This is a genomic window from Phenylobacterium sp. (assembly GCF_013911965.1).
Taxonomy (GTDB): domain Bacteria; phylum Pseudomonadota; class Alphaproteobacteria; order Caulobacterales; family Caulobacteraceae; genus Phenylobacterium.
In genome coordinates, this window is sequence record NZ_JACESE010000017.1 from 1 (window position 1) to 54,943 (window position 54,943).

Consider the following 54,943-nt stretch of genomic DNA (forward strand, 5'->3'; position numbering starts at 1 on the left):
CGGCGGCCGCCCTATGGTCAAGGCGCCCAGGTTTGGCCCCAGTCGCGCCATCACGGGGCCGTGAACGCTTCGGCCAATGGAGCGTTGCTGCAGATGGGGAGGGATCTGCAATGGAAGCAGGAAGGTGATAGTCTTGACCAAACCGATGCTGAAATCGGCCGCCACGGCCAGCGTGATCGTCCTGGCCGGCCTCATGGCCACGGGCTGCGCCACCAAGGGCTATGTGAACGAACAGGTCGCCACCGTCGACTCGCGGGTGACCGAGGTCCAGGGCACCGCCGGCGAGGCTCTGGCCCGCGCCAAGGCCGCCCACAAGCTGGCCGAGGGCAAGTTCCTCTACGAGGTGGTGCTCTCCGACGACTCGGTGAAGTTCCCCACCGACAAGGACCAGCTCTCGCCCGAGGCCGAGGCCCGGCTCGCCGAGCTCGCCCAGCGGCTCGGGGCCGAGAACCGGAACGTCTATCTGGAGATCCAGGGCCACACCGACGCCACCGGCGAGGAGGCCTATAACGAGGAGCTCGGCGAGGCCCGCGCCGAGGCGGTCCGCCGCTATCTCTCCAAGGCCGGCGTGGCGCTCAACCGCATGGCCACCATCTCCTATGGCGAGGCCGAGCCGGTCGCGCCCAACGACACGCCCGAGGGCCGCGCCCAGAACCGGCGTGTGGCCATCGTCGTCCTGAGCTGACGACCCCGGACGCGGAGGGCCGCGCGCGAACCGCCGCGGCCCTCCCGTTCGCCTGTCACCGCCGGCCGCCGCCCACGAACTCCTCGGCGCACCGGATGAAGACGACGCCGTCGCCGGAAATCCACTGGCCGCCCAGCCGGACGGGCCCGCGGTCGGGCGGACTCACGGCCAGGCCGTTGGCGCGGCGCGGCTCCAGCCCGAACTCCCGGCGCGGCTGGTCGAAGACGAAGGCCGGATTCTCGCCCAGGCGCACATAGCCGGTGCGCGGCGCGCCATCGAGGCTGGTCTCGATCATCTGGCCGCCGCCGGCTTGACCCGCCAGCCCATATCGGCTTCCTGACCGGCGAGGTTCGACGCCGCGGCGTCGCGACTCAGGCTTTGGGGGAGAGCGTCGTGACCTTTGAAGAGCTGCGTGTGCTGATGGCCGACGTGTTCGAGTGTGACCCGGCGCAGATCACGCCCGACGCCACGCCCAACACCGTCGTGGCCTGGGACTCGCTCCGCCTCTTGGACCTGCTGCTGGCGATCGAGCAGGAGGCCAATGTCGAGATCTCGCCCGAGCGCATCGAGGAGATGATGAGCGTCCCGGCGATCCTGGCCATCGTCAACGAAGCGAAAGCCGCCTGAGCGGTTGTGACGCGACGGGTGCGATGAAAACGGTGGGCCGCGAACAACTCGACCGGGTGGTCCAGGGCGTCCTGAGACAATGGCCCGAACACGCCAAGTTTCTGGAGCAGAGCCTGGCCGGCTATTCGGCCGATGAGCTCGCCCTGCTGGATGGGCTGGCCGGCCGCGTCCTGCGCCTGATGGGCGACGAGGCGGGCGACTACTATGCCAGCTACCGTTGGATGTGCGGCGAGATCAACAAGGAGACCTACTTCTTCAAGAAGCACGGGCGCTACCGCCTCGCGACTTTCGAAGAGGCCGACCGGGAAGTCTATTCCAACGGTCCCTTCATGAAGAAGTATGTGGAGGGCATCCTCGCCTCTCAGGTGCTGTGGAAGAACCACAGCTCCGCCTTTCTCTATTTCCGGCAGGACTTCCTGCCGCGCCTGCCTGAGGGCTTCCGCTATCTCGAGGTGGGACCGGGCCACGGCCTCTTCCTGTCCATGGCGGCTGAGGATCCTCGCTGCGCCCGCGCCGTCGCCTGGGACGTCAGCGAGGAGAGCCTGCGCCAGACGCGTGCGGCCATCGCGGCCATGGGCGTCGAGGCGCGCGTCGAACTCGACCGTCAGGACATTCACGCGCCGACCCGCGCGCCCGAAACCGACGGGACCTTCGACGGCGTCGCGCTTTGCGAAGTGCTGGAGCATCTGGAAGAGCCGCGGGAGGCGCTGGCTTCCCTGGGCGCCTTCCTGGCGCCGGAGGGGCTGCTCTATGTCAACGTGCCGCTGAACAGCCCGGCCCCTGACCACATCTTCCTTCTGCGGGACGAGGGCGAGGTGCGCGACCTGTTCGACGCCGCCGGGCTGGAGATTGTCGACCTGAAGCTCGTCCCCATGACCGGCTACGACCTGGCGCGCGCCCAGGCCCAGAACCTCACCGTCTCCTGCTTCGTTCTCGCCCGGCGGGGCCGGTAGGGCGCCAGGGCAGGACGCCATGTCGGACATCGCCGCACATCCTGGCGAGACGGACCGCGACGCCATCGACCGGCTGCTGGACGCCGGCGACGCCTACGGCGCCCGTCTCGCGGCCCGCCGTTATTGGGCGTCCAGCCCCAACGCCTCGGCGGCCCGGTTCCTGAAGGCCCGCTACGGCCGCCTGTGGCCCGAGCCCGCGGCGGAGCCCTTCCGCCTGGCCGTCCTGCGCAGCTTCACGCTCGAACCCGTCCTGCCCCTGCTTGAGGCCGAGGCCCTGCTGGCTGGACGCCGCCTGGAGACCTGGATCGGCGAGTTCAACGCCTATGGCCAGGAGATCCTCGATCCCGCCAGCGGCCTCTACGCCCATCGACCCGACGCGGTGATCCTGGCGGTCCAGACCCGCGACATCGCGCCGAGCCTCTGGCGCGACTTCGACATGATGGAGGAGGCGGAGGCCCGAGCTGCGGCCGACGAGGCTGCGCGGCTATTGATCGACCTGCTGGAGGCGCTGCGCGCCCGCACGCCGGCGACCCTTGTCGTCCATGGCCTGGAGAAGCCCCTTCACCCGTCCGAGGGACTGCTGGGCGTCCGGAAGACCTTGAGCCAGGACGAGGCGATCGAAACCGCAAACCACCTGGTCCGCCGCTGGTGCGCCGACCAGGCGGGCGTCGTCTTCCTGGACTACGACCGCCTGCAGGCGCGCCACGGCCGCGCGGCGTTCTTGAGCGAGACCAAGTGGGCGGCCGCCCGGCTGCCCCTCAGCGCTCCGGCGCTGGGTTGGCTGGCGGCGGCCTGGTGGCGTCATCTCGCCCCCGTCGCCCTGCCGCCGGCCAAGGTTCTGGTGCTGGACCTGGACAACACCCTCTGGGGCGGCGTCCTGGGCGAGGATGGACCTGACGGCGTGCGCCTGGGCGACGAGCCGCCCGGCGTCTTCTTCAAGGCCTTCCAGCGCGCGGTCCTCGAAGTGTCGCGCCGGGGCGTGCTTCTGGCCGTGGCCAGCAAGAACAATCCGGACGAGGCGCTGGCCATGATCGACCAGCACCCGCACATGCTGATCCGCAGCCGGCACCTGGCGGCGGTGCAGATCGGCTGGAAGACCAAGGCCGAGGGCCTCATCGCCATGGCCGGCGAACTCAACCTCGGCCTCGACAGCTTCATCTTCGTCGACGACAGCCCCTTCGAATGCGAGGGCGTGGCGCGGGCGTTGCCGCAGGTGGAGGTGCTTGCCCTTCCTTCCGACCCCGCCGACTATGTGGCCGCGCTGAACGGCGTGTCCCGGCTCGAACGCCACGCGCTCACCGAAGAGGACGGGGCCCGCAGCCGCTACTATGCGGACGACCGCCAGCGGCGCGATCTCCAGGCCCAAGCCACGTCGCTGGAGGCCTTTCTCGCCTCGCTCGCCATTGAGGTCGAGGCCGCGCCGGTGGACGCCGCCACGCTGGCGCGCGCCGCCCAGCTGACCCAGAAGACGAACCAGCTCAACACCACCACCCGCCGCTATTCCGAGGCCGAGCTGGCCGCCCATCTGCAGCGTCCGGACGCGATCGCGCTCAGCCTTCGCGCGGCCGACCGGTTCGGCGACAACGGCATTGTGGGCCTCGCCGTCGCCACCCTGGCGGGCGCCGCCTGTGAGATCGACGTGCTTCTGCTCAGCTGCCGCGTCATCGGTCGCCGGATCGAGACCGCCCTGTTGGCGGCGCTCGCCCAAGCCGCACGGGCCCGCGGCGCCGAGACGCTGCGGGGCTGGTACCGCCCCACCGCCCGCAACGCCCCCGCCCGCGACATCTTCCGCGACGCCGGTTTCGACTTGGCGGAGACTGCGCCCGAGGGCGACCTTTGGGGCTTCCCCCTCAAGCGCGCTATCCAAGTCCCCGAATGGATCGTTCTGCGCAACCTCGCGACGGCGGACTCATGACCCTGCTGTCTGCGGCCTCGCCCCTGGCGAGCTATCAGGCCGGACGGGCCGACGAGGCCCTAGTCCTGGCGGAGCAGGTCCTGGCGCAGGATCCATGGGCGGCCGAGGCGCATCTCTGCCGGGCGCTCATCGCCATACGCCGCGATTCCATTCCCGAGCTCGCCGAAGCCGCGCGCGCCTGCCTCGCCGCGCGGTCAGGCCTCTGGTTCCTGGAGCGCGTGCGCGCCGATTTCCAGCGCATGGGCGTGCCGGGTCTGCGACGCGAAATGGCCCTGCACCTCGGCTCGATCCTGCGCTCGGGCCTCGGTCCGCTCGGCCCCGTGCTCAAGGCCGAACAGCGTCGCGGCGATCCCGCCCAGATCAATGTGGTGGGCACGAGCTATGTGCGCAGCTTCGGCGGTAACGCGGCCTTCTTCCCGTTGTTCATCGGCATGGGCCCCAGCACCTTGCTTCTGACCGAGGAGACCAGCGCCGCGGTGCGGCGCAAGTTCCAGGAGAACCTGAAGCGGGTGGACCCGCGTCGGGACACCGTTCTCGTCCTGAACGGCGATGTCTATTACCACGCCACCAACCTGCTCGGCCTGCGCGACCCGGCCGACACGGCCCCCACCGCGGCGGATCTGGCCCTCATGGAGACGGTCGCCGCCCGTCACCGCCCGATCCTGGAGGACGCCTGCAAGCTGATCGAGGGGCGGGCCATGCTGCTGTGCAGCACGCCGACCTACAGCCCCTTGATGGACGCCCTTTCCGCACACCTCAATCCGCGGCTGCGCGAGGTCTGCGAGGCCGCCGGCGTGACGTTCCTCGACTGGTGGGACCATCTGGCCGATCCGCAGACCCAGCATCTGCGCGCCGAATACAGCGCCAACGCCTATCCTCAGGATGTCCACTTCTCGCTCGCCACGACCGAGCTCTTCATGCGGCTGCTCAAGGCCGAGGGCGTGCTCCCGGAAGCGGCCGCGGCGGCGGCCGACTTCGAATGGACGCACGTCTTCGAATGCCAGATCGATCCCGGCGAACGCACGCGAATCTGGTGCGAACCAGGGGTGTCGCCCAACAACGCCATCCACTCCCACAAGATCGCCGCATCTCACCTTGGCCAGCGTGTGAGCGACCTCGTCAGCTGTCTCGCGGCGCTCAGCCCCGGGCAGACCTTCGCGATGGTGAACGTCCGTGACGCCTTCCTGCCGGTCACGATCCCCGCCGCGCTTCATTCCGGCGTGTTGGCTCTGACCGACACGGCGGCGAACCTGCGGGTCGGGCAGTCGGTTCTGGACTTCTACGGCCGCACCGACGTGCGCCTTCAGGTCCTCGATGAAGACAGCCTGGCCGCCGTGGATGGGCAGCGGTTCACCAACGTGGTTGTGGAAATACACCCCGACACCGCCGAGGCCGACGAAGCGCGCGCCAACGCCTTCCTGCGCCGGATCGGGGGCTGCGACTGCGTCGTCGTCGCCAGCCCCTTCGAGGCGCGCTTGTCCAATCTCGACCTGCAGGGCAAGACCCCCAACGTCTCCAAGAACGCCAATCGGCACCTGCCGGAGGTCTGGCGCGACTACGCGATAGTCGTCGCCCGCTGATCTCGCGCCGGCCTATTCGGCCGCGGATCTCGGCCCGTCGCACGTGTAGTAGCCGCGAAAGCCGGCGTTCAGGCCCTGGTCGAGGGTGAGCGTCAGGTCGGCCTGGCGGGTCTCTGCGGCTTCGGAGGGCGCGGTCGCCTCCACGGGCGCGACCTGCGCCGTCACGCCGCCGGCGCTTAGGGCGGCGCCGTCGATGAGGCTGGCGTAGCCGCCGGCCTCCTCGGCGGTGAGTTCGATCAGCCGGCCGTGGATCTTCATCACCCCGCGGGCGGTGACGCCCCCGGTGTTCGGGGCGCGGATGACCAGAACCGGGTCCGTCCCGCGGGTGAGCGAGAACCCGCAGCCGGGGCCGGGCGCCAGCACCTTGTCGATTTCGGCCTGGTTCAAGGCGGAAGGGTCGGTGGTGGCGATCTCGGCGCTTTCCACAGCCTGGTCGGCGGGAACCAGCGGCGCGCCGTCCTCGGCCTTGGAGAGGGCCGCGTCCGGCTCGCGCGCCGGAGCGGTGTTGCGGTCGCAGGCGCCCGCCAGCAGCGGCAGGGCCGCGGCGGCCAGGATCAGGGGCGTCCTCACTGGCCTTCCTCCTTCTCCAGCTCGGCGATCAGGTACTTCATCTCGGCGATCTCGCGCCGCTGGGCGGCGATGATCTCGTCGGCCAGCTTGCGCACCCGCGGATCGGTGATCTGGGCCCGCTCGCTGGTCATGATGGCGATGGAGTGGTGCGGGACCATGGCCCGCATGTAGCTGACCTGGCTCACCGTCGCCTGACTGCGCACCAGGAAGAGGGAGCCGGCGAAGACCACCGCCGCGCCGGCGAAGATGGCGATGTTGGCGGCCCGGTTCTTGTACATGCCCAGCATGAAGCCGAGCATGATGACGGCCATGGTCGCCCCCATCAGGATCGCCATATAGACGCGCGTCTCGCTGAAGAGCACGTGCTCGAGCCGGTAGGTGTTCAGGTACATCAGGCCGAACATCACCACGGTCGAGGTGGCGATCATGGCGAAGAAGCGCTTGTAGGACATCATCGGGCGCCCTCCTCGTCCGACGCCGTCGCCGAGGCGGCGGGCGGAGGCCGGGCGCCTTCGGTTCCGCCGTCATGGTGGCCGCCGCCGCCGGTCAGGGCTGCATATTCCTCCGGCGTCATGGCCGGCAGCTGCTTGACGAAGGCGGCGAGGTTCCAGAGCGCGGCGTCGTCATGCGTCGGGCCGAAGGCCGGCATGCCGCTCATCTTCACCCCGTGCTTGGCGATCCAGAAGACCTCCTCGGTCCGCCATTCCTCGGCCGCATGGGTCAGGTCCGGCGGCAGGGGCAGCATGCCGCGGGCCCACTCCGCCCGCCGCGCGCCCGGCGCGCCGTGGCAGTGGGCGCACATGGCCGCGAAGGCTCGGCCGCCGGCGGCCAGATCCGGATTTCCCGGCGGCTGGCCGACCTCGCCCGCGCGCCCTTCGACGCCGTTGCGCATGGCCGTGCTCAGGGCCCATCGCGTGACCGGCCTGTGGTCCTGGGTGGCGGCCGGGTTGAAGGTCCCGCCATAGACGGTGACCAGCCCCGCCACGATCAGCACGCCAAGCGTGGCGGCTGCGCCGATCGCGCCCGCCCACAGGGTCTCGCCGCGGATCGCCGGCGGCTTCGCCTTCCGCCCGCCCTCGCCGGAGGGCTTCTGCTCGTGCTCTTCAGCCATCGTGGGTCTCCTGGCAAATACCCCCGACGGGTAGGCCAACGCACGAGCCGCCGATTCCGCTGCCTGGGGAGGAGCAGCCCCGTCGTGCAACCGCGCGACGTGTCGCGGCAGGGGGCGCTTGTGCGGCCGCCCGGCGCGCGTAAGCTTCACCGCAACGACACCGAGAGAACCGCGCCCGACCGGGCCTTCCGGCGAGGGGCGGTCGGGAGGCGAGACATGACTTCACCCCAGGCTTCGGCCGCTCCGGGACAAGCCCGTGACGGCTTGCCGCCGATCCGCACCATCGGCCTTTCCGCGCCGTTCGCCTGGCTGGCGGGCGGCTTCGCGGACCTCTGGCGCGCGCCGGGGCCGCTGCTGGCCTACGGCCTGGCCCTGGCCCTGGTCAGCGCCGGCCTGTGCTGGGGGCTCTATGTCTCCAACCTGGCCTTCTGGGTGCTGATCCTGACCTTCGGCTTCGTCTTCGTGGCGCCCATGCTGGCCATGGGGCCCTATGAGGCCGGCCGGCGGCTGGAAGCTGGCGAGCCGGTCTCGCTGCCGGCCGTCCTCTTCGTGCGGCCCGCCTTCCGGCAGGACGTGGCCTATCTCGGCCTCGCCCTCCTGCTGATCTATCTCTTCTGGGGGCGCATCGCCCAGATCGTCTTCGGGCTGTCGACCTACCAGATGTACGACACGGTCGACGCTTTCGTCGCCTTCGCCCTGCGTTCCGCCGAAGGCCACAACATGCTGCTGGCCGGGACCCTGGTGGGCGGTGTGATCGCCTTCTTCACCTATGCGCTGGTGGTGGTGGCCGCGCCCCTGCTGCTGAACGGATCGGCCAACGTCTTCGTGGCGGTGATCACCAGCTTCCGCGCGGTGGCGGCCAATCCCGGGCCGATGCTGCTGTGGGCGGCGATCCTGGCGGTCTTCATCCTCGCCTCGGCGGCGACCGGTTTCCTGGCCTTCGTCATCGTCTTCCCCTGGCTGGGTCTCGCCAGCTGGCGCGCCTATCGGGCGCTGGTGGCGGAATAGGCCGGACCGGCGCTGGCCGCGGGGCCGCGCGCGTCCTACATCGAGCCGGTCTCTTGCCGGGAGGTTCGATGAAGCTCGTCCTGCGCGCCCTCCTGGGCCTCGCCGCCGCACTGGCCGCCGCCGGCGCCGCCGCAGGCGCGGAGGTGCGGGTGGCGGTCGCCGCCAACTTCACCGAGCCGGCCCAGGAGATCGCGCGCGGCTTCGAGGCGGCCACCGGCCACAGGGCGGTCCTCAGCTTCGGCTCCTCCGGGCAGTTCTACGCCCAGATCGCCAACGGCGCGCCGTTCGAGGTCTTCCTCTCCGCCGATCGGGAACGGCCGCAGAAGGCCGAGGCGCAGGGGCTGGCGGTGGCCGGCACCCGCTTCACCTATGCGACGGGGCGGCTCGTCCTCTGGAGCCGGACGCCGGGTCTCGTGACGGGGCAGGCGACGCTCGCCCGCGGCGGCTTCGACAAGCTGGCCATCGCCGATCCCAAGACCGCCCCCTACGGGCTGGCGGCGGTCGAGACGCTGAGAAAGCTCGGTCTCCACCGGCGGCTGTCGCCGAAGCTCGTCCAGGGGGCTTCCATCGCCCAGACCTACCAGTTCGCCAGCGCCGGCGCGGCCGAACTCGGCTTCGTGGCCCTGTCGCAGGTCGCCGGGACCCGGGGCGGCTCGCGCTGGGTGGTGCCGGCCCATCTGCATTCGCCCATCGAGCAGCAGGCGGTGCTGCTCAAGGCCGGGGCCGACGATCCGGCCGCGCGCGCCTTCCTGGCCTATCTGAAGAGCCCCCAGGCGCGCGCGGTGATCCGCCGCTACGGCTACGAGACGGAGTAGTTCCGCCTACTTCGCGGACGCCGCGAGCTTGCCGCCCGGCGCGGCGACCATCATGGCCACGATGGCTTCGGTGACCTTGGGCTCCAGGCCCTCGGTGTGGCCCTTGTCCTTGCGGACCACGTCGGCCACCAGGCGGCCGCCGTCACAGTTGGGATAGACATAGACCTCGGCCGTTCCCGGGCGCGCCGTCGTCCCCCAGACCTTGTAGCCGGCGCGCTGGTAGTCCCAGACGTGGCCCGGCCTCTGATCGACGATGTCTTCGCGCCGGACGCGGGCGTCGCAGCCGTACTTCTGCGCCCAGGGCGAGGTCTCGGGCAGGGTCTCGATCTCGTACTCGCCGATGGCGAAGATGTGGGAGAAGTCGCAGGCCGGCGTCGCGCCAGGCAGGCGGGCCCCGGCGGGACGCGGGTCCGGCGGCGAGCCGTCGGCCTTGGGCGGGCCGAAGGCGGCGACGAAGGGCGCCTGGCCGATGCGGCCGCCCGAGAGGCTGAGCCAGCCGTCGACCTTGTCCTTGAAATAGTCGGAGCAGACGATCCGGCTGGAGGTGAAGCCGCCCTGGCTGTGGCCCGCCAGCCAGAAGGCGGCGATGTTCTGCGGCCCGAAGGCCTCGATGACCATGTCGGAGATGTTCTGCAGATGGGCGTCGTCGGCCGCGGCGTCCCAGCGGCGCACGGCGGGCAGGCCCGGGATCATCGCCTGCTCGGTCGCCGCCGTCGGCGTGGCCACCACCAGGCGGTGCTTGTCCTTGTGGTCCACGGCCGGGAAGTAGTGCCGCTGCCAGTTGCCGATCGAACCGGCGCCGTGGAGGTTCAGGACGAAGACGACCTTCTCGTCCGGCTTCAGGTCGCAGGGGTAGTCGAGGAAGAATTTGCGGCCGGTCTTGGCGTCGACCGCATCGCCCAGCTCGGCCAGCGCGCCGCCCGTGGCGCACTCCGCCCCGCTGCAGCGGGCCGGCGGCGGGTTGGCGCAGGTCACGCCCGCCACGTCCTTGGCCATGGCCGGCCCGGCGGACAGCGCGGCGGCCGCGCCGAGCGCCAGAAGCCCGGTCTTCACCTTGGTCTTCATCCTGGTATTCCCCTGGAAGGCCCGATCTAAGGGATCGGCGCACGTTTTCTTGTTTCAGCCCTCTTCTTAGGCGGGGCTTCGACCACAGGTCCAGAGGCCGCCGTTATGCGACCCATTGGCGACTCGCACATGCGGGCGTGTGTTGCGCGCCCAGATGCGCTAAAGGCGGGATCGAAAAGATACCGGACCTGCGTTTCTCGCAACGGGCCGGCGCCCCGCGCGGGCGCCGGCCTTCGCCGTTTCGGCGTATGCCAGGGTTCCGGACAGAAGGAAGATCCATGCCGTTCCCCGCCACGCATCCGGCGCTCGCCCGGGCGCTCCAGGCCCAGGGCTATGAAGAGCCGACCAGCGTCCAGGCCGCCGTCCTCGAGGCCGAGCCCGGCCGCGACCTGCTGGTCTCCGCCCAGACCGGCTCGGGCAAGACCGTCGCCTTCGGGCTGGCGGCCGCCGACACTCTGCTGGGCCAGGCCGAGACCTTCGGCCAGGCGGCCGCGCCGCTGGCCCTGGTGATCGCGCCGACGCGCGAACTGGCCCTGCAGGTGGCGCGCGAACTCTCCTGGCTCTACGCCTCGGCCCAGGCCCGCGTGGTCACCTGCGTCGGCGGCATGGACGCCCGGCGCGAGCAGCGGGCCCTGGCCGCCGGCTGCCACATCGTGGTGGGCACGCCCGGCCGCCTGCGCGACCACCTGGAGCGGAGCAATCTCGACCTCTCGGCGCTCAAGGTCGTGGTGCTCGACGAGGCCGACGAGATGCTCGACCTCGGGTTCCGGGAAGACCTGGAGGAAATCCTCGACTCCGCGCCGGTGGAGCGCCGGACCCTGCTGTTCTCGGCGACCATCGCCAAGGACATCGCGACCCTGGCCCGCCGCTATCAGCGGGACTCGATCCGCATCGACACCACCCGCCGCGACGAGGCCCACGGCGACATCGCCTATCGCGCCGTACGGGTGGCCCCGACCGAGATCGAGAAGGCGGTGGTCAACCTGCTGCGCTTCTACGAGTCGCCCGGCGCCATGATCTTCTGCTCGACGCGGGAGTCGGTCCGCCATCTCTACGGGGCGCTTCGCGAGCGCGGCTTCTCGGCCGTCCAGCTCTCGGGCGAGCTGTCGCAGAAGGAGCGGGCCGACGCCCTGCAGGCCCTGCGCGACGGCCATGCGCGCGCCTGCGTGGCGACCGACGTCGCCGCGCGCGGCCTCGACCTGCCCGACCTGGGCCTCGTCGTCCATGCCGAGCTGCCGGTGAACAAGGCCGCCCTCCTGCACCGCAGCGGCCGCACCGGGCGGGCCGGCAAGAAGGGCGTCTCGGTCCTGGTCGTCCCCTACACCCGCCGCCGCCGCGCCGAGCAGCTCCTGTCAGCGGCCGGCGTCGACGCCGAATGGTCGGGCCCGCCGACGCTGGAGGAGATCCGCGAGCGCGACCAGGAGCGCTTCCTGGCCGACCCCCTGCTGGCCGAGGAGGCGTCCCCGGAAGATGCGGCGCTCGCCGCCCGCCTGCTGGAGGAGCGGGGCGCGGAGGCCGTGGCCGCCGCCCTCGTGCGCCTCTACCGTTCGCGCCAGCCGGCGCCGGAGGAGGTGGTGGTCGAGGACTTCCGTGACCGCGGGGATCGGGGGCCACGCGACCGCGACGGTCCGCGCGAGCCGCGTGAGCCGCGCGAACCCCGTCAGCAGATGGAAGGCGCCGTCTGGTTCCGCCTGCCCGTCGGCCGCAGCAAGAACGCCGATCCGAAGTGGCTCGTCCCGCTGATCTGCCGCCTCGGTCACGTGACCAAGAAGGACATCGGCCAGATCCGCATCTTCGACCGCGAGACCAAGTTCGAGATCAGCCCGGACGTGGAGGCCCGTTTCCGCGAGGCGATCAAGTCGGCCAGCGGCGGCGACGATATCCGCATCGAGGCCAGCGAACCGCCGGGCCCGGGCGCCGTTCGCCGCGGCCCGCCGACCGGCCGGGGCGGTCCGCCGCGGCGCGGCCCGCCGCCCGGCAAGGAGGGCCGTGAGGACCGACCGCCGCGTCGCGAACCGCGGGCAGACGGTCCGCGGAGCGAGCGTCCGCGCAGCGAGGCGCCTCGCGGCGAAGGTCCGCGTGGCGAGGGTCGCCCCAAGGGCGGTCCGCGTTCCGGCCCCGACCGCGGGCCGAAGCCCGACCGGCCGAAGGGCAAGGGCCCTTGGAAGGGGCCCCGCCGGGGCTAGGCCGACAGGGCTTCGGCGGAGATCGCCTCCAGCTCTTCGGCCCCGGCCGTGACCGCCGCCGCGAGGCCCGGCGCGCCGGCCAGCACATGGGCGGCGTAGTGGCGCAGCAGGGCGGGCTTTGCCTGCAGCCAGGCCTCGTCGGATTCGCCGGCGGCGAGCGCCTGCCGGGCCAGAACGAAGCCCCCGATCACGTCGCCGGCCAGCTTCAGGTAGGGCGTGGCGCCGGCGAGGGAGTCTGCGCCCCGGTGCGACAGCAGCCAGTCGGTCGCCGCCTCCAGCGCCCGCACGCCCTCGGCCAGGCGCCGTCCGGCCTCGACCAGGTCGCGCCGCTCGGTCAGGGCTTCGGCCGTCATGGCCATCTCGGCGCACAGCTCGTCCATCACCGAGCCCTCGGCCATGGAGAGCTTGCGGCCGACCAGGTCCATGGCCTGGATGCCGTTCGTGCCTTCGTAGATCGGGGCGATGCGGGCGTCGCGATAGTGCTGGGCCGCGCCGGTCTCCTCGATGAAGCCCATGCCGCCGTGGATCTGCACGCCCATGGAGGCCACCTCCACGCCCACATCGGTGGACCAGGCCTTGGCGATGGGGGTCAGCAGCTCCTGCCGCGCCTTGGCGCCGGCGCGGCGGGCGGGGTCCTCCGCCAGCCGGCCGAGGTCGGCCAGCACGCCGGTCGTCAGGCAGATGCCCCGCGCGGCCTCGATCTTGGCCTTCATCAGCATCAGGGCCCGGCGGATGTCGGGATGGTCGTAGATGGGCGCCGCCTCGCCGCTCCAGGGCGAGCGGCCCTGGCGCCGGTCCTGGGCGTAGGCCAGCGCCTGCTGGAAGGCCCGTTCGGCGATGCCCACGCCCTCGACGCCCACCTGCAGGCGCGCGGCGTTCATCATGACGAACATGTGGGCCAGGCCCTGGTTCAGCTCGCCCACCAGCTCGGCCCTCGCGCCCTCGAACACCATCACGCAGGTGGGCGAGGCGTGGATGCCCAGCTTGTGCTCGATGGAGGCGGGGGCGAGGCCGTTGCGTTCGCCGAGCGAACCGTCCTCGTTCACCAGGAACTTGGGCGCCAGGAAGAGGGAGATGCCCTTCACGCCAGGGGGCGCGTCGGGCAGGCGGGCCAGCACCAGGTGGCAGACGTTGTCCGTGGCGTCGTGGTCGCCCCAGGTGATGAAGATCTTCTGGCCGAAAAGGCGGTAGCCGCCGTTCCCGTCGGGCTCGGCGCGGGTGGTGAGCGCGGCGAGGTCGGAGCCCGCCTGCGGCTCGGTCAGGTTCATGGTGCCCGTCCATTCTCCGGAGACGAGCCGGGGCAGGACGAGCCGCTTCTGCCGCTCGGTCCCGTGCAGGGCGAGCGCCTCGATGGCCGCCTGGGTCAGCATGGGGCAGAGGCCGAAGGCCATGTTGGCCGCATGCACCATCTCGAAGACGGCCAGCTCCATCGCCTTGGGCAGGCCCTGGCCGCCGTGTTCGGGCTCGGCCGACAGGCTGTTCCAGCCCTGCTCGGCGAAGGCGCGGTAGGCTTCCGCGAAGCCGGGCGCAGCCGTCACCTGGCCGTCGGCGAAGCTCGCGCCCTGCTGGTCGCCCACCCGGTTGAGCGGGGCCAGGACGTCGGTGGTGAAGGCGCCGGCGGCCTCCAGGACCGCTGCGGCCGTATCGGCGTCCAGTTCGGGAAAGTGCTTTGCGGTCAGCTCGTCGAAGCCGGCGACTTTGAGGGCGAAGGCGAGGTCGCGGACGGGCGCGCGGAAGGTCATGCAGGGCTCCGGTGTGGGACGGGCCCTATTTAGGCCGCCTGACCCAAGGTCACCAAGCCGGGGCGACACGAAGGGCGCGATGGCCTATCACCCGGCCCTGAACTGCGGAGACGGGAGCCAGATGGTCGAGGGCCGCGACGGGATCGATGAGGCGCGCACGGCGCTCGCCGCCGGCCGGCTCGTCATCCTGCCGACCGAGACCGTGTACGGCCTGGCCGCCGATGCGGCCGATCCCGCGGCCGTCGCGGCCATTTTCGAGGCCAAGGGCCGCCCGCGCTTCAATCCCCTGATCGCGCATGTGGCCGACCAGGCCATGGCCGAGCGCACGGCCGTCTTCGACGACGATGCGCGCAAGCTCGCCCGCGCCTTCTGGCCCGGGCCGCTGACCCTGGTCCTGCCGGCGGCCGACCCCTCGCCGGTCTGCGATCTGGCGCGCGCAGGCCTGGAGACCGTCGCCGTCCGCATGCCGGCCCACCCGATCGCCCGCCAGGTGATCGCCGCCTTCGGCGCCCCCGTGGTGGCCCCCTCGGCCAATCGTTCGGGCCGGCCGAGCCCGACCCGCTTCGCCGACGCCGTGGAGGAGACGGGCGCCTTCGCCGCCGCGGCCCTCGACGGCGGCGCGTGCGAGGTGGGCCTGGAGTCGACCGTCGTCGCCCTGCTGGACCGTCCGCGCCTGCTGCGTCCCGGCGCGGTGACCCGAGCGCAGATCGAGGCGGTGATCGGCCCGCTGGCCGAGGCGGAGGCCGACGCCAAACGTTCGCCCGGCCGCATGGCCCGCCACTATGCGCCCCAGGCGCCGCTCCGCCTGGACGCGGCCGCCCCCGAGCCCGACGAGGCCTATCTCGCCTTCGGGCCCGATGCGCCGCAAGGCCCGCGGGTGTTCAACCTCAGCCCGGCGGGAGACCTGGCCGAGGCCGCGGCCAACCTCTTCGCCCACCTCCGCGCCGCCGACCGCACCGCGCCGCGGGCCATCGCCGTCGCGCCCATCCCGAAGTCCGGCCTGGGCGAGGCCATCGACGACCGTCTGCGCCGCGCCGCGGGCTTTGTCGGCTGAGCCGCGAAGGACTAGATTTCCGCCATGACCGCGCCCGTTCCCGCCGACGTCCTCTCCCGCCTCAAGGCCGTGCTCGGCGAGGGCGGCTGGAGCCAGGATCCCGACCGCCTCGCGCCCAAGCTCGTCGAATGGCGCGACAGGTGGAGCGGCCAGACTCCCTTCCTGGCCCTGCCGGGCTCGACGGCGGACGTCGCCGCGGTCGTGGGACTCTGCTTCGAGGCCGGCGTCGCCATCACGCCGCAGGGCGGCAACACCGGCCTGGTCGGCGGACAGATCCCGATGGGGGAGGTCCTGCTCTCCACCGAACGGCTGAAGGCGGTCCGGGATGTCGACGCCTTCGACGACGTCATGGTGTGCGAGGCCGGCGTGACGCTCTCCGAGGCGCACGAGGCGGCGCTGGCGAAGAACCGGCGCTTCCCGCTCGACCTCGCGTCGCAGGGGACGGCGACCATCGGCGGGGTCGTCTCCACCAACGCCGGCGGCACCGCCGTGCTGCGTTACGGAACGACCCGGGATCTGGTCATCGGCCTGGAGGCCGTGCTGCCCAACGGCGAAATCTGGCACGGGCTGAAGCGCCTGCGCAAGGACAACACCGGCTACGACCTCAAGCAGCTCCTGATCGGGGCGGAGGGGACGCTGGGCGTCGTCACCGCCGCGGCCCTGAAGCTCTTTCCCGTCCTGCCCTCACGCGCCACGGCCATGGTCGGGCTCTCCGATCCGCGCGCGGCCATCCGCCTGCTGGCGCGGGCCAAGGAGGCGGCCGGCGGCGGGGTGGAGGCCTTCGAACTGATGAGCCGGGTCGGCGTCGACTTCGCGCTGAAGAACATCGAGGGCCAGCGCGACCCGCTGCTGACGCGCCATGCCTGGTACGTCCTGGTGGAACTCGCCTCGGGCGAGCCCGGCGCCGCCGAGGCCGCCATGGAGCGCCTGCTGGGCCAAGCCCTGGAAGACGGCCTGATCGCCGACGCCGCCATCGCCCAGAGCGAGAGCCAGGCCAAGGCCTTCTGGTCCCTGCGGGAGAACCAGTCGCCGGCCCAGAAGCCGGAGGGGGCGACCTGGAAGCACGACGTCTCCGTACCGGTCAGCAAGGTCGCCGACTTCCTGGAGATGGCCGGCGCCGCCGTTCGCGAGATCGCGCCCGCGGCCCGCATCTGCGCCTTCGGTCATGTGGGCGACGGCAACATCCACTACGACGTGCTGCGCCCCGACGGCGGCGATGACGCGGCCCATTCGGCCTTGCGCGACAATGGATCGCGCCGGGTCCACGATATCGTGGCCAGCCTGGGCGGCTCCATCTCGGCCGAGCACGGCCTGGGGGCGATGAAGAGCGCCGAGGCCTTGCGCTACAAGGCGGCGGTGGAAGTGAACGCCCTGCGGGCGATCCGCGCCGCGCTCGACCCGAAGCGCATCATGAATCCGCGCGTCCACTTCTAAAGACGCCGCGCCGTCTTGGCGCCGTCACCAAGTGCCGGCAAAGGACGCCGCCATGTTGTTCGTCCTCTCCCCGGCCAAGGCGCTGGACTTCTCCGCGCCCGACCAGAGCCTGCCTGTCACCCTGCCGCAGTTCCGCAAGGAGACCGCCGAGCTCGCCCAGGTCACGCGCAAGCTGACCGTCGGCGATCTGCGACGCCTGATGTCGTTGTCGGACAAGCTCGCCGAGCTCAACCGGGAACGCTTCCAGGCCTTCGATCCAGAGAGCGAGGACGGCCTGCAGGCGGCCCTCGCCTTCAACGGCGACGTCTATGCGGGCCTGCAGGCGCGCACCATGAAGAAGGCGGACCTCGCCTGGGCCCAGGACCATCTGCGCATCCTGTCGGGCCTCTACGGCGTCCTGCGGCCCATGGACCTGATCCAGCCCTACCGGCTGGAGATGGGCACGCGCCTGAAGACCAGGCGCGGCGCCACCCTCTACGACTTCTGGGCCGATCGGATCGCCAAGGCGCTGAACGAAGCCGCCGAGGGACACGCCGATCCGACCCTGGTCAATCTGGCGAGCCAAGAGTATTTCGGCGCGGTCGATGCGCGCGCGCTGAAGCTGCCGCTCCTCAACATCCGCTTTCTGGAGGAAAAGGACGGCGTCAGCCGCATCGTCAGCTTCTACGCCAAGAAGGCGCGGGGCCTGATGGCCCGCTTCGCCATCGACAACCGCATTTCACGCGTTGAGGAATTGAAGGCCTTCGACCTTGAGGGCTACCGTTTCCTGGCGAGCGAGTCGCAAGCCGGCGAATGGACCTTCATCCGCCCCCAACCCCAGGCGGCCGCCGCCTGACGGCCAACCCCGCGAGGAGCGTTCAGATGGCGATCGACTACGGCATTTCCGGCCACGTGGCCGTCGTCACCGGCTCCACCAGCGGCATCGGCCAGGCGCTGGCCGCGGCCCTGGCCGAGCAGGGGGTGAACGTCATCCTCAACGGTTTCGGCGACCCGGCGAAGATCGAGGCCGACCGGCGCGACCTGCAGGCGCGCACCAACGCCGCCATCCGCTACCACGGGGCGGACATGACCAAGCCCGACGAGATCGCCGACCTGATCGACTATGCGGTGCGCGAGTTTGGCCGGCTGGACATCCTGGTTAACAATGCGGGCGTCCAGCATGTCGCGCCCATCGAGGACTTCCCGCCGGAGAAGTGGGACGCCCTGATGGCCATCATCCTCTCCTCGACCTTCCACACGACCCGCGCGGCCGTGCCGATCATGAAGGCCCAGGGGCGGGGCCGCATCGTCAACGTGGCCTCGGCGCACGGCCTCGTCGCCTCGCCCTTCAAGTCGGCCTATGTGGCCGCCAAGTTCGGCGTGGTCGGCTTCACCAAGGCCATCGGGGTGGAGCTGGCGCGCACCGGCGTCACCTGCAACGCCATCTGCCCCGGCTATGTGAAGACCTCCCTGGTGGAGGCCCAGATCGGCGACCAGGCCAGGTCGCGCGGAATCCCCGAGGACCGGGTGGTCGAGGAGGTCATCCTTGCCGCCCAGCCCAACAAGACCTTCGTCGAATACGACCACCTGGCCGGCCTGCTGCTCTACCTCGTCTCCGACATGGGCGCCTCGGCCACCGGCGCGGCCCTCTCGGTCGACGGCGGCTGGACGGCGACCTGAGGCGGCGCGGCCCGCTGTTCTGGGCTTAACGAAGCACGCCGCCACAGGATAGGGCCTGGACTTCAGGAGTGCTGCAGAAGCGCGACGGCCGCCATGCGCCATAAGCGGCCATTGGGCTCTGCGCCGGAAGCGGACCTTAGATGACGAAAACACCTGGATGCTCGGATGGCGGAGCCCGGAAGGGAGACGGAAGGGCTTAGAGCACGCGTGGAGTACCTTGAGCGGGAACAAAGACCATTCGAAAGAGGTGGGGGCCAGAGAGTCGAACGGTATGGATATCCGCGTTCACGCAGATGAAGTCTGCACAGTGTTGGGCTAGCGTCTGACGATGTCACTGCTCAACGACGCACCCATCGGCGGGCCAACCGACGATCTTTACAGCCTCGATCCCTTTGCGCGGGCCGTCGCGACGAGCATCAGAGGCATGAAGGCGCCCGAGGGACTAGTGATCGCGATCAATGGCCCGTGGGGATCGGGAAAGAGCAGCGCGATCAACCTGATCAGGCACCACCTCAAAGATGCGTTTGATCGTCAGGAGATCGTGCCAATTCCCTTTAATCCGTGGTGGTTCGCTGGGGCCGACGCGCTCACCCTGGCCTTCTTCCACGAATTAAGCGTCGCGATTGGACAGTCGCTGCCAGAAAAGATCCGAAAGAGCCTCGCGCGGATCGGGGGGGGCGTTTCAGCTGCTGGTTCATTGCTCGGAGCAGCCGCCAACTTGAAGGCACCTGGGTCGGGAGGTTTGGTATCTGGCGCCGCATCGTGGATAGGCCAAATCAGCGGAGCGAAGCGCACGGTCGAGCAGGAGCACGCGGTCGTAGCAAAGGCGCTTGCTGACCAATCCCGAACATTTCTCGTGATCATCGACGACATTGACCGGCTCAGCCCAGACGATGCGCTGACGATGTTCAGGCTCGTGAAGTCGGTCGGGCGGCTTCCGAACGTTGTCTACCTGCTCGCATTCGACAGAGCGCTTGCGGAACGGGCGGTTGCAGAGCGCTTCCCCTCGGAGGGGCCAACCTACCTGGAGAAGATTGTCCAGAGCGCATTCGACATCCCGCCACCTCTCGTTGACGTTCTTCGCCACCGGGTGCTGGTGACCGCCGAGGCAGTAATGGGTTCGCCTGCTGAGCGCGACGTGACCCGCTTCATGAACGTCTTCTTTGACGTGGTTGCGCCGCTGCTCATCACACCGCGCGATGTCGTGCGACTAGAGAACGAGTTGAAGGCCACTTGGCCAGCGATCGCTGGTGAGGTCGATCGGGCCGACTTCCTAGCCATCTCAGCCATAAAGCTGGCTAAGCCAGATCTCTATCGGGCCATCCGATCACATGCCGATGAACTTTGCGACGGCAATGCTGGATACGGCGGCCGCGATGCGGGATTGCCTGAGCGATATGATCGTATGCTTAGACTGAGGAACGACGATCCAGACTACCACCGAGATCGACGCGCTTTGATGCGGCTGTTCCCGCGACTTGAGGGTATTTGGTCAAACGTGTTCCACGGTTCGGCGGACCACCACGAGGCGGCGCGACTGCTCTGCTCCCGGAGACACTTCCCGACCTACTTTGCATACGCGACGGGTGAAGATGTCATCCCGGCAGCGCTGATGGCGGAGCTGATCCAGCGGGCTGACGAATCCGAATTCGTCACGCGCTTCTTTCTGGATCGCCTGAAACACACTCGTCGCAACGGCACGACCCAAACGTCATTGGCGCTTGAGGAGGTGACCACCCGCGCGCGCGACATCGAAAAGGACAAGGTTGCACCCTTCGTGGCAGCGCTTTTCTCGGTCGCCGATGAACTTGATGTCGAAGCGGATCGCGCTCGGGGCTTCTCCATCGGCGATAACAAGCTGCGGATACATTGGCTCATCAACAGTCTCGTCAATGAGCGGTTCGACGAAGCGGAGCGCGAGAGAATCTACCAAGCGGCGATTGCGGCGGCTTCGCTCGGGTGGCTTTGCAATTTCGCTCGTCGTTGCGTTCGAGCCTACGAGCCGAGCGAAGATGGGCAGCAGCGTAGAGACCCGCTCGTGAGCGAGGAGATGGCGAAGAGCTTTCAAGAGCTAGCGCTCGATCGCCTACGCGGCGCGGCTCGCGACATGTCCCTTATTCAATCGGGTCAATTGGGGCAGCTTCTCTTCCAATGGAGTGAATGGGGATCCACGGAAGAAGTTCGCCAGTGGACCGACGCAGCCCTCGAACGCGATGATTTCGTGATCCGTATGGCCGAGGAAACTATTTCCGTTGCGTGGACACAAGGAATGGGGTTTGGAGGCCTGGGCGATCGCGTCGCGAGACCGGTGACCAAGGTGAACCTGAAAGCCTACGAGGACATCCTCGATACCGCCCGCCTCGGAACTCGGGTTGCGGATATGCGCGCTAGGACTGGCTTGGATGCCAGTCAGAAGCAGAAGCTCGACGTGTTCGCTGAAGCGCCCCGCGGCAGTCATTCTCGACTGGACGACGACGATGAATGACAAGGCGGCAGCCGCGATACCTATCTTAAGCGGCACGACCACGATCGCCCTCAAGCACAGATGCCCAACGTCGGCCGATCGACTATCGGGGGGCGCGCTTAGACGCGGTGGGTTGCGCTGCAGGGCGGGGCCTTCTGAGGCAAAGCTCTGGCGCACGCCTCGAAAAGATTCTCCCAACTTTGAGTCCAATCCGGTCGTAGCGCAGCGCCTCAAACGCGCGGCTACCGGCTTGCCGCAGAGCCGACCTTCCGCACTTCGGCTTCGAGCCCATCTCAGACCCTCCGCCGCTCTTGCCCACGCCATCGCCCTTGACGCTGCGCGCGGGCCCGCCTTTCCTCCGCCCAACAAACGTTTGAACGCGAGGAGGACGCCGTGGCCTATAAACCCTTCGACCTGACCGGCAAGGTCGCCCTGGTCACCGGCGGCAACGGGGGCATCGGGCTTGGCATGGCGGACGCCATGGCCCAGGCCGGCGCCGACGTGGTCATCTGGGGCTCGAACCCCGACAAGAACGCCCGCGCCGAGGCGCAGCTCAAGGCCCACGGGACACGCGTGCTCGCCCAGGTGGTCAATGTCGCCGACGAGGCGGCCGTGGCCGCCGGCATGGCCGAGGCGGTGGCGAAGATGGGCGCGGTCCACACCGTGGTCGCCAACGCCGGCATCGGCGGCGGGGCCAAGTCCTTCGCGGAGTTTCCCACCGAGACCTATCGCAAGGTGCTGTCGGTCAATCTGGACGGCGTCTTCTTCACCCTGCGCGAGGCGGCCAAGCACATGGTCGAGCGGGCGGGCGACGGGCAGGGCGGTTCGCTCATCGCCACCTCGTCGCTCTCGGCCCTGGACGGGGCGGCGCGCAACCAGGCCTATGCGGCCACCAAGGGGGCGCTGATTCCGATGATCCGCGCCATCGCCGTGGAGCACGCCCGCTACGGCATCCGCGCCAATGTCATCCTGCCCGGCTGGATCGCCACCGACATGACGGCCGGCGCGCAGGACAACGACAAGTTCAACGAGAACGTCATCAAGCGCGTGCCCATGCGCCGCTGGGGCGAGCCGGAGGACTTCGGCGGCATCGCCGTCTATTTCGCCTCCGACGCCTCGCGCTTCCACACCGGCGATTCGGTCCTGATCGACGGCGGCTACGCCATCTTCTGAGCCCTTCGCCCGCGCCGCAGGCGCCGAGAACAAAGGGTGACACGAAGCACACGAAGGGAAGCAATGGACACGAAGTCCCTGTCGCGTCTCCCTTTGTGTCCTTTGCGGTCCTTTGTGCTCTTCGTGTCACCCTCTTTCGGGCGCGCCAAGCGCGAGCGCAATGGCCCCTGCCTCTACGTCACCGTTTTCCCGCGGGTCCTGCGGCGCCATGGTGGTCGCCAACGAGATCACCACGGGAGACGACGCCATGAGCCTGCACACGCCGCTTTGCGACCTCTTGGGCATCCAGCACCCCATCATGCAGGCCGGCATGGGCGGGGTGGCCTATGCCGATCTGGTGGCCGCCGTCTGCAACGCCGGGGGCTATGGCGTGCTGGGCATGGCCGGCCGCTCGCCGGACTTCATCCGCGAGGAGATGCGCAAGGTCCGCAAGCTGACCGACCGCCCCTTCGGCGTCGACCTCCTGGCCGCCTCGCCCGAGAGTCTGACCGCTTCGGTGGAGATCATCATCGAAGAGGGCGCCTCCTCCTTTATCGCCGGCCTGGGCGTCCCCATGCCGATCATGGAGAAGTTGAAGGCCGCCGGCCTGAAGGTGATGGTCGTCTGCGGGGCGGTGAAGCACGCGGTGAAGGCGCAGCAGGCTGGCTGCGACGCCGTCATCTGCCAGGGCGGGGAGGGCGGCGGCCATACCGGCCTGGTCGGCACCCTGCCGCTGGTGGCCCAGGCGGTCGACGCGGTGGACATTCCGGTGGTCGCCGCGGGCGGCATCCATGACGGGCGGGGCCTGGCTGCGGCGCTCGCGCTCGGCGCCCAGGGCGTGTGGATCGGCACCCGCTTCATCGCCACGCCCGAGGCCCATGCGGGCCAGTTGTACCGCGAGGCCGTGGTGGCCGCGCAGGACGACGATACGGTGCGCACCCGCTGCTATTCCGGCAAGCCGATGCGGGTGAAGAAGAACCCCTATGTCGAGGACTGGGAGCGGCGGCCCGAGGAGATCCAGCCCTTCCCCATGCAGGCGGCGCTGTCGTCGCGCACCGGCGTCATGGGCGGCATCGGCGGCCAGACCGAAGGCCTCGACCCCGACCGGTCCTGCTTCGCCATGGGGCAATCTGCGGGCGGTGTGCGGGCGGTGAAGCCCGCCGCCGAGGTCGTCGCCGAGATGGTGCGGGAGGCCGAGGCCGCCATCGACCGCATGGCCGCCCTGCGCGGGCGCGTCCCGGCCTAGTTCTCGCCGAGGAACTTTTCCGGATCGGTGGCGAGCGCGGCGAAGGCGCCGAGGCAGCGCTGCCACACCGCCACGTGCTCGCGCAGGTCGCCCGCCGTCAGGTTGTCGGTCAGCAGCAGGCCGTAGCGGATATTGGCCTCGTCGCCGGACATCACGCCGCGGCAGAGGATGTCGCGGCGGTTGAAGTCGTTCAGGTGCTCCAGCGTCAGGGTCCGCTTCTGGATCGAGGCCGTGAAGCCCAGCGCCTTGCAGGCCGCGCCCCTGTCGTCGCAGCCGATGAACTCGGCCCCGAAGATGCCGCCGGGCGTGATCACGTTGAGGCGCACCTGCCCGTTCTCCATGCCGTCCAGTTCGGCGCGGGCGTCCATGGCGCCCAGCACGTCGATGAGGCTGGAGGGCGCGCGCGGGGCGAACGCCGCCTCCTGCGCCTGGGCGGTTCCGGCCAGGGCCAGGCTTGCTGCGGTCACGACGGCGGCGATCTTCATGGGCGTCCCCCTCCACAAGGCTCCGCTTGGCTAGCAGAGCCTGGGCCGGCGCGCGAGGGCTCGCCCGCTGCGGGCGCATCGGTGACAATCGTCGCGGGAGGGCCTTATGTGAGGGCCATGCGCACGGCCCTTCTCGCCCTGACCCTTCTCGCCGCCTCGGCCGGCTTCGCCCAGGCGCAGGAGCGGACGCCGTCCCAGCGGCAGACCATCATCGACATCGCCTATGTGCTCGGCGAGAGCCACGCCCTGCGCCAGGCCTGCGAGGGCGCCTACGACCAGTACTGGCGCGACCGCATGATCCGGCTGACCGACACCGAACAGCCCGATCCGGCGCTGGACCGGCGGATGAAAGAGGCCTTCAACTCCGGCTTCGCCCTGCGCCGCGCCGAGCATCCGGAGTGCACCCGCGCCAGCCGCATCGCCGAGGCCGCCGCCGCCCGCCGCGGTCAGGGCCTCGCCGCTCGCCTCTCCGACGTCACCTACCGCCTCGACCCCCGCGAAGCCGCCGCCCAGCGCGCGGCGGAAGAGGCCGAAGCCGAGGCCGACCTGCCGTTGCGGCGGTGATGGCGTCACACTGCTGGCGGGACGGGACTGGGCGCCGCAGTTCAGCAGGACGCCCGCGGCCAGCGCTGCGCTCGTCAAGATCCGCTTGATGGGACCTTCAGATAGAGCGGCGCTGTTTTTCTATTTATACGCGTGATCGAGGGCGAAGCGGAAGCGAGATGGGGCGGGCGAGACCGTTGACACCGCAGGGGCGTGAGCCAATCTCCGCACGGCGGGCCGGGCCCCTCTGGCGATCCCTGTGGATCGTGATGTCGGACCGCATCGGGTGCGCTCGATTGCAGGGGCCAGGTCTTGCGCTCCTGTGCGAGCTCGCCTTCGGAGGCGACCAGAGGAGCGGCGCATGAGCCAGGTGCTAAACTTCAGACATCCCCGTGAGGAGATGCGTCGATGATGACGACGCTCCTGATCCTGGGCGGTCTCGTCCTGTTGGCCGGGGGCGGCGAGGTCCTGGTCCGCGGGGCCGTGGGGGCGGCGCGCGCCGTCGGCGTCTCCCCTCTGCTCAGCGGCCTGGTCCTGGTGGGCTTCGGCACGTCGACGCCGGAACTGGTGACCAGCCTACTGGCGGCCCTGCGCGACTCGCCGGGCATCGCGGTCGGCAACGTGCTGGGCTCCAACATCGCCAACATCCTGCTGATCCTCGGCGTGACGGCCGCCATCTCGCCGGTGATGATCCGGCCCTCGGTCATCCGGCGGGACATGATCGCGCTCGGCCTGTCCTCGGTCCTGCTGCTGGCGGCGGTGATCGCAGGTTTCGTGGACTTCTACTTCGGCCTCGTCCTGATCCTGGCCCTGATGGGCTATGTCGGCCTCGCCTATGCGCGCGAGCGCAACCGGGCGGGCGAGGCGGGCGCGGTCAAGGCGCGCGACTGGACCGGTTTCGGCAAGAACCTGCTGCTGACGGTCGCCGGCATCGCCCTGACGGTCTTCGGCGCGCGCCTGCTCGTCGACGGGGCCGTCGAACTGGCCGAGGGCCTTGGCGTATCCGAGACGGTGATCGGTCTGACGGTCGTGGCCGTCGGCACCAGCCTGCCGGAACTGGTCGCCTGCGTCGTGGCGGCCCTGCGCCGCCATTCCGAGGTGGCCGTCGGCAACGTCATCGGGTCGAACGTTTACAATGCCCTGGGCATCCTCGGCGTCACCGCCATGGTCAGCCCGATCCGCATCCCGCCGGAGGTGATCCGCCTCGACATCTGGGTGCTGCTGGGCGCCACCGCGCTCCTGGCGGTCTTCCTGCGCACCGGCGGAGGCCTCAAGCGGCTGGAAGGGGCGGCCTTCCTCGCCGCCTACGCCGCCTATGTGGGCTTCCTGGCGACGGGCGGCGTCTAGGCGGGATTGGCGGCGGCGTCCTTCAGCCCCTTGCGGGCCAGAGCGTCGGCGCGTTCGTTCAGCTCATGGCCGGCGTGGCCCTTGACCCAGCGCCAGTCGACCTCGTGCCGCTGGCGCGCCGCGTCGAGCCTCTGCCAGAGGTCGGCGTTCTTGACGGGCTCCTTGGAGGCGGTCTTCCAGCCGCGCGCCTTCCAGCCGCGCAGCCACTCGGTGATGCCCTTCATCACGTACTGGCTGTCGGTGTGCAGCTCGACCTTGCAGGGACGGTTCAGCGTCTCCAGCGCCTGGATGGCGGCCATCATCTCCATGCGGTTGTTGGTGGTCGCCGGCTCCCCGCCCGAGATCTCCTTCTCGCGCTCGCCATAGATCAGGATCGCGCCCCAGCCGCCGGGACCCGGATTCCCGCTGCAGGCGCCGTCGGTGTAGATCACGACCTTGGGCGTCACGAGCCGGCCCCGAAAAGGACCAGGTCCGGGGCGCTGCGGTGGACCGCCAGCTTGCGCTCGTACTCCAGGGGGTCCTTCGGCTTGACCAGGGCGCCGGCGGGCGTCGCCCCCCAGTCGTTGAGACGGGTGAGGAAGAAGCGCATGGCCGCGCCGTGGGCCAGGACCGGCAGGGCGGCCCGCTCGGCGTCGCTCAGGGGACGGATCGCCTCATAGCCGGCGACCAGAGCCCGGGCGCTGGTGATGTTGAAGCTGCCGTCAGCCTCGAAGCACCAGGCGTTCAGGGCCACGGCGATGTCGTAGGCGAGAGCGTCCACGCACGCGAAGTAGAAGTCGATGGTCGCCGCGAACCGCTCGCCCTGGAAGAAGACGTTGTCGGGGAAGTAGTCGGCGTGGATGACGCCCGTCGGCAAGCCTTTCGGCCAGCGGGCGGCCAGGTCGGCCAGATCGGCGGAGATGGTTGCGGCCAGCCCCGGCTTCAGTCCCTCGGCGGCGTCCTTCAGGCCCTGGAACATCGGCGCCCAGGCGGACTGGCCGAGGTCGTTCGCCCGGCTCATGGGGAAGCCCTGCGCCGCCAGATGCAGGCGCGCCAGGCCCTCGCCGGCCTCGCGGCAATGACGGGCGTTCGGGCGGCGCACCGACAGGCCCGGCATGAAGCCGACGATGGCCGCCGGCTTGCCGCGCACGCTCTGGATCAGCTCGCCGTCCAGGCCCGCCATGGGCGTGGCGCAGGGATAGTCGTGATCGGCCAGCCAGCGCATCAGCCCCAGGAAGAAGGGCAGGTCGGAGGCGTTCACCCGCTTCTCATAGACCGTCAGGATGAAGCGCCCGCGCTGGGTCTCCAGCAGGAAGTTGGAGTTCTCCACCCCCTCGGCGATGCCCTTGAAGGCGAGCGGCGCCCCCAGGTCGTAGCGGGTGAGGAGCGCTTCCAGCTCTTCGTCGGAGATGTCGGTGTAGACGGCCATGCGCAGCGCATGGGGGAGGGCGCAGGCGCGGTCAAGCCGCCTGGCGGCTTCGTCCCCGGATTTGCCGCCGGTCGCCGGGCTCAGGCCGTTTCGGCGAGCGCTCTCGGCAGCTTGAAGCTCACCGTCTCGCGGGCGGCCTCGGCCACCTCGACGGTCACCGCGAAGCGTTCGGCCATGCGGTCGATGACGCCCTGAACCAAGTCCTCCGGCGCCGAGGCCCCGGCGGTGACGCCGACCACCTGGACGGCGTCCAGCCAGCCAAGGTCGAGCGCGCCCGCATCGTCGATCAGATGGGCGGGGCAGCCGGCGCGGCGGCCGACCTCGGCCAGGCGCACGGAGTTGGAGGAGTTGGCCGAACCGATCACCAGCAGCAGGTCGGCCTTCTCCGCCACCGCCTTGACCGCCTCCTGGCGATTGGTGGTGGCGTAGCAGATGTCTTCCTTGTGCGGCGCGGCCATGTCCGGGAAGCGGGCGCGCAGGGTCGCCACGATCTCGGCGGTGTCGTCCACCGACAGGGTGGTCTGGGTGGCGAAGGCCACCCTGGACGGGTCGCGCGGCTGATAGACCTGCGCGTCCTCCACGGTCTCGATCAGGGTGACGGCGCCCTCGGGCAGCTGGCCCATCGTGCCCACCACCTCCGGATGGCCGGCATGGCCGATCAGGACGATCTCCTTGCCCGCGTCATAGTGGCGCTGGGCCTCGACATGGACCTTGGAGACGAGCGGGCAGGTGGCGTCCAGATAGATCATCTCCCGCCGGCTGGCCTCGGCCGGCACCGACTTGGGCACGCCGTGGGCGGAGAACACCACCGGACGATCGTCCGGGCACTCGTGCAGCTCCTCGACGAAGACGGCGCCCAGGTTGCGCAGGCGTTCGACCACGTGGCGATTGTGGACGATCTCGTGGCGCACATAGACCGGCGCGCCGTACTTCTCGATGGCGCGCTCGACGATCTGGATCGCCCGATCGACGCCCGCGCAGAAGCCGCGCGGCGCGGCGAGCAGGACTTTCAGCGGGCGTCGGGCGGGGCTCTGCGTCATGGGCCGAAGGTAGGCGCTCCGGCCGGCCGCCGCCAGCCGCGTTGCGGCCTCAATCGAGAACCATTAGTAGAGGCCCTTCATGCGCAGCTTCCCCGCCGGGACGCCCGCGCCGCCAGATCTGGACGTTTGATGCGCCGCACACTCCTTCTCGCCCTCGCCGCGGTCGTGACCGCCACCACCTTCGCTCCGGCGCAGGGTTGGGCGCAGTCGCGAGGTCAGAATCAGGACGACCGCGCGCAGCAGGCGGAGGATCGCCGGCGCCGCCAGAGCGAGTGGGGCGATCGTCAGGCGCCGCTGCCGCAGCTGCGCAACGCCGGGCCGTGCCCCTTCGTGAAGGTGCTCTACGACGCCGGCCGCTACGTGGAGTTCCAAGGCGGGCGCGAGGCTTCGGCCGCCGTCGGCTACACCGGCGAGATCCAGGGCATTTCGGCCGGCTGCGCCTACGAGGACGACGAGCCCATCAAGGTGCAGATGGAGGTCCTGTTCGAACTCGGCCGCGGTCCGACCGCGCAAGGGTCCGAGAAGACCTACCGCTACTGGGTGGCGGTGACGAAGCGGAACGACGCCGTCATCGCCAAGGAGTATTTCGATCTTCCGGTGACCTTCGGCCCCGGCGAAGACCGCGTCTACCGCCGCCAGACCATCGAAGGCATCGTCATTCCGCGCGCCAGCCTGACCACCAGCGGCGCCAATTTCGAGGTGCTCGTCGGCTTCGACGTGACGCCGCAGATGGCGGAGTTCAACCGCGCCGGTAAGCGCTTCCGCGTGGACGTGGGCGCCGACCAGGCCGCCGGGACCGCCCAAGACAACCCATGACCGACCTCAAGCGGGGCCTCGGCGAAGCGGTTTCGGCCGCCTTCGCCGCCGCGGGTCTTCCGGCCGAGCTTGGCCGGGTGACTCCGTCCGACCGGCCCGACCTCGCCGATTTCCAGTGCAATGGCGCGCTCGCCGCCGCCAAGCAGGCCCGCCGTGACCCGCGCGAGATCGCCGCGGGCGTTGTCGAACGCCTGAAGACCGATCCGCGGATCGCCTCGGTGGAGATCGCCGGCCTCGGCTTCATCAATATCCGTGTGAGCGAGGCGGCCCTGGCCGAACGCGCCATCGAGATCGCCGGCGACCTGCGCCTGGGCGCCGGCGCGGTCGAGACCCCGCGCCGCGTGCTCGTCGACTATGGCGGCCCCAACGTCGCCAAGCCCATGCATGTCGGGCACCTGCGCTCGTCCATCATCGGCGAGGCGATCAAGCGGCTCTACCGGTTCCGGGGCGACACCGTGGTGGGCGACGCCCACTTCGGCGACTGGGGCTATCAGATGGGCCTGCTGATCGGGGCTGTCTGCGACGAGGACGCCTTCGTCGCCAGCCTGGTCGAACGGGTCAACGCCCGCGCCACCCCGCTGACGGCGGAAGAAGAGGCCACCGCCTTCGCCGCCCTGGCCGAGCACATCAGCCTGGCCGATCTCGACCGGCTCTATCCGCAGGCCGCCGCCCGCGGCAAGGAGGACGCCGACTATCGCGACCGCGCGCGGAAGCTGACCGCCGAGCTGCAGGCGCGCAAGCCCGGCCACCATCTGCTGTGGCGGCACTTCGCGCGGGTGACGCAGGTGGCGCTGGAGCGCGACTTCCACGCCATCGGCGTCGACTTCGACCTCTGGAAGGGCGAGAGCGATGTCGACCACCTGATCCCCGGCATGGTCGAGGACCTGGAGGCCAAGGGCCTGCTGGTGGACGATCAGGGCGCGCGCATCGTCCGGGTGAACCGCCAGGGCGACAAGCGCGAACTGCCGCCCCTGCTGGTGGTCTCGTCCGAAGGCTCGGCCATGTACGGCACGACCGACCTGGCCACCATTCTCGACCGCAAGCAGAGCTTCGACCCCGAACAGGTCCTCTACGTGGTCGACCAGCGCCAGGCCGACCACTTCGAGATCGTCTTCCGCGCCGCCTATCTCGCCGGCTACGCCGAGGAAGGTTCGCTTGAGCACATCGGCTTCGGCACGATGAACGGCACGGACGGCAAGCCCTTCAAGACCCGCGAGGGCGGCGTCCTGAAGCTGCACGACCTGATCGAGATGACCAAGGCCAAGGCGCGCGAGCGCCTGCGGGAGGCCGACCTCGGCGCCGGCTTCACCGAAGAGGCCTTCGAGGACGTCGCCCACAAGGTCGCCGTCGCCGCCCTGAAGTTCGCCGACCTGCAGAACTTCCGCGGCACCTCCTATGTCTTCGATCTCGACCGCTTCACGAGCTTCGAGGGCAAGACCGGCCCCTATCTGCTCTACCAGGCGGTGCGGGTGAAATCCCTGCTGCGCAAGGCCGCCGACGAAGGCGCCGAGGGCGGGCCGGTGACCATCGGCGAGCCGGCCGAGCGCGAGCTCGTCCTGCTGCTCGACGCCTTCGATCAGGCGCTCTCCGAGGCCTATGAGCGCAAGGCGCCCAACTTCATCGCCGATCACGCCTACAAGCTGGCCCAGGCCTTCTCGCGCTTCTACGCGGCCTGCCCAATCCTGATCGCCGAGCCGGCGGTGAAGGAGTCGCGCCTGACGCTCGCCTCCACGACCCTGCGCCAGCTCGAGCTCGCGCTCGACCTTCTCGGCGTGGCCACGCCCGAACGCATGTAGTCTGGGCGCCGAACCGGAAGGGGAGGCGCGCGGCATGACGTTCTGGGTCCTGGCCTATGCGGGCGCCGCGGTGGCCGAGATCGCCGGCTGCTTCGCCTTCTGGGCCTGGCTGCGGCTGGGCAGGAGCGTGCTCTGGGTCCTGCCGGGGACGGCCTCGCTCATCCTCTTCGCCTGGCTGCTCACGCTCATCGATGCAAGCCACGCCGGCCGCGCCTATGCGGCCTATGGCGGGGTCTATATCGCCTCCGCGCTCGTCTGGCTCTGGGCCGTGGAAGGTGCGCGGCCGGACCGCTGGGATCTCATCGGCGCGGCCATCTGCCTCGCCGGCGCCGCGCTCATCCTCTTCGGTCCGCGACAGCCCGTCGCCTGAGGCGGCTTGACAACGACTCCATATTTCCACATATCTGGAAGTATGGAAATCGAAACCGCCCTCAAGCGCCTGTCCGCCCTGGCCCAGCAAGGCCGGCTGGAGGTCTTCCGTCTGCTGGTCCAGGCCGGCCGCGACGGCCTTCCCGCCGGGGAGCTCGCCCGCGCGGCCGGCGCGCCCGCCAACACCCTGTCGGCCCAGCTCGCCATCCTGACGAACGCCGGGCTGGCCAGGTCGCGGCGCGAGGGGCGCTCGATCATCTACAGCGCCGACTTTGACGGCATGGGCGACCTGCTTCTCTACCTGATGCAGGACTGCTGCCAGGGCCGTCCCGAGGTCTGCGCGCCCCTAGCGGCCGCGGCCGCCCAATCCTGCTGCGATCAGAACGAAGGAACGCTCCAATGAAGCGCCTGCATGTCCATGTCTCGGTCGAGGATCTCGACCGCTCGATCGGCTTCTACGCCACCCTTTTCGGCGCCCAGCCGGCGGTGGTGAGGGACGACTACGCCAAGTGGATGCTGGACGATCCGAAGGTGAACTTCGCCATCTCCGCCCGTGGCGCCAAGACCGGCGTCGACCACCTGGGCATCCAGGTGGACGAGGGCCCCGAACTGGCCGAACTGGCCGGGCGCCTGAAGGCGGCGGGCGAGACGACCTTCGACCAGGAGGCGACCACCTGCTGCTACGCCCGCTCGGACAAGTCCTGGGTCAGCGACCCCTCGGGCGTCCGCTGGGAGACCTTCCACACCTTCGGCGAAGCCGTGACCTATGGCGAGGACCCCGCCATCGCCGCCGCCCCGGCCGCGACCGCCTGCTGCGGGGCCGCGCCCAAGGCCGAGCCGGCTCCGGCCTGCTGCTGAGGCGAGCATGGCGGACGCAACACGGGCGCCCTGGCGGGTGCTCTTCCTCTGCACGGGCAACTCGGCCAGGTCGATCCTGGCCGAGGCGCTCCTCAACCGGCTGGGCGCAGGACGTTTCGAGGCCTATTCGGCGGGCTCCACGCCTAAGGGCGCGGTTCATCCCGAGAGCCTGCGCCTCCTGTCGGCCAAGGGCTATGACATCGCCGGCCTGCGCTCGAAGAGCTGGGACGAGTTCGCCGCGCCCGGCGCGCCGCCGCTCGATCTGATCATCACCGTCTGCGACAACGCCGCCGGCGAGGTCTGCCCGATCTGGCCCGGTCGTCCGGCCGCCGCGCACTGGGGCCTGCCCGACCCCGCCGCCGCCTCTCCGGCGGACGCGCCGGGCGCGTTTGCGCGGGCCTATGAACAGCTGGAGCTGCGAATTTCGGCCCTGGCGCAGCTCGACCTGGCGGCGCTGTCGCCCGAGGCCCTGAAACGCCGCCTGGCCGAAATCCACGAGGAGGCCCAGTCATGAGCGCCGAGGCCGCAGCCGCGCCCCGCATGCCCATCTTCGAGCGCTACCTGACGCTCTGGGTGGCGCTCTGCATCGTCGTGGGCGTCGCCCTCGGCCACTTCTTTCCGCCGGCCTTCCGTCTGATCGCCGCAGTGGAGGTCGCCCAGGTCAACCTGCCGGTGGCGGGGCTGATCTGGCTGATGATCACGCCGATGCTGATGAAGGTGGACTTCCGGGCGCTGAGCCAGGTGAGCCGGCACTGGCGCGGCATCGGCGTCACCCTGTTCGTCAACTGGGCGGTGAAGCCCTTCTCCATGGCGCTTCTGGCGGCCCTCTTCCTGGGCGTCGTCTTCCGGCCCTACCTGCCGCAGGGCGAGATCGGCAGCTACATCGCCGGCCTCATCCTGCTCGCCGCCGCGCCCTGCACGGCGATGGTCTTCGTCTGGAGCAACCTCTCGCGCGGCGACGCCAACTTCACCCTGAGCCAGGTGGCGCTCAACGACGCCATCATGATCGTGGCCTTCGCCCCCATCGTCGGCCTGCTGCTCGGCATCTCGGCCATCGTCGTCCCGTGGGAGACCCTGCTGCTGTCGGTGGTCCTCTACATCCTCGTGCCGGTCGTCCTGGCCCAGCTCGCCCGCGGCGCCCTGATCGCGCGGGGCGGCGAGGGGGCGCTGGCGGCGGCGCTCGCCCGCATCCAGCCTCTGTCCCTGGGGGCGCTCCTGGCCACGCTCGTCCTGCTCTTCGGCTTCCAGGGCGAGCAGATTCTGGCGCAGCCGGCGGTCATCGCCATGCTGGCGGTCCCCATCCTGATCCAGGTCTATTTCAACTCCGGCCTCGCCTATCTGCTCAATCGGTGGGCGGGGGAGGCCCATTGCGTGGCCGGCCCCTCGGCCCTGATCGGCGCCAGCAACTTCTTCGAGCTCGCCGTCGCCGCTGCGATCAGCCTGTTCGGGCTCACCTCGGGGGCGGCTCTGGCCACCGTCGTCGGCGTGCTGATCGAGGTGCCGGTGATGCTTTCGGTGGTCGCCATCGTGAACCGCAGCCGCGGCTGGTACGAGCGTGGTCCTGCGGTGCGCCGCAGCGCCGCCGGCGTCGCGGCGGCGCAGGAATAGGCGGCGTTCCGCGCCCGCCGTCTGCGCCCACTTTGCGCATTGACGAACGGGCGGGGATCGCGGAGTTTCCGACCACTCCTCGCGGGAGAGACCGGGACCATCTGGCCCCGGCGCCGAAGGCGCAACCGCCCCGGAAACGCTCAGGCAAAAGGACCGCGAAGGGCTGATGAACGCTGGAAAGAAGCCCGCCGAAAGGTAGGGCTCGCCGAAGGAGCAGCGGCGCGGTCTTGCCAGGCCGCCCCTAAATCTCTCAGGCTCAGAGGACAGCGGGGGCGCGTGTCGAAGGGGGCGAATCCTCCCGGCGCGTCGCGTCATCAGCCGGAGGCCCGCCTTGTCGGACGACTCGTTGAAAACCACCCCGTTGCACCAGGCTCACCTGGACGCGGGCGCGAAGATGGTCCCCTTCGCCGGCTATTCCATGCCGGTGCAGTACAAGGACGGCGTGCTCAAGGAGCACCTGTGGACGCGCCAGAGCGCGGGCCTGTTCGACGTCTCCCACATGGGCCAGGCGCGGCTGCGCGGGGTCTCGCCCCTGTCGGCCTTCGAGGAGGTGACGCCCGGCGACTTCATCGGGCTGAAGCCCGGCAAGCAGCGCTATTCGGTCCTCCTGAACAAGAAGGGCGGGATCATCGACGACCTGATGGCCGGTCGTCCCGATGACGACGGCCTGTTCGTCGTGGTCAACGGGGCCTGCAAGGACAACGACTTCAAGGTCATCGACGACGAGCTGGCCGGCCAGGTGACGATCGAGCGCCTGGAGGATCGCGCCCTGCTGGCCCTGCAGGGGCCCGAGGCCGCGGCGGTTCTCGCCGAGCACGCGCCCGACGCCGCCAAGCTCGCCTTCATGGAGACGGCCGCCATGACCGCCTTCGGAATGGGCGCCATCGTCTCCCGCTCGGGCTACACCGGCGAGGACGGGTACGAGATCTCCGTGCCGGCCGCCGAGGCCGTGCGGGTGTGGAACACCCTTCTGGCCGACGAGCGGGTGCGCCCGGTGGGCCTGGGCGCCCGCGACAGCCTGCGGCTCGAGGCGGGCCTGCCGCTCTACGGCCACGACCTGGACGAGACCGTCTCGCCGATCGAGGCGGGGCTTTCCTTCGCCGTCTCCAAGAAGCGCCGCGACGCGCGCGACTTCCCCGGCGCGGCCCGCATCGCCAAGGAACTGACCGGCGAACTCGCCCGCAAGGCGGTCGGCCTGAAGGTCGAGGGCGCGCCGGCCCGCGAGGGCGCCGAGATCGCCGACGCCGGCGGGACGGTGGTCGGGGTCGTCACCTCGGGCGGTTTCTCCCCCACGCTCGGCCATCCCATCGCGCTCGGCTTCGTGCCGCCGGCCTTGGCGGCGGCCGGCACGGAGCTGAAGGTCATCGTCCGCGGTCGTCCGCAGGCCGCCACGGTGGTCCCCACCCCGTTTGTTCCCCATCGCTACGCGCGCAAGGTCTAAGAGAAGGATTTCCGGAGCATGCGCTTCACCAAGGATCACGAGTGGGTCGCCCTGGACGGCGACGTGGCCACCGTCGGGATCACCGCCTACGCCGCCGAGCAGCTGGGCGACGTCGTCTTCGTCGAGACCCCCGAGGTGGGCAGGACCGTCAAGGCCGGCGACGGCCTGGCCGTGGTCGAGAGCGTCAAGGCCGCCTCCGACGTCTACGCACCGCTTTCGGGCGAGGTCGTCGAGGCCAATGACGAGCTTTCCGGCGCGCCGGAAACCGTGAACGAGGCGCCGGAGGCCGGCGGCTGGTTCGCCAAGATCAAGGTCGCCGACTCTTCGGAGTACGAGGCGCTGATGGACCGCGCCGCCTACGACGCCTTCCTGGAGACCCTGTAAGTCCCATGCGCTACCTGCCGCTCACGCCCGACGACCGCGCCCAGATGCTGGGCGTGATCGGCGCGGACTCCATCGACGCCCTCTTCGCCGACGTGCCGCAGGCCGCGCGCCTGGCTGGCCCGGTCGACCTGCCCGCCCATGCCGGCGAACTGGAGGTCGAGCGCGAGCTTGCGGGCCTGGCGGCCATGAACCGGCCGGCCGGGGCGGGGCCCTTCTTCTGCGGCGCGGGCGCCTATCGCCACCACGTGCCGGCGACGGTGGACCACATCATCCAGCGCTCGGAATTCCTGACCAGCTATACGCCCTACCAGCCGGAGATCGCGCAGGGGACCCTGCAGGTCCTGTTCGAGTTCCAGACCCAGGTGGCGGCGCTGACCGGCCTCGATGTGGCCAATGCGTCCATGTACGACGGCTCCACCGCCTGCGCCGAGGCGGTGATGATGGCCCAGCGGGTCACGCGGCGCGAGAAGGCCATCCTGTCGGGCGGGCTGCATCCGCACTATGCGGCCACGACCCAGACCATCGCCCATGCCGAGGGCATGGAGATCGTCCGCCAAGCCGCCGCCATCGACGCCGAAGCCGCGGTGATCGAGGCCATCGATTCCGAAACCGCCTGCGTCGTGGTCCAGACGCCCAACGTCTTCGGCGTGGTCACCGACGTGACCCGGATCGCTGAAGCCGCCCACGCCGCCGGCGCCCTGCTGATCGTCGTGACGACGGAAGCCGTCAGCTACGGCCTGCTCAAGTCGCCCGGCGAGATGGGCGCTGACATCGCGGTGGCCGAGGGTCAGTCCATCGGCAACGCCCTGAACTTCGGCGGCCCCTATGTCGGCCTTTTCGCCTGCCGCGAGAAGCTGGTGCGTCAGATGCCCGGCCGCCTGTGCGGCGAAACCGTGGACGCCGAGGGCCGCCGCGGCTTCGTGCTGACGCTGTCGACGCGCGAGCAGCACATCCGCCGGGAGAAGGCGACCTCCAACATCTGCACGAACTCCGGCCTCTGCGCGCTGGCCTTCACCATCCACCTCTCCCTGCTGGGCGAGGTGGGCCTGCGCCAGCTGGCCGCCATCAACCACGCCAAGGCCCGCAAGCTGCGCGACGCCTTGGCGGCGGTGAAGGGCGTGGAGGTGCTGACGCCGCGCTTCTTCAACGAGATCGCCGTGCGCGTGCCGGGCGATGCGGCGGCCCTGGTGGACGGGCTGCTGGACGACGGCGTCGTCGCCGGCGTGCCCTTCGGCCGCCTGGACCCGTCCGCCGGCATGGACGACGTGCTGCTGTGCGCGGCCACTGAAACCACCCTGGATGCGGACATCACCGCCTTCGCCCAGGCCCTGGCCCGGAGGATCGGCCAATGACCATGCAGAATGTCGGCCGGCCCACCCGGCCCGAGGACGCCCAGCCCCTGGACGGCGGCTTCGCCTCCCTGACCGGCGGGCGCGGCCTGTTGCAGGACGAGGCCCTGATCTTCGAGCGTGACGGCTGGAACAAGACCGGCGTCGACCTGCCCGAGGCCGAGCTCGACGCCTCGGACCTCGGCGACCTGGTGCGCCAGGCGCCGATCGGTCTGCCGGGCCTCTCCGAGCCCGAGGCCATGCGCCACTATGTGCGCCTGTCGCAGAAGAACCACGCCATCGACCTGGCCCTCTATCCGCTGGGCTCGTGCACGATGAAGCACAACCCGCGCCTGAACGAGAAGATGGCGCGCCTGCCGGGCTTCGCCGACCTGCATCCCCTGGCGCCGGGCGCCACCGTACAGGGGGCGCTGGCGCTCATGGACCGCCTGGCCCACTGGCTGAAGACGCTCACCGGCATGCCGGCGGTGGCGCTGTCGCCCAAGGCCGGGGCGCACGGCGAGCTCTGCGGCCTCCTGGCCATCCGCGCCGCCCACGAGGCGCGCGGCGACGCCGCCCGTCGGCGCGTGCTGGTGCCGACCTCGGCCCACGGCACCAACCCGGCCACCGCCGCCTTCGTCGGCTATTCGGTGACCGAGATCGCCCAGACCGAAGACGGCCGCGTCGACCTCGCCGACCTCGCGGCCAAGCTGGGGCCGGACGTCGCGGCCATCATGGTCACCAACCCCAACACCTGCGGCCTCTTCGAGCGCGACATCATCGAGATCGCCCGCCTGACCCATGAGGCGGGAGCCTACTTCTACTGCGACGGCGCCAACTTCAACGCCATCGTCGGCCGGGTGCGCCCGGGCGACCTGGGCGTCGACGCCATGCACATCAACCTGCACAAGACCTTCTCCACGCCGCACGGCGGGGGCGGGCCGGGCGCGGGACCGGTGGTGCTGTCCGAAGCTCTGGCGCCGTTCGCCCCGGCGCCGTGGGTGGTGCACGGATCCGATGGCCTGCGCCTGGTCGAGGAGACCGTGGCCGAGGCGGCGCAGGGCTTCGGCCGCATGAGCGCCTTCCACGGCCAGATGGGCATGTTCGTCCGCGCCTACGCCTATATGCGCAGCCACGGCTCGGACGGCCTGCGGCAGGTGGCCGAGGACGCGGTGCTGAACGCCAACTACATCAAGGCCCGCCTCTCGGGGGTCATGACGCCGGCCTTCCCGAACGGCCCCTGCATGCACGAGGCGCTGTTCGACGACGCCTGGCTCGAAGGAACCGGGGTGACGACGCTCGACTTCGCCAAGGCGATGATCGACGAGGGCTTCCACCCGATGACCATGTATTTCCCGCTGGTCGTCCATGGCGCCATGCTGATCGAGCCGACGGAGACGGAGTCGAAGCAGGAGCTCGACCGGTTCTGCGACGCCCTGGAAGCCCTGGCCCGGGCCGCCAAGGCGGGCGACGCCGACCGCTTCAAGGGCGCGCCCCATCTGGCCCCCATGCGCCGGCTGGACGAGACGCTGGCGGCGCGAAAGCCTCGCCTGACGTGGAAGCCGCCGGAGGGTGTGGCGCCGGCGCCGCTCGCCGCGGAATAGCGAATCTGGACGGGAAAAAGGCGGCCTCGGCCGCCTTTACGCCACGAGCGCCGCTTCACATATGAGGCGAGCGCGCGGGGGCCCCGCCTCCCCGAACGGGCCGGATCGCGCGCGACCCCAGGTAGCCCAGCGTGTCCCTCGCCCTCTCCATGCGGCCACTCGGCCGACGTGCGCCTTCAGACGCTTTCCAGCGGGTCATCGCCCGGCTGATCCGCGCTGCGCTCGTGGTGCTGGGGATGCTGATCATGCTGGCCGGCGTGCTGATCGCGCCGCTGCCGGGTCCCATGGGGCTGCCCGTGGTGGCCGTCGGCCTGATCGTCGTGCTGCGGAATTCCTACAAGGCCCGGCGGAGCTTCGTGCGCTTCCAGCGCGCCCATCCGAAGATGCTCTATCCGGTCCGGCGGCTGCTGCGTCGCCGGCCGGAAATCCTGCCGGTCGCCTGGCAGATGGCGCTCCGGACCGAGCGCCTGTTCGTCCCCCGGCGCTACCGGGTCGCGGTCCGCGGACGGCGCCTGTTCCGGCGCCGCCGCTAGACTTCACTGCATCTTGGTCGCGAGCTGACCGATCGCCTTGTCGACGAGCGGGTCGGTCTGGCTGGCGGCCAGCCGCGCCGACAGGACGGAGCGGGCGGCCTCGGCCGCGAGCTCCGCCGCCGCGGCCTTCACCTCGGCCGCGGCCTGGGCCTCGGCGTTGGCGATCTTGCGTTCGGCCATTTCGGTGCGGCGGGCGATCTGCTCTTCCAGCCGGGCCGCGGAGTCCTTGCGCATGCGCTCGGCGTCCTCCTTGGCCTGGGCCAGCATGTCGGCGGCCATGCGCTCGGTCTCCTCGCGCTGGGCCTTGATCTCGGTGAGCAGGCGCTCGGCCTCGGCGCGAAGGCGCTGGGCCTCGTCCAGTTCGCCCTGGATCTTCTCCGCCCGCGCGTCCAGGGCCTTGGCCATGGCGGCCGGCACCTTGAGCGCGACGAGCAGGATCAGGAACGCGACGACCGCGACGAGGACCCAGAATTCCGGGGCGGCGTAAAAGGGCATCTTCGCCTCTCCTTAGGCGGCGGTCCGCGCGATGGCGGCGTCCACCTCAGCGCGCGTCGCGGCTTGGCCGCTCAGCTTTTCGACGATCGCCTCGGCCGTGTCGGCGGCGACCGTGCGGACATTGGCCATGGCCCGTTCGCGGCCGGCCTTGATGGCGGCTTCGGCCTCGGCGAGACGCTCGCCGAGCTTGGCTTCCTCGGCGGCGTTGCGGGCGTCGGCTTCGGCCTTGGCGGCGGCCTTGGCGTCGGCGGCAGTCTTTTGAGCACGGGCCCGGGCGGCCGCCAGTTCGGCGGCGGCTTCGGCCGATTGGCGCTCGGCCTCGTCGCGCGCGGCGCGCGCATCGGTCAGGTCGCCCTCGATCTTGGCCGCACGGGCTTCGATCGCGCCGCCCACCCGAGGCAGGAACAGCTTCGAGAGCACGACGTAGAGGATGACGAAGACGATCAGCAGCCAGAAGATCTGGCCCGGCCAGTGGCTGAACTCGAACTGGGGCAGGCCCGAAGCGTGCTCCTCGCCCGCCGTGGTCTCGTGCAGGTCGTGGCTCGGCGAGGTCGCCGGGGTCTCGACGACCGCCGCGCCCGGATCGAGCTCTGTAGAAGTCTGGGCCATCAAGGCGCTCCGTTCAGTCTGCGCAGGTCCGGCGTCGGGGTTTCATGCGAAAGGCGGGCCGTGCGACAGCCCGCCCCCCCACGCACGGACGGTATCTCGCCTTAGGCGGCGAAGAGGATCAGCAGCGCGACCACGAAGGCGAAGATGCCCAGGGCTTCGGTCAGGGCCATGCCCAGGAAGAGCATCGGACGCTCGCCGGCCGAGGCCGACGGATTGCGCAGGGCGCCGTTGAGGTACTGGCCGAACATGGTGCCGAGGCCGATACCGGCGCCGATCATGCCCAGCATCGCCAGGCCAGCGCCGATGTACTTAGCAGCAAGGGGATCCATCGAAGTGCTCCGTTTAAGCGATGGGGTCGGGTAACGGGTGAGGTGTCGGTCGTGATCAGTGGCTATGCAGGTTCACGACGTCGTTCAGGTAGACGCAGGCCAGCACGGCGAAGACGAACGCCTGCAGGAACGCGACCATGAACTCAAGGGCGGTGATGGCGACGGTCCCGGTCAGGGTGACCAGCGCGCCGACCACGCCGAGCGCGCCCAGGGCGCCCAGCGAGACGACGAAGCCGCCGAAGACCTTCAGGACCACGTGGCCGCCGACCATGTTTCCGAAGAGACGAAGGGCGAGCGTCACCGGGCGGACCAGGAAGGAGATGATTTCGATCACCACCACCAGCGGCAGCACGAAGAACGGCACGCCGGAGGGGACGAAGAGCTTGAAGAAGCCCAGACCGTTGCGGGCCAGGCCCACGGCGATGACCACCAGGATGGTCATGACGCCGAGCGTGGCGGTCACCGCCAGCTGCGAGGTCGAGGTGAAGAAGTAGGGGACCATGCCCAGCAGGTTCATCGCCAGGATGAAGGCGAAGAGCGTGAACACGAACGGGAAGAACTGCTTGCCCTCATGGCCGATGATCGAATCGGTGAGGTCGTGGATCAGCTCGTAGAGCATCTCGCCCACCGACTGCAGCCGGCCGGGCACGATGGCGGCCTTGGCCGAGGCGGCGGCGAAGAAGAGGGTGACGCTCGCCGCGGCGATCATCATCCACAGGGACGAGTTGGTGATCGAAAGATCGAAGCCCGCGACAGGCGGAAGTTCCAGAACCTGCTGGATCTGGAACTGGTGCATCGGATCGGCCACGCCTCAATCCCTTTCGTTCTGGCCTGGCCCACGCGGCCAGCCGTCGTCTTCATCTTCTTCGTCGTCGAAGGGGACCGAGGAAACCGGCCCGGCCTTCGCCGCCGCTTGCGCGCTCATGCGTCCCGCAGAGCGCGAGATCAGGAACACCGCGAGGCCGGTACCTAGAAGCACGCCCAGGAGCAAGCCCCAGGGCGAGGTTCCAGCCCAACGATCGAAGACCCAGCCGAGACCGAGCCCCCCCAAAACGCCCCCGATCAACTCGGCCACAAGCTTGTAGCCGTCGCCGATCGAGCTGGTGTCGAACCGCGCCTTCCGCCCCCGCGACGCCCGCTGTGCACTGACCTCGTCGAGGCGTGCGTCGAGACGCTTCAGCGCCTCTTCGTGCGGATCGTTCGGCTGCGACATGAGCGGATGACGCCTTCCCGGGGCGGGAGCGGCCGTGCCGGCGCCCCTGGTTCGATCGCGGCGGAACCTAAAGGTGCGCAGGTGCAGCGTCAAGGCGCTGACGACCCAGTCTAATTATTTGATTTGGCTCGCCTATCCGCCTAGGTGTGGCGATTCGGAGCAGGCGGGCCTATTCCGCCGCGAGGGCTTCGGCCTGGCGCAGGTCCACCGAGACCAGCTGCGAGACGCCTCGCTCGGCCATGGTGACGCCGAACAGCCGGTCCATGCGGGCCATGGTCACCGGGTTGTGGGTGATGGTGATGAAGCGCGTCTGGGTGCGGCGGCGCATCTCGTCGAGCATGTTGCAGAAACGGTCGACATTGGCGTCGTCCAGCGGCGCGTCCACCTCGTCCAGCACGCAGATCGGCGCCGGGTTGGCGAGGAAGACGGCGAAGATCAGCGCCGCCGCCGTCAGCGCCTGTTCGCCGCCGCTCATCAGGCTCATGGTCGCCAGCCGCTTGCCGGGCGGACAGGCGTAGATCTCCAGGCCGGCCTCCAGCGGATCATCCGATTCGACCAGGCGCAGCTCGGCCTGGCCGCCCTCGAACAGGGTCTCGAACAGCGTCTTGAAGTGGGCGTTGATGACGTCGAAGGCGGCCAGCAGACGCTCGCGGCCTTCGCTGTTCAGTTCGTCGATCCCCTCGCGCAGGCGGGCGATGGCGCCGGTCAGGTCGGCGCGCTCGGTCTGCATGGCCTCCAGACGGGCGGAGCTTTCCCGGGCCTCCTCCTCGGCGCGCAGGTTCACCGCGCCGATGGAATCGCGCTGGCGCTCCAGGGCGTAGAGGTGGGCCTCCATGCCGCCGGCGTCCGTCGGAATGGCGATCGCCTCGTCCGCCAGCTGGCGGGCCAGCTCCATGGGCTCGACGCGCGCGGTCTCGCGAATCTGATCGGCGATCTCGGCCAGGCGCTGCACCGCGGCGTCACGGTGGGCGTCCAGGGCCGCCCGCGCCTCGCGGGCGTGGGCGGCGGCGGCGTCGGCGGCGCGGGCCGCGCGGTCGGCCTCGGTGCGCTCGCCCTCGGCGGCGAGCAGGGCGTCGCGGGTCTGGGCGCGCCGCGCCTCGGCGGCGGCCAGTTCGTCGAGCAGAGCCTGGAGTCGCGCCTCCAGAACCGGCGGCGCCTCCCGGGCGGTGTCGAGGGCGCTCACGGCCCTGGCCCGCTCGGCTTCCAGCTCCTCCAGGCGGCGGCCCGCCACGCTCGCGCGGCGGGTCCAGTCCTCGCGTTCGCGGGTCAGGCCGGCCAGGCGCCGGGCCCGGCCCTCGCGCTCCCGGGTCTCGACCTCCAGGGCCGAGCGCGCCGCCGCGGCGGCCTCGCGGGCGGGGCCTGCCGCGGCGCGGGCGTCGGCCAGGCGCTGCTGCTGATCGCCGGCGTCCACAGGCGCGCCGACCTCGGCCAGCACGGCCTCCTGAGCGGCCCGGGCCTCGGCCAGCTCGGCCGTCATGCGCGCGATCGCCTCGTCCAGCGACTGGGCCTGGGCCTCGCGCCGCGCGGCCTCCCGCTCCAGGCGCTCCAGCGCGGAGCGCGCCTGGCCCAGGCGCTGTTCGCAGGCGCCCGGTTCGCGGCGCGCGGTCTTCAGCGCGTCTTCGGCGGCGCGCACGGCGGCGCTGGCCGCCTCCAGTTCCGCACGGGCCGCCGCGGCCGACGGGGTCAGCGCCTCGATCTCGGACTCGACCTCCGACAGGCGCGTCTTCTGCTCCAGCCGCACGGCCGCCGGCTTCTTGGCCTCGGCCCGGGCGACGAAGCCGTCCCAGCGCCAGAGGTCCCCCTCGCGTGAGACCAGCCGACAGCCGGCCGGCAGGGTCCTGGCCAGCCGCTCGCCGTCGTCCCGCGCCACGACGCCCACATGCGCCAGCCGCGCGGCGAGTTCGGCCGGCGCCTTCACGTGGGCGGCCAGAGGCTCGACGCCCGCCGGCCAGGCCGGCGGCGGCGCGTCTCGTCCGCCCCAGTAGGCCGGCGCCTTGGGGTCGAGGGCGGCCTCCAGGTCGTCGCCCAGGGCGGCGGCCAGGGCCATCTCGTAGCCGCGCTCGGGGGCCACGGCGTCCAGCGCCGGGGCGAAGCCGCCGCGCAACTGCGGCGCGACGATCTGGGCGAGCGCCCGGGCTTCGGCGGTCAGCTTCGAGAGCTGATCCTCCAGCTTGCGCGACGCCTCCCGCGCCTTCGCCTCGGCGGCGCTGGCGCCTGCGCGCGTCTCCTCCGCCGCCTCCAGGCTGGCCCGGGCGGCGGTGAGGGCGGCCAGGGCGGCGTCGAACTCCGCCTTGGCCTCCGCCGTGCGGGCGTCCTCCAGCGGCCCCAGCGCGGCGCGCTCGGCCTTGGCCTGGTCGAGCGCCCGAGCGGCGCGGGCGACCCGGCCCTCGGCCTCGGCGATGCGGGCCGCGGCGGCGCGGCGGCGGGCCTCCTCGGCGGCCAGTTCTGCGGCCAGCCGCTCGACCTCGGCGTCGGCCTGCGCCCGCGCGGCCTCGGCGGCGGTAAGCGCGGCCTGGAGCTCGGGAATCCGTTCCGGCGCCTCGGCGACGGCGGCCTCCAGGCCCTCCAGATCCTCCGCCAGCCGCGCCAGCGCCGCCCGCGCGTCCTCGACCATCTGCGTCTCGCGGGCCCGATCGGAATCGAGCCGGACGATCTCGGCCTCGCGCCGGGCGACCTCGGCGGCCAGGGCCTCGCCCTCCCGCTCGATGCGGTCCTTGTCGATGGCGAGCTTGCCGAGCACGGCGGCGGCCACCGCCTCCGCGTCGCGCAGGGGCGCCAGCGCCTCTTCGGCCTTGGCCGCGGCGGCTGTGGCGCCGGCGGCGGCGCGGGCGGTCTCCTCCACGGCGCGAGCGGCTTGCGCGGCCTCCTCCCGCAGGCGCTCGGCCGCCAGGCGCGCCTCGTTCCATCGGGCGTGCAGGACCGCCCCCTGCAGGGCGCGGATCTCGGCCGACAGCTTCTTGTAGCGCTCGGCCTGGCGCGCCTCGCGCCGCAGGCGGTTCAGCCCGCCCTCCAGCTCCTGGGCGACATCGTCCAGGCGCGAGAGATTGGCCTCGGCCGCGCGCAGGCGCAGCTCGGCCTCGTGGCGGCGGGAATGCAGGCCCGAGACGCCCGCCGCCTCCTCGAGGATCAGGCGGCGGTTCTGCGGCTTGGCGGCGATCAGTTCGGAGATCTGGCCCTGGCGGACCAGGGCCGGGGAGTTGGAGCCCGTGGAGGCGTCGGCGAACAGCAACTGGACGTCGCGGGCGCGGACCTCCTTGCCGTTGATGCGGTAGGTGGAGCCCGCGCCCTTGTCGATCCGCCGCACCACCTCCAGCACCGGATGGTCGTTATAGGCCGCCGGCGCCCGGCGGTCGGCGTTGTCGATGGTCAGGGTGACGTCGGCGTGGTTGCGCGGCGGGCGCTTGCCCGAGCCGGCGAAGATGACGTCGTCCATGCCGCCGGCCCGCATGGCCTTGGCGGAGTTGGCGCCCATGACCCAGCGCAGGGCCTCCAGCAGGTTGGACTTTCCGCAGCCGTTCGGTCCGACGATGCCCGTGAGTCCGGGCTCGATCCGAAACTCGGTCGGATCGACGAAGGACTTGAAGCCCGAAAGGCGCAGCCGCTGGAAGTGCACCGGCGCTCAATCGTCCTTCAGGGCGTCACTTCATCGCCGCCGCGACCGCGGCGTCGAGTTCCTGCATGGTCATGGCGCCTTCCTTCACCACCTTGCCGTTGACGGCGAAGGTGGGGGTGGCGCTGATGCTGGTCTCCCGCATGGTCTTGTCGATGCGGGCGTTGAGCGCCTTGATGGCTTCCTCGTCCTGGATGCAGGCGTTGAACTGCTCTTCCGACAGGCCGGCGGAGCGGGCGACGCGCAGCAGCACGCCGCGCACGTCGCCGGTGGTGAACATCTCGCGCTGGGCGTGGAAGATGGCGTCGACCACGTTGAAGTACTTGTCCTCGCCGGCGCAGCGCGCCAGCAGGAAGCCGGCCGCAGCCACCTCGTTGGGCGGGGTCAGGAATTCCTTGAAGGTGTAATGGACCTTGCCGGTGTCGATGTACTTCGCCTTGAACTCGGGGAAGACCTCGTTGTTGAAGTCGGCGCAGTGCGAGCAGGAGAGCGAGGCGTACTCGGTCATCTTCACCGGCGCATTGGGATCGCCGAGCGTCATCTCTCCGTCGGCGCCGCCGCTGGCGGTCTCGCCCGAGCAGGCGCTGACGAGCACCACGGTCGCCGCGGCGGCGGCCATCAGGAAGCGGCGGCTGAGGTTCGACATGTCGGGCGGCCCTTTCATGAGAGTCCGGATCAGGAAGTAAAGCGCGATTCCCTGCGCGCGGCCCAGGCGGCCGCTAGCGGGGATGAACGGCGCGCGCGCGCCGAAGTCAACGGGGCGGCGAGCGACGCATCACCCCACGTCCCAAGGCCATCAATGCGGCTTTCAGAGGGCCGTCCGGCGCATCGGCCAGGCTCCGGGCGAGCTCGGCCTCCTGGGCCGCGTCCAGCGGCGCGGCGCGGCGGCGCGGCGTCGAGGCCGGGGAGGGGCCCGTCTGCGGCCGCAGCGGCCCCTGGACGATACGCAGCCGCTCCACCGCGCCCGCGCCGAGGAAGAGATTCACCCGCGACAGAATCTCCGGCGCCTGGTGCTGGATCAGGGCGGCCGAGGGACCGGCGACCCGGATTTCCAGCGCCGCGCCGGCGCCGGCGCGTCCCTTGACCAGTTTCACCGGCTCGGTCCGCCGGGCGATCTGCTCGCCGACGATCTCGCGCCAGCGGGCCTGCAGGGCGCCTGGGCCCTGGCCGAAGCGCTCGTCCAGCTCGCGGATCAGCTTCGACAGCGACCGGCCCGCCGGCGGCGGCGGCCGGGGCGCCGGGCGCGAGCGGCGGCTGGCCAGGATCTGGCGCGTCTCTTCCAGGTCGGGCAGGGGCCGGCGTCGCATGGTCGCAGGATACACCGGCTCGGCGTCGGGCGAGAGCCCCCTGCCAATCGGCCGCATGAAGCCTTAAGTGTCGCGACCGTGAGCCCCGAAGACATCCGCGCCCGACTGCTTGGCTGGTACGACGCCCACGCCCGCGACCTGCCCTGGCGCACGGGGCCTGCGGCCGGTCAGGCGGGCCTGCGCTCCGATCCCTACCGCGTCTGGCTGTCGGAGGTGATGCTGCAGCAGACCACCGTGCCGCACGCCACGCCCTACTTCCTGAAGTTCACCGCCCGGTGGCCCACCGTCTCGGACCTGGCCGCCGCCGAGGACGGCGAGGTCATGGCCGCCTGGGCCGGGCTCGGCTACTACGCCCGGGCCCGCAACCTTCTGGCCTGCGCGCGCGCCGTGGCCGCCGAGCACGGCGGCGCCTTCCCCGACACCGAGGCCGGGCTGCTGAAGCTGCCGGGGCTCGGGCCCTATACGGCGGCGGCCGTCGCCGCGATCGCCTTCGACCGCCCGACGAACGTCGTCGACGGCAATGTCGAGCGAGTGATGTCCCGGCTCTTCGCCGTCGAAGAGCCTCTGCCTGGCGGCAAGCCTGAGCTGAAGCGGCTGGCGGCGGGCCTGGTGCGCGAGGATCGTCCCGGCGACTGGGCCCAGGCGCTGATGGATCTGGGCGCCACGGTCTGCCGGCCGAAGGGCCCCCTCTGCGACCGCTGCCCGCTGGCCGAAGCTTGCGCGGGCCTCGCCACGGGCGCGCCGGAAACCTATCCCCGCAAGAGCGCGAAGCCTGAGCGGCCCCACCGCCATGGCGCGGCCTTCATCCTGATGCGCGGAAACGAGGTCGGTCTGGTCCGCCGGCCGCCCAAGGGGCTGCTGGGCGGCATGCTGGCCCTGCCCACCACCGACTGGCGCGGCCTGGGCTGGGACGAGGCCGAGGCGCTCGCCGCCGCGCCGGCCGCCGCCGACTGGCGCTGCGTCGGCGAGGTGGAGCATGGCTTCACCCACTTCACCCTGACCCTGCGGCTGTGGCGGGCCGAGGGCGAGGCCGACGGCCTGATCTGGACCCCGCGACGCGAGCTCGACGCCCTGCCGAGCGTGTTCCTGAAGGCCGCCCGGGCGGGGCTGTCGAACCTGCTTTAGGTGTTCGCCGTCATTCTGCGGACTGAAACAACTGGAATGCACCGCGACATATGAAGCGGGTCGTCGATGCCGAAAGCGGACAAGCCGAAAGTCCGATAGGGGGTGTCTGGGAGACCTTCGCCTAACGAGAGGCGGATTTGGATAGGTGGCGCTCAATGAGCCTATGTAGCGCCTCCAAATCTTCAGCCGGAATTTGCTCCGTGGGAACCGCAAAATGAGCTGTTCCGATCTGGAAGACGAGTGCACCTTTAAATACTTTGTAGCTGCGCAGATCGGACCACCCGAAAACAGCCAATGATTTAGGTGTACTGAAAGTCAAGCCGTCTTTGTTTACCCTTAGGGTTGAAGGCCCAAAAATCGTACGGTTCTTTTGAAACGTGTTTCTGGACCAAAGTGGAATTAAAAGAAGGCGAAAAAGCGAATACATCACTAGGCCAAAGCTCAGGCCGATCAGAGCATGCGCAAACAGCCATATAGCAATCGATGATTGAGATGCCCAATCTATAGACATCACCTGAGTTAAAGCTATGCCGCCGCCGAAAATAAGCGCCATCAATCCCGCTGACTTCCAGAACCCAAGGCCGAAGATCATTGCGGTGCGAACTGAACGTTCAGTGGGCTGGTAGTCGAGAAGGAGGTCTTCCACGTGATCCTCGTCGCTCAGCGTCAATCACCCTAGCTCATCTTTACGTTGTACGGCGCCGTTTCCCGGTCGACCAGTGACGGGGCTGGCGAGTTCCTTCTGGAACCCGTACTGGAGCAGAACGGCGTCGAGGCGTATGTAGCATGGCTCGGCGATCGCGAAGCTTGGCGCCTCGGCGACGAGTTTGTTTCCTGGAGCGGGTCCTGGCTGGTCGACCCTGAGCGAAGCATGTAGGCGCGGCATCGCGCTCGTGTTGGCGGTTTGCCACGGCGACAATTCTGCCTCGGCGGCCGTGCTGGTGTCCGCATGCGCTACCGGGTACGACAGCGTTCCTGACGGGGTGGGCTAACTCCGAAGGTGCCGATTTTAGCGGGCGCGGCCCGAACGTCCGCAAAGGGTCGTGAACCACCTTCAGAGCCGGGCTGACAATCGGACCTTCAAATCGTCACCATCCCATAGGTGTTGGCCACGGTGAACACTCGGCCTTTGCCGGGAAACCTCGCTTGCGCCTGCCTTCGACAGAGATGCTCGCCACAAGGGCGAGCATGACGACGATGAAGGCGGCGGGACCGCCCTAAGCCGCCGCGGCCGGGGCTTCCTTGCGCATCTTGGCGCGCAGGACGTCGATGGGGGCGAGGCCGGCGTCGGTCTTGAAGTGCCAGTAGGTCCAGCCGTTGCACGCCGGCGCCGACTGCACCATGGCGCCGACCTTGTGGATCGAGCCGGTCAGGTCGCCGACCGCCAGGCTGCCGTCGGCGCGGACGCGGGCGGCGCGCTCGCCCTTGGGGCAGTAGAGAACATCGCCCGGGCGCAGCAGGCCAGCCTCGACGATGGTGCCGAAGGGCACGCGCGGCTCGGCCCGCTTGGAGCCGGTGACCTGAAGATCCTCGGGCGAGACCGGGATGACCTTGGAGATGCGGTCCTTGGCCAGCGCCACATACTCGTCCTCGCGCTCCAGGCCGATGAACCGGCGGCCCAGGCGCTTGGCTGCGGCCCCGGTGGTGCCGGTGCCGAAGAAGGGATCGAGGATCACGTCGCCCGGCTTGGTGGAGGCCAGGATCAGGCGGTGCAGCAGGGCCTCGGGCTTCTGGGTCGGATGGGCCTTGGCGCCGCTGGCGTCCTTGATCCGCTCTTCGCCCGTGCACAGCGGGAAGGTCCAGTCCGAGCGCATCTGCAGCTCGTCATTGGCCATCTTCATGGCGTCGTAGTTGAAGGTGTAGCGCCGGCCGCCCCGCGACTTGGCCGCCCAGATCAGGGTCTCGTGCGCATTGGTGAAGCGCGTGCCCTTGAAGTTCGGCATGGGGTTGGACTTGCGCCACACCACATCGTTGAGGATCCAGAAGCCCAGGTCCTGCAGCGTCGCGCCGACGCGGAAGATGTTGTGGTAGCTGCCGATCACCCACAGGGCGCCGTCGTCCTTCAGCACCCGGCGGCATTCCGCCATCCACGCCTTGGTGAAGGCGTCATAGGCCGCGAAGCTCTCGAACTGGTCCCATTCGTCGTCGACGGCGTCGACCTTGGAATTGTCCGGGCGCAGCAGGTCGCCGCCGAGCTGCAGGTTGTAGGGCGGATCGGCGAAGACGAGATCGACCGACCCGTCCGGCAGCTTCTTCAGCTCCTCGATGCAGTCGCCCTGGATGATGGTCTCGGCGGGAAAGGTCATGACGCCCCTCGTAATCACAGAGGGGAATCGTCCCCCATCGTGGTGAAGGGCGGGTTTCGAAACGTAGTTAACGAAGGCTCGCCGCCTTTCGGGCGGATCCGCCGCCCCGCGCCCAGGCCCGCAGACCTCGGAACCCTCGGGTCGGGGCGCGGCGTTTGCCCAGCCATGGGCCCGCTTCTTCTGCACTGCGCCGGCTTCCTGGTCCTCGCCCTGGCGGCCTGGGACGTGTTCGTGACGAGCCTCACCCTCCGCGGCGGCGGGCCCGTCAGCAGCTGGGCCGCGCGGCGGATCTGGGCCGCTCTGCTGGCCGTCCACCGGCGCAGGACGAACCACCGGCTGCTCAGCTTCGGCGGCGGGCTCGTGGTGGTCGGCGTCCTCTCGGTCTGGGTGGTCATGCTGGCGGGCGGCTGGGGTCTGGTCTTCGCCGGCGCGCCCCAGGCGGTTGTGGACGCTACGACGGGCGCTCCGGCCGATCTCGCCGCGCGGCTCTACTTCGCCGGCTTCAACCTCTTCACCCTCGGTCTGGGCGACTACAAGCCCTCGGGCGCCTGGGGCCAGGCGCTGACCGTGGCCGCCTCCGGCAGCGGCCTCCTGGGGATCACCCTGGCGGTCACCTATCTCGCCCCGGTGCTCTCAGGGGCGGTGTCGCGCCAGGCGCTGGCCGGGGAAATCAGCCTGCTGGGCTGTTCGCCGCGGCAGATCGTGGAGGGCGCGCGCCGTCAGGGCCTGGAGGCGTTCAGCGGCCGTCTCGACGGGTTCGCCGGGTCGATCCTGAAGAGCGCCGAACAGCACCTGGCCTATCCGATCCTGCACGACTTCCACGCCCGCCATCGACGACTGTCCCTGTCGCTGCGGCTGGCGGCGCTCTACGACGCCCTTCTGATCCTGCAGGCCGGCGCGGAGGACCCGCCGCCGGCGGCGGCGGCCCTGGCGACGGCGATCGAACTCTACATCATGCGGGTCCGTCACGATGTCATGCCGGCCGCCGCGGCCGGTCCTCCGCCGGCGCCGGACATGTCGGGTCTCGCCGTGCCGCAGGCGCAGGCGGAGACGGCGCTCCAGCAGGCCGCCGAGACCCGCGGCTTTCTGCTTCAGCTGGTGGAACACGACGGCTGGACGTGGTCGGACCTGACGGCCGGACCCTAGTCGAGAACCTCGACCTCGATCTCCAGCCGGATCGATTCGCCGCGCAGCACCTTCTGCACCGGGCTCCAGGCGTGGCGGTGGATCTCGCAGGGGCCCAGCCGTTCCAGGGCCGCGATATGGGCCGGCGCGCCATAGCCCTTGTGGCCGGCGAAGCCATAGCCCGGATAGAGGGCGTCCATCTCCACCATCAGCCGGTCGCGGGCCACCTTGGCCAGGATGGAGGCCGCCGCGATCGACAGGGACTTGCCGTCGCCGCCGATCACCGTCTTCACGTCGCAGGGCAGCCTGAACGGATAGTTGCCGTCCACGAGGGCGAAGACGGGCTCGACGGCGAGGGCCTCGATCGCCCGGCACATGGCCAGACCCGTGGCGTGCAGGATGTTCAGCTCGGCGATCTCGGCGACGGAGGCGAAGCCGACGCCCCAGGCGAGCGCGCTCTCCTTGATCTCGATCTCGAGCGCATCGCGCGCCTTGGCGGTCAGCTTCTTGGAGTCGTTGAGGCCGGCGGGCACGCGCGCAGGGTCGAGGATCACCGCTGCGGCGGAGACGGGTCCCGCCCAGGGTCCGCGTCCCGCCTCGTCGACGCCGCAGACCGGCGCGGGACAGGCGCGCTCCAGCATCAGGTCGGGAACGATGGGCGCGGTCTTGGGCGCGGTCTTGGTGGCGGTCTTGCGGGCCATCAGGCGCTCATAGCGGCGACTTCCGAATGACGGAAGCAGCAGGTGAGGTGGTCGTTGACCATGCCGACCGCCTGCATGAAGGCGTAGACGATGACCGGACCGACGAACTTGTAGCCCTGGGCCTTCAGCGCCTTGGACACTTCGACGGCCAGCGGAGTCTGAGCCGGCACCTGCGAGATTTCGTCCCACCGGTTCTGGATCGGCCGGCCGCCGGTGAAGTCCCACAGGAAGGCGGAGAGGTCCTGGCCCCGCTCGCGCATGTCCAGATAGATGCGCGCGCTGGCGATGGCCGCGTCGATCTTGGCGTTGGAGCGGACGATGCCGGGGTCGGCCATCAGCCGGGCGCGGTCGGCCTCGCCGAAGCGGGCGACGATCTCGGGATCGAAGCCGGCGAAGGCTTCGCGGAAGGCCTCGCGCTTGCGCAGAATGGTGATCCAGGAGAGGCCGGCCTGAAAACCGTCGAGGACGAGCTTCTCCCAGAGCGCGCGGGAATCGTACTCCGGCACGCCCCAGTCGGTGTCGTGATAGGCCTCATAGAGCGGATCGCCCGCCAGGCCCCGCCAGCCGCATCGAATCGGATCGCCGCTCATGAGGTGAGTTTTGCGGGGAGGGCGGACGGCGGCAAGGTCCGCAGACCCCCTCAGTCGCTTCGCGACAGCTCCCCCTGAAAGTGGGAGCATCTTTCGCACCCAGGTCGCCAAACGCACGGAGCAGATCCTCCCCCTACTTCAGGGGGAGGTGGCCCGGAGGGCCGGAGGGGGCTCGGCGCTCGACGACGGCGCCTAGCCCACCGCCGTCTCGAACCAGTCCGGACGGATCACCCGAACGGGCCGCCCCTCCACCGTCAACTCGGCGCCCTCGATCCGGTCCAGGCGCAGGGACGCCATGGCCAGGCCCTCGCCCGTGCTCAGCACCTGCCCCGCGCGCAGGTCGCCCGCCAGCACCTCGGCGCCGGGCGAAGGCGGTTCGCCCTCGAAGGCCAGCGGCAGGAACCGCGTCTTCACCGTGCCGCGCCGCTTCATCCGCGAGGTGGTCTCCTGGCCGACGAAGCACCCCTTCTTGAAGTCGATGCCGGCCAGCAGGTCGAAATTGGCCTCGATCGGATAGGTCTTCTCCACGCCCCAGTCCGCGGGTCCCGGCACGCCGAGCGACAGGCGGCAGGCGTCGTAGGCGGCCTCGTCGGCCAGGGCCGCATCGGTGGGCGCCGTCGCGCCATAGCCGCGCCAGCCGAGCGCCGGCAGGCGCGGATCGGCGAACCAGCCCGGTTCTGCGGGCGCGGCGCCGGCGCCGGGGAACAGGGCCGAGACCGGCGTCGGATCGGCGGCGATCGTCACCTTGGCCCGGAGCTTGTAGAGGGTCAGCCTCTGGATGATGGCCGTGCGTTCGCTGGCGGCGACGTCCAGCCAGCAGCCGCCCTCGCGCCCCACCACGAACAGGTCGTAGAGCAATCGCCCCTGCGGGTTCAGCAGGGCGCCGAAGCGGATGTCGCCGGGCGTCAGGCTCTCCACGTCCTGGGTGATCAGATTGTGCAGGAAGTCGCGCCAGTCGGCGCCCTCCAGTCCGATGAGGGCGCGGCTCGCCAGCGGCGCATATCTCGGGTGTTCGGCCATGACCCCGACTTAAGGCCGCACCGTCTCGCGCGCCAGGAGGCGGCGAATTATAACTGGGCGATGACGTCAGGGACCTTCCCGATTCTGTTCATCACGGCCACGCGCATCGGCGATGCGGTGCTGTCGTCCGGCCTGATCGCCAAGCTCGCCGAAGAAATCCCCAACGCCCGCTTCACCATCGTCGCCGGCCCGGCCGCGGCCCCGCTCTTCCTGGATACGCCGGGGCTGGACGAGGTCATCGTCTTCGAGAAGTCCAAGAACGGCGGCCACTGGCTGCGGCTGTGGCGCCAGGTGCGGCGGCGGCGATGGGGCCTGGTCGTCGATCTGCGCGGCTCGGCCATCAACCGCTTCCTCTCGACCCGGCGCCGGGCCGTCTTCCGCCGCTCGTCGGGCCCCGTGGTCCACAAGGTGGTCGAGGCCGCCCGCCTGCTGAAGCTGGAGGACGATCCGCCGGCGCCGCACATCTTCACCGCGCCGGAGACGAAGGCCGCCGCGCTCGACCTGCTGCACGGACAAGGACCGATCCTGGCCCTGGCGCCGGCCGCCAACTGGGTCGGCAAGACCTGGCCCCTCGAACGCTTCGCCCAACTGGCCATCCGTCTGCTGGGCGAGGGCGGTCCGATGGCCGGCGGGCGGCTGATGGTGGTCGGCGGCCCCGCCGACGCCGGCGTGGTCCAGGCCCTGCGGCACGTGGTTCCGAAGGACCGCTTCATCGATCTGGTCGGCAAGGCGGAGCTGCTGACGATCCAGGCGGCGCTGTCTCATGCCCGCCTGTTCGTCGGCAACGACTCCGGCCTCATGCATATGGCCGCCGCCGCCGGCGCGCCGACAGTGGGTCTCTTCGGTCCGTCGGACGACGCCCGCTATGCCCCGTGGGGGCCTCACACGCGCGTCGTGCGAGGCTCGCGGAGCTTCGAGCAGATCCGCAGCCAGGACCCGAACCTGAACCAGAGCCTGTGTCACATGATGGACCTCAGTGTCGACACGGTCGCCGCCGCGGCCTACGACCTCCTGGCGCAGACGGAGGCGAGCCATGGCCGAAACCTATGACCTGATCGTCCACGGGGGCGAGGTGGTGAACCACGCCGGCCGCGGCATGGCCGATGTGGGCGTGCGCGGCGGCAAGATCGTCGCTATCGGCGACCTGTCGCAGGCCTCGGCCGGCGAGCGTTTCGACGCCACGGGCCTCACCGTCCTGCCCGGCGTCATCGACACCCAGGTGCACTTCCGCGAACCGGGCCTGGAGTGGAAGGAAGACCTGGAGACCGGCTCGCGCGGGGCCGTGCTGGGCGGCGTCGTCGCCGTCTTCGAAATGCCCAACACCGAGCCGACCACGACGGACGCCGATGCGCTCGCCGACAAGCTCGCCCGCGCCAAGGGCCGCATGCACTGCGACCACGCCTTCTATGTGGGCGGCACGCACGAGAACGCCGCCTTCCTGGGCGAACTGGAGCGCCTGCCCGGCTGCTGCGGCGTGAAGGTCTTCATGGGCGCCTCGACCGGCACCCTGCTGGTGCAGGACGACGAGGGCGTCGAACAGGTGCTGCGCCACGTGAACCGCCGCGCCACCTTCCATTCGGAGGACGAGTATCGCCTGGCCGACCGCCGGGGCCTCGCCCGCACCGGCGACTGGACGAGCCACCCGGAGGTGCGCGACGCCCAGGCCGCCGTCCAGTCCACCGAGCGC

At 70.3% G+C, this 54,943-nt stretch carries 56 protein-coding genes and 1 riboswitch (1 of these 57 cut by a window edge); of the genes, 33 read left to right on the forward strand and 23 right to left on the reverse strand.

Annotation, left to right across the window (positions count from 1 at the left end; translation table 11 throughout):
- The first annotated feature begins 145 nt into the window (after positions 1–145).
- Positions 146–685 (forward strand): OmpA family protein, encoded by a 540-nt coding sequence (locus H2041_RS15510; protein WP_293414336.1) that lies wholly within the window; start codon positions 146–148, stop codon positions 683–685.
- Positions 686–740: 55 nt separating this feature from the next.
- Here H2041_RS15510 and H2041_RS15515 read toward each other — a convergent pair whose 3' ends face one another.
- The gene (locus H2041_RS15515) at positions 741–980 is read right to left on the reverse strand and encodes a hypothetical protein (protein ID WP_293414185.1); all 240 of its coding nucleotides are present in this window, start codon (positions 978–980) and stop codon (positions 741–743) included.
- Positions 981–1,078: 98 nt separating this feature from the next.
- On the opposite strand from H2041_RS15515, the gene H2041_RS15520 reads away from it, so the two are divergent.
- The 4 genes from H2041_RS15520 to H2041_RS15535 are packed head-to-tail and all read left to right on the forward strand — an operon-like array spanning position 1,079 to position 5,760.
- Positions 1,079–1,312, forward strand: coding sequence for an acyl carrier protein (locus H2041_RS15520; protein WP_293414210.1), 234 nt, complete (start codon positions 1,079–1,081; stop codon positions 1,310–1,312).
- A gap of 23 nt (positions 1,313–1,335) precedes the next feature.
- Positions 1,336–2,265, forward strand: coding sequence for a class I SAM-dependent methyltransferase (locus H2041_RS15525; protein WP_293414212.1), 930 nt, complete (start codon positions 1,336–1,338; stop codon positions 2,263–2,265).
- Between the two features lie 19 nt (positions 2,266–2,284).
- The gene (locus tag H2041_RS15530; protein WP_293414214.1) at positions 2,285–4,180 is read left to right on the forward strand and encodes an HAD family hydrolase; all 1,896 of its coding nucleotides are present in this window, start codon (positions 2,285–2,287) and stop codon (positions 4,178–4,180) included.
- A complete protein-coding gene (locus tag H2041_RS15535) occupies positions 4,177–5,760 on the forward strand; it encodes a hypothetical protein (RefSeq protein ID WP_293414216.1) in 1,584 nt (527 codons plus the stop codon). Before H2041_RS15530 ends, H2041_RS15535 begins: the two co-directional genes overlap by 4 nt.
- 12 nt (positions 5,761–5,772) lie before the next feature.
- On the opposite strand, the gene H2041_RS15540 is transcribed toward H2041_RS15535, so the two are convergent.
- The 3 genes from H2041_RS15540 to H2041_RS15550 are packed head-to-tail and all read right to left on the reverse strand — an operon-like array spanning position 5,773 to position 7,441.
- Positions 5,773–6,330, reverse strand: coding sequence for a DUF6692 family protein (locus H2041_RS15540; protein WP_293414218.1), 558 nt, complete (start codon positions 6,328–6,330; stop codon positions 5,773–5,775).
- Positions 6,327–6,785 carry a DUF305 domain-containing protein gene (locus H2041_RS15545; protein WP_293414220.1) on the reverse strand — a complete coding sequence of 153 codons (459 nt, stop codon included), beginning with the start codon at positions 6,783–6,785 and terminating at the stop codon, positions 6,327–6,329. The genes H2041_RS15540 and H2041_RS15545 overlap by 4 nt, the downstream gene beginning before the upstream one ends.
- Positions 6,782–7,441 carry a cytochrome c gene (locus H2041_RS15550; RefSeq protein ID WP_293414222.1) on the reverse strand — a complete coding sequence of 220 codons (660 nt, stop codon included), beginning with the start codon at positions 7,439–7,441 and terminating at the stop codon, positions 6,782–6,784. The genes H2041_RS15545 and H2041_RS15550 overlap by 4 nt, the downstream gene beginning before the upstream one ends.
- Before the next feature lie 216 nt (positions 7,442–7,657).
- Here H2041_RS15550 and H2041_RS15555 point away from each other — a divergent pair, with 216 nt between their 5' ends.
- Both H2041_RS15555 and modA read left to right on the forward strand, forming a co-directional pair.
- Positions 7,658–8,449: a DUF2189 domain-containing protein gene (locus H2041_RS15555; RefSeq protein WP_293414224.1), complete on the forward strand. Its 792-nt coding sequence runs from the start codon at positions 7,658–7,660 to the stop codon at positions 8,447–8,449.
- A 68-nt stretch (positions 8,450–8,517) separates the two neighbouring features.
- On the forward strand, positions 8,518–9,264 hold the full coding sequence (gene modA, locus H2041_RS15560; RefSeq protein ID WP_293414226.1) for a molybdate ABC transporter substrate-binding protein: 747 nt from the start codon (positions 8,518–8,520) through the stop codon (positions 9,262–9,264).
- 6 nt (positions 9,265–9,270) lie between these two features.
- Here the strand turns inward: modA and H2041_RS15565 are convergent, their stop codons facing one another.
- Positions 9,271–10,329: a hypothetical protein gene (locus tag H2041_RS15565; RefSeq protein ID WP_293414228.1), complete on the reverse strand. Its 1,059-nt coding sequence runs from the start codon at positions 10,327–10,329 to the stop codon at positions 9,271–9,273.
- Positions 10,330–10,607: 278 nt separating this feature from the next.
- Here H2041_RS15565 and H2041_RS15570 point away from each other — a divergent pair, with 278 nt between their 5' ends.
- Positions 10,608–12,515, forward strand: a complete 1,908-nt coding sequence (locus H2041_RS15570) for a DEAD/DEAH box helicase (protein ID WP_293414230.1) — start codon at positions 10,608–10,610, stop codon at positions 12,513–12,515.
- On the opposite strand, the gene H2041_RS15575 is transcribed toward H2041_RS15570, so the two are convergent.
- Positions 12,512–14,257: an acyl-CoA dehydrogenase gene (locus tag H2041_RS15575; protein WP_293414232.1), complete on the reverse strand. Its 1,746-nt coding sequence runs from the start codon at positions 14,255–14,257 to the stop codon at positions 12,512–12,514. The genes H2041_RS15570 and H2041_RS15575 overlap by 4 nt on opposite strands.
- A gap of 121 nt (positions 14,258–14,378) precedes the next feature.
- On the opposite strand from H2041_RS15575, the gene H2041_RS15580 reads away from it, so the two are divergent.
- The 7 genes from H2041_RS15580 (at position 14,379) to H2041_RS15610 (ending at position 23,266) form a co-directional block, all read left to right on the forward strand.
- Complete coding sequence (locus H2041_RS15580) at positions 14,379–15,311, forward strand: L-threonylcarbamoyladenylate synthase (protein WP_293414338.1); 933 nt, start codon at positions 14,379–14,381, stop codon at positions 15,309–15,311.
- Positions 15,312–15,335: 24 nt separating this feature from the next.
- Positions 15,336–16,745: an FAD-binding oxidoreductase gene (locus H2041_RS15585; protein ID WP_293414234.1), complete on the forward strand. Its 1,410-nt coding sequence runs from the start codon at positions 15,336–15,338 to the stop codon at positions 16,743–16,745.
- A 52-nt stretch (positions 16,746–16,797) separates the two neighbouring features.
- Positions 16,798–17,580 (forward strand): peroxide stress protein YaaA, encoded by a 783-nt coding sequence (gene yaaA / locus H2041_RS15590; RefSeq protein ID WP_293414236.1) that lies wholly within the window; start codon positions 16,798–16,800, stop codon positions 17,578–17,580.
- Positions 17,581–17,606: 26 nt separating this feature from the next.
- Positions 17,607–18,404, forward strand: a complete 798-nt coding sequence (locus H2041_RS15595; RefSeq protein WP_293414238.1) for a 3-hydroxybutyrate dehydrogenase — start codon at positions 17,607–17,609, stop codon at positions 18,402–18,404.
- A 328-nt stretch (positions 18,405–18,732) separates the two neighbouring features.
- Entirely contained in the window at positions 18,733–20,889 is a 2,157-nt protein-coding gene (locus H2041_RS15600; RefSeq protein WP_293414240.1) for a P-loop NTPase fold protein, read from the forward strand.
- A gap of 372 nt (positions 20,890–21,261) precedes the next feature.
- A complete protein-coding gene (locus tag H2041_RS15605; protein ID WP_293414242.1) occupies positions 21,262–22,041 on the forward strand; it encodes an SDR family oxidoreductase in 780 nt (259 codons plus the stop codon).
- 247 nt (positions 22,042–22,288) lie between these two features.
- The gene (locus H2041_RS15610; RefSeq protein WP_367134040.1) at positions 22,289–23,266 is read left to right on the forward strand and encodes an NAD(P)H-dependent flavin oxidoreductase; all 978 of its coding nucleotides are present in this window, start codon (positions 22,289–22,291) and stop codon (positions 23,264–23,266) included.
- On the opposite strand, the gene H2041_RS15615 is transcribed toward H2041_RS15610, so the two are convergent.
- Positions 23,263–23,751, reverse strand: coding sequence for a YbjN domain-containing protein (locus H2041_RS15615; protein ID WP_293414246.1), 489 nt, complete (start codon positions 23,749–23,751; stop codon positions 23,263–23,265). The genes H2041_RS15610 and H2041_RS15615 overlap by 4 nt on opposite strands.
- A 117-nt stretch (positions 23,752–23,868) precedes the next feature.
- Here H2041_RS15615 and H2041_RS15620 point away from each other — a divergent pair, with 117 nt between their 5' ends.
- The gene (locus H2041_RS15620) at positions 23,869–24,315 is read left to right on the forward strand and encodes a TIGR02301 family protein (protein WP_293414248.1); all 447 of its coding nucleotides are present in this window, start codon (positions 23,869–23,871) and stop codon (positions 24,313–24,315) included.
- Positions 24,316–24,702: 387 nt separating this feature from the next.
- Positions 24,703–25,641: a calcium/sodium antiporter gene (locus tag H2041_RS15625; RefSeq protein ID WP_293414250.1), complete on the forward strand. Its 939-nt coding sequence runs from the start codon at positions 24,703–24,705 to the stop codon at positions 25,639–25,641.
- On the opposite strand, the gene rnhA is transcribed toward H2041_RS15625, so the two are convergent.
- The 3 genes from rnhA to ispH form a co-directional block, all read right to left on the reverse strand.
- Positions 25,638–26,087 (reverse strand): ribonuclease HI, encoded by a 450-nt coding sequence (rnhA, locus tag H2041_RS15630; RefSeq protein ID WP_293414252.1) that lies wholly within the window; start codon positions 26,085–26,087, stop codon positions 25,638–25,640. The genes H2041_RS15625 and rnhA overlap by 4 nt on opposite strands.
- Entirely contained in the window at positions 26,084–27,049 is a 966-nt protein-coding gene (thrB, locus tag H2041_RS15635; protein ID WP_293414254.1) for a homoserine kinase, read from the reverse strand. Before thrB ends, rnhA begins: the two co-directional genes overlap by 4 nt.
- 80 nt (positions 27,050–27,129) lie before the next feature.
- Positions 27,130–28,089, reverse strand: coding sequence for a 4-hydroxy-3-methylbut-2-enyl diphosphate reductase (gene ispH / locus H2041_RS15640; RefSeq protein WP_293414256.1), 960 nt, complete (start codon positions 28,087–28,089; stop codon positions 27,130–27,132).
- A 129-nt stretch (positions 28,090–28,218) separates the two neighbouring features.
- Between ispH and H2041_RS15645 the strand changes: the two genes are divergently transcribed.
- The 12 genes from H2041_RS15645 to H2041_RS15700 all read left to right on the forward strand — a co-directional run bounded on the left by H2041_RS15645 (position 28,219) and on the right by H2041_RS15700 (position 38,826).
- The gene (locus H2041_RS15645) at positions 28,219–28,905 is read left to right on the forward strand and encodes a Tat pathway signal sequence domain protein (RefSeq protein ID WP_293414258.1); all 687 of its coding nucleotides are present in this window, start codon (positions 28,219–28,221) and stop codon (positions 28,903–28,905) included.
- A complete protein-coding gene (locus H2041_RS15650) occupies positions 28,902–30,701 on the forward strand; it encodes an arginine--tRNA ligase (RefSeq protein WP_293414260.1) in 1,800 nt (599 codons plus the stop codon). The genes H2041_RS15645 and H2041_RS15650 overlap by 4 nt, the downstream gene beginning before the upstream one ends.
- Positions 30,702–30,735: 34 nt before the next feature.
- Positions 30,736–31,071: a YnfA family protein gene (locus H2041_RS15655; RefSeq protein ID WP_293414262.1), complete on the forward strand. Its 336-nt coding sequence runs from the start codon at positions 30,736–30,738 to the stop codon at positions 31,069–31,071.
- Positions 31,072–31,113: 42 nt separating this feature from the next.
- Positions 31,114–31,473 (forward strand): helix-turn-helix transcriptional regulator, encoded by a 360-nt coding sequence (locus H2041_RS15660; protein ID WP_293414264.1) that lies wholly within the window; start codon positions 31,114–31,116, stop codon positions 31,471–31,473.
- Positions 31,470–31,928, forward strand: coding sequence for an ArsI/CadI family heavy metal resistance metalloenzyme (locus H2041_RS15665; RefSeq protein WP_293414266.1), 459 nt, complete (start codon positions 31,470–31,472; stop codon positions 31,926–31,928). The genes H2041_RS15660 and H2041_RS15665 overlap by 4 nt, the downstream gene beginning before the upstream one ends.
- A gap of 7 nt (positions 31,929–31,935) precedes the next feature.
- The gene (locus tag H2041_RS15670; protein ID WP_293414268.1) at positions 31,936–32,442 is read left to right on the forward strand and encodes an arsenate reductase ArsC; all 507 of its coding nucleotides are present in this window, start codon (positions 31,936–31,938) and stop codon (positions 32,440–32,442) included.
- Positions 32,439–33,536: an ACR3 family arsenite efflux transporter gene (arsB, locus tag H2041_RS15675; protein WP_293414270.1), complete on the forward strand. Its 1,098-nt coding sequence runs from the start codon at positions 32,439–32,441 to the stop codon at positions 33,534–33,536. The genes H2041_RS15670 and arsB overlap by 4 nt, the downstream gene beginning before the upstream one ends.
- A 72-nt stretch (positions 33,537–33,608) precedes the next feature.
- A riboswitch (glycine riboswitch) is annotated at positions 33,609–33,702 on the forward strand.
- A 165-nt stretch (positions 33,703–33,867) separates the two neighbouring features.
- Positions 33,868–34,977, forward strand: coding sequence for a glycine cleavage system aminomethyltransferase GcvT (gcvT, locus tag H2041_RS15680; protein WP_293414272.1), 1,110 nt, complete (start codon positions 33,868–33,870; stop codon positions 34,975–34,977).
- Positions 34,978–34,995: 18 nt separating this feature from the next.
- Complete coding sequence (gene gcvH, locus H2041_RS15685) at positions 34,996–35,361, forward strand: glycine cleavage system protein GcvH (RefSeq protein WP_293414274.1); 366 nt, start codon at positions 34,996–34,998, stop codon at positions 35,359–35,361.
- 5 nt (positions 35,362–35,366) lie between these two features.
- The gene (gcvPA, locus tag H2041_RS15690) at positions 35,367–36,713 is read left to right on the forward strand and encodes an aminomethyl-transferring glycine dehydrogenase subunit GcvPA (RefSeq protein WP_293414276.1); all 1,347 of its coding nucleotides are present in this window, start codon (positions 35,367–35,369) and stop codon (positions 36,711–36,713) included.
- The gene (gcvPB, locus tag H2041_RS15695; protein ID WP_293414278.1) at positions 36,710–38,293 is read left to right on the forward strand and encodes an aminomethyl-transferring glycine dehydrogenase subunit GcvPB; all 1,584 of its coding nucleotides are present in this window, start codon (positions 36,710–36,712) and stop codon (positions 38,291–38,293) included. Before gcvPA ends, gcvPB begins: the two co-directional genes overlap by 4 nt.
- 131 nt (positions 38,294–38,424) lie before the next feature.
- Positions 38,425–38,826 (forward strand): PGPGW domain-containing protein, encoded by a 402-nt coding sequence (locus tag H2041_RS15700; protein WP_293414280.1) that lies wholly within the window; start codon positions 38,425–38,427, stop codon positions 38,824–38,826.
- A 3-nt stretch (positions 38,827–38,829) separates the two neighbouring features.
- Here the strand turns inward: H2041_RS15700 and H2041_RS15705 are convergent, their stop codons facing one another.
- The 8 genes from H2041_RS15705 to H2041_RS15740 form a co-directional block, all read right to left on the reverse strand.
- Positions 38,830–39,321 (reverse strand): ATP F0F1 synthase subunit B, encoded by a 492-nt coding sequence (locus H2041_RS15705; RefSeq protein WP_293414282.1) that lies wholly within the window; start codon positions 39,319–39,321, stop codon positions 38,830–38,832.
- Positions 39,322–39,333: 12 nt separating this feature from the next.
- Positions 39,334–39,930, reverse strand: coding sequence for a hypothetical protein (locus tag H2041_RS15710; RefSeq protein WP_293414284.1), 597 nt, complete (start codon positions 39,928–39,930; stop codon positions 39,334–39,336).
- 101 nt (positions 39,931–40,031) lie between these two features.
- Positions 40,032–40,259 (reverse strand): F0F1 ATP synthase subunit C, encoded by a 228-nt coding sequence (locus H2041_RS15715; RefSeq protein ID WP_293321260.1) that lies wholly within the window; start codon positions 40,257–40,259, stop codon positions 40,032–40,034.
- A gap of 55 nt (positions 40,260–40,314) precedes the next feature.
- Positions 40,315–41,067: a F0F1 ATP synthase subunit A gene (locus H2041_RS15720; protein ID WP_293414286.1), complete on the reverse strand. Its 753-nt coding sequence runs from the start codon at positions 41,065–41,067 to the stop codon at positions 40,315–40,317.
- A gap of 3 nt (positions 41,068–41,070) precedes the next feature.
- Complete coding sequence (locus tag H2041_RS15725) at positions 41,071–41,472, reverse strand: AtpZ/AtpI family protein (RefSeq protein ID WP_293414288.1); 402 nt, start codon at positions 41,470–41,472, stop codon at positions 41,071–41,073.
- Positions 41,473–41,641: 169 nt separating this feature from the next.
- Positions 41,642–45,085, reverse strand: coding sequence for an AAA family ATPase (locus H2041_RS15730; RefSeq protein WP_293414290.1), 3,444 nt, complete (start codon positions 45,083–45,085; stop codon positions 41,642–41,644).
- A 25-nt stretch (positions 45,086–45,110) separates the two neighbouring features.
- On the reverse strand, positions 45,111–45,746 hold the full coding sequence (locus H2041_RS15735; protein WP_293414292.1) for a DsbA family protein: 636 nt from the start codon (positions 45,744–45,746) through the stop codon (positions 45,111–45,113).
- A gap of 88 nt (positions 45,747–45,834) precedes the next feature.
- On the reverse strand, positions 45,835–46,389 hold the full coding sequence (locus H2041_RS15740) for a DUF721 domain-containing protein (RefSeq protein WP_293414294.1): 555 nt from the start codon (positions 46,387–46,389) through the stop codon (positions 45,835–45,837).
- A gap of 78 nt (positions 46,390–46,467) precedes the next feature.
- On the opposite strand from H2041_RS15740, the gene mutY reads away from it, so the two are divergent.
- Entirely contained in the window at positions 46,468–47,514 is a 1,047-nt protein-coding gene (gene mutY, locus H2041_RS15745; protein ID WP_293414296.1) for an A/G-specific adenine glycosylase, read from the forward strand.
- Between the two features lie 121 nt (positions 47,515–47,635).
- On the opposite strand, the gene H2041_RS15750 is transcribed toward mutY, so the two are convergent.
- Complete coding sequence (locus H2041_RS15750; RefSeq protein ID WP_293414298.1) at positions 47,636–48,184, reverse strand: hypothetical protein; 549 nt, start codon at positions 48,182–48,184, stop codon at positions 47,636–47,638.
- A gap of 547 nt (positions 48,185–48,731) precedes the next feature.
- Positions 48,732–49,820: a site-specific DNA-methyltransferase gene (locus H2041_RS15755; RefSeq protein WP_293414300.1), complete on the reverse strand. Its 1,089-nt coding sequence runs from the start codon at positions 49,818–49,820 to the stop codon at positions 48,732–48,734.
- Positions 49,821–49,985: 165 nt separating this feature from the next.
- Here H2041_RS15755 and H2041_RS15760 point away from each other — a divergent pair, with 165 nt between their 5' ends.
- The gene (locus tag H2041_RS15760) at positions 49,986–50,966 is read left to right on the forward strand and encodes an ion channel (RefSeq protein ID WP_293414302.1); all 981 of its coding nucleotides are present in this window, start codon (positions 49,986–49,988) and stop codon (positions 50,964–50,966) included.
- On the opposite strand, the gene H2041_RS15765 is transcribed toward H2041_RS15760, so the two are convergent.
- From H2041_RS15765 to H2041_RS15775, 3 genes are all read right to left on the reverse strand, one after another.
- On the reverse strand, positions 50,963–51,646 hold the full coding sequence (locus H2041_RS15765) for a ribonuclease HII (protein ID WP_293414304.1): 684 nt from the start codon (positions 51,644–51,646) through the stop codon (positions 50,963–50,965). The genes H2041_RS15760 and H2041_RS15765 overlap by 4 nt on opposite strands.
- The gene (locus H2041_RS15770; protein WP_293414306.1) at positions 51,646–52,236 is read right to left on the reverse strand and encodes a DNA-3-methyladenine glycosylase I; all 591 of its coding nucleotides are present in this window, start codon (positions 52,234–52,236) and stop codon (positions 51,646–51,648) included. Before H2041_RS15770 ends, H2041_RS15765 begins: the two co-directional genes overlap by 1 nt.
- A gap of 192 nt (positions 52,237–52,428) precedes the next feature.
- Positions 52,429–53,256, reverse strand: coding sequence for a folate-binding protein (locus tag H2041_RS15775; RefSeq protein ID WP_293414308.1), 828 nt, complete (start codon positions 53,254–53,256; stop codon positions 52,429–52,431).
- Between the two features lie 60 nt (positions 53,257–53,316).
- On the opposite strand from H2041_RS15775, the gene H2041_RS15780 reads away from it, so the two are divergent.
- Both H2041_RS15780 and H2041_RS15785 read left to right on the forward strand, forming a co-directional pair.
- On the forward strand, positions 53,317–54,306 hold the full coding sequence (locus tag H2041_RS15780; RefSeq protein ID WP_293414310.1) for a glycosyltransferase family 9 protein: 990 nt from the start codon (positions 53,317–53,319) through the stop codon (positions 54,304–54,306).
- Positions 54,290–54,943, forward strand: the 5' portion of a protein-coding gene (locus tag H2041_RS15785) for a dihydroorotase (RefSeq protein ID WP_293414312.1). It continues 681 nt past the right edge of the window; 654 of the gene's 1,335 nt are visible here — the first part of the coding sequence; its start codon is at positions 54,290–54,292; its stop codon lies beyond the right edge, outside the window. The genes H2041_RS15780 and H2041_RS15785 overlap by 17 nt, the downstream gene beginning before the upstream one ends.

Excerpts from the sequence above, each read along its gene's own strand:
- H2041_RS15510 (WP_293414336.1), top strand. The coding sequence starts at position 146 with ATGCTGAAATCGGCCGCCACGGCCAGCGTGATCGTCCTGGCCGGCCTC.
- H2041_RS15515 (WP_293414185.1), bottom strand. The coding sequence starts at position 980 with ATGATCGAGACCAGCCTCGATGGCGCGCCGCGCACCGGCTATGTGCGC.
- H2041_RS15525 (WP_293414212.1), top strand. The coding sequence starts at position 1,336 with ATGAAAACGGTGGGCCGCGAACAACTCGACCGGGTGGTCCAGGGCGTC.
- H2041_RS15530 (WP_293414214.1), top strand. The coding sequence starts at position 2,285 with ATGTCGGACATCGCCGCACATCCTGGCGAGACGGACCGCGACGCCATC.
- H2041_RS15535 (WP_293414216.1), top strand. The coding sequence starts at position 4,177 with ATGACCCTGCTGTCTGCGGCCTCGCCCCTGGCGAGCTATCAGGCCGGA.
- H2041_RS15545 (WP_293414220.1), bottom strand. The coding sequence starts at position 6,785 with ATGATGTCCTACAAGCGCTTCTTCGCCATGATCGCCACCTCGACCGTG.
- H2041_RS15550 (WP_293414222.1), bottom strand. The coding sequence starts at position 7,441 with ATGGCTGAAGAGCACGAGCAGAAGCCCTCCGGCGAGGGCGGGCGGAAG.
- H2041_RS15555 (WP_293414224.1), top strand. The coding sequence starts at position 7,658 with ATGACTTCACCCCAGGCTTCGGCCGCTCCGGGACAAGCCCGTGACGGC.
- modA (WP_293414226.1), top strand. The coding sequence starts at position 8,518 with ATGAAGCTCGTCCTGCGCGCCCTCCTGGGCCTCGCCGCCGCACTGGCC.
- H2041_RS15565 (WP_293414228.1), bottom strand. The coding sequence starts at position 10,329 with ATGAAGACCAAGGTGAAGACCGGGCTTCTGGCGCTCGGCGCGGCCGCC.
- H2041_RS15570 (WP_293414230.1), top strand. The coding sequence starts at position 10,608 with ATGCCGTTCCCCGCCACGCATCCGGCGCTCGCCCGGGCGCTCCAGGCC.
- H2041_RS15575 (WP_293414232.1), bottom strand. The coding sequence starts at position 14,257 with ATGACCTTCCGCGCGCCCGTCCGCGACCTCGCCTTCGCCCTCAAAGTC.
- H2041_RS15580 (WP_293414338.1), top strand. The coding sequence starts at position 14,379 with ATGGTCGAGGGCCGCGACGGGATCGATGAGGCGCGCACGGCGCTCGCC.
- H2041_RS15585 (WP_293414234.1), top strand. The coding sequence starts at position 15,336 with ATGACCGCGCCCGTTCCCGCCGACGTCCTCTCCCGCCTCAAGGCCGTG.
- yaaA (WP_293414236.1), top strand. The coding sequence starts at position 16,798 with ATGTTGTTCGTCCTCTCCCCGGCCAAGGCGCTGGACTTCTCCGCGCCC.
- H2041_RS15595 (WP_293414238.1), top strand. The coding sequence starts at position 17,607 with ATGGCGATCGACTACGGCATTTCCGGCCACGTGGCCGTCGTCACCGGC.
- H2041_RS15600 (WP_293414240.1), top strand. The coding sequence starts at position 18,733 with ATGTCACTGCTCAACGACGCACCCATCGGCGGGCCAACCGACGATCTT.
- H2041_RS15610 (WP_367134040.1), top strand. The coding sequence starts at position 22,289 with ATGAGCCTGCACACGCCGCTTTGCGACCTCTTGGGCATCCAGCACCCC.
- H2041_RS15615 (WP_293414246.1), bottom strand. The coding sequence starts at position 23,751 with ATGAAGATCGCCGCCGTCGTGACCGCAGCAAGCCTGGCCCTGGCCGGA.
- H2041_RS15620 (WP_293414248.1), top strand. The coding sequence starts at position 23,869 with ATGCGCACGGCCCTTCTCGCCCTGACCCTTCTCGCCGCCTCGGCCGGC.
- H2041_RS15625 (WP_293414250.1), top strand. The coding sequence starts at position 24,703 with ATGATGACGACGCTCCTGATCCTGGGCGGTCTCGTCCTGTTGGCCGGG.
- thrB (WP_293414254.1), bottom strand. The coding sequence starts at position 27,049 with ATGGCCGTCTACACCGACATCTCCGACGAAGAGCTGGAAGCGCTCCTC.
- ispH (WP_293414256.1), bottom strand. The coding sequence starts at position 28,089 with ATGACGCAGAGCCCCGCCCGACGCCCGCTGAAAGTCCTGCTCGCCGCG.
- H2041_RS15645 (WP_293414258.1), top strand. The coding sequence starts at position 28,219 with ATGCGCCGCACACTCCTTCTCGCCCTCGCCGCGGTCGTGACCGCCACC.
- H2041_RS15650 (WP_293414260.1), top strand. The coding sequence starts at position 28,902 with ATGACCGACCTCAAGCGGGGCCTCGGCGAAGCGGTTTCGGCCGCCTTC.
- H2041_RS15655 (WP_293414262.1), top strand. The coding sequence starts at position 30,736 with ATGACGTTCTGGGTCCTGGCCTATGCGGGCGCCGCGGTGGCCGAGATC.
- H2041_RS15660 (WP_293414264.1), top strand. The coding sequence starts at position 31,114 with ATGGAAATCGAAACCGCCCTCAAGCGCCTGTCCGCCCTGGCCCAGCAA.
- H2041_RS15665 (WP_293414266.1), top strand. The coding sequence starts at position 31,470 with ATGAAGCGCCTGCATGTCCATGTCTCGGTCGAGGATCTCGACCGCTCG.
- H2041_RS15670 (WP_293414268.1), top strand. The coding sequence starts at position 31,936 with ATGGCGGACGCAACACGGGCGCCCTGGCGGGTGCTCTTCCTCTGCACG.
- arsB (WP_293414270.1), top strand. The coding sequence starts at position 32,439 with ATGAGCGCCGAGGCCGCAGCCGCGCCCCGCATGCCCATCTTCGAGCGC.
- gcvH (WP_293414274.1), top strand. The coding sequence starts at position 34,996 with ATGCGCTTCACCAAGGATCACGAGTGGGTCGCCCTGGACGGCGACGTG.
- gcvPA (WP_293414276.1), top strand. The coding sequence starts at position 35,367 with ATGCGCTACCTGCCGCTCACGCCCGACGACCGCGCCCAGATGCTGGGC.
- gcvPB (WP_293414278.1), top strand. The coding sequence starts at position 36,710 with ATGACCATGCAGAATGTCGGCCGGCCCACCCGGCCCGAGGACGCCCAG.
- H2041_RS15705 (WP_293414282.1), bottom strand. The coding sequence starts at position 39,321 with ATGCCCTTTTACGCCGCCCCGGAATTCTGGGTCCTCGTCGCGGTCGTC.
- H2041_RS15710 (WP_293414284.1), bottom strand. The coding sequence starts at position 39,930 with ATGGCCCAGACTTCTACAGAGCTCGATCCGGGCGCGGCGGTCGTCGAG.
- H2041_RS15715 (WP_293321260.1), bottom strand. The coding sequence starts at position 40,259 with ATGGATCCCCTTGCTGCTAAGTACATCGGCGCTGGCCTGGCGATGCTG.
- H2041_RS15725 (WP_293414288.1), bottom strand. The coding sequence starts at position 41,472 with ATGTCGCAGCCGAACGATCCGCACGAAGAGGCGCTGAAGCGTCTCGAC.
- H2041_RS15735 (WP_293414292.1), bottom strand. The coding sequence starts at position 45,746 with ATGAAAGGGCCGCCCGACATGTCGAACCTCAGCCGCCGCTTCCTGATG.
- H2041_RS15740 (WP_293414294.1), bottom strand. The coding sequence starts at position 46,389 with ATGCGACGCCGGCCCCTGCCCGACCTGGAAGAGACGCGCCAGATCCTG.
- H2041_RS15755 (WP_293414300.1), bottom strand. The coding sequence starts at position 49,820 with ATGACCTTTCCCGCCGAGACCATCATCCAGGGCGACTGCATCGAGGAG.
- H2041_RS15760 (WP_293414302.1), top strand. The coding sequence starts at position 49,986 with ATGGGCCCGCTTCTTCTGCACTGCGCCGGCTTCCTGGTCCTCGCCCTG.
- H2041_RS15765 (WP_293414304.1), bottom strand. The coding sequence starts at position 51,646 with ATGGCCCGCAAGACCGCCACCAAGACCGCGCCCAAGACCGCGCCCATC.
- H2041_RS15770 (WP_293414306.1), bottom strand. The coding sequence starts at position 52,236 with ATGAGCGGCGATCCGATTCGATGCGGCTGGCGGGGCCTGGCGGGCGAT.
- H2041_RS15775 (WP_293414308.1), bottom strand. The coding sequence starts at position 53,256 with ATGGCCGAACACCCGAGATATGCGCCGCTGGCGAGCCGCGCCCTCATC.
- H2041_RS15780 (WP_293414310.1), top strand. The coding sequence starts at position 53,317 with ATGACGTCAGGGACCTTCCCGATTCTGTTCATCACGGCCACGCGCATC.